Annotated in this window: 54 protein-coding genes (2 of these 54 only partly in view); 28 read left to right on the top strand and 26 right to left on the bottom strand. The window is 60.7% G+C overall.

The annotated features are described in order from the left end of the window. The 3 genes from amn to KW849_RS13230 form a co-directional block, all read right to left on the bottom strand. A protein-coding gene (gene amn / locus KW849_RS13240; RefSeq protein ID WP_218429789.1) for an AMP nucleosidase crosses the window boundary here: on the bottom strand, window positions 1-1,182 show its 5' portion. It extends 318 nt beyond the left edge of the window; only the first 1,182 of its 1,500 coding nucleotides appear in the window; it begins with the start codon at window positions 1,180-1,182; its stop codon lies beyond the left edge, outside the window. A 117-nt stretch (window positions 1,183-1,299) separates the two neighbouring features. Next, window positions 1,300-2,949 carry an acyl-CoA dehydrogenase family protein gene (locus KW849_RS13235; RefSeq protein ID WP_218429788.1) on the bottom strand — a complete coding sequence of 550 codons (1,650 nt, stop codon included), beginning with the start codon at window positions 2,947-2,949 and terminating at the stop codon, window positions 1,300-1,302. Window positions 2,950-3,023: 74 nt separating this feature from the next. Then, on the bottom strand, window positions 3,024-5,408 hold the full coding sequence (locus KW849_RS13230) for a hybrid sensor histidine kinase/response regulator (RefSeq protein WP_218429787.1): 2,385 nt from the start codon (window positions 5,406-5,408) through the stop codon (window positions 3,024-3,026). Between the two features lie 383 nt (window positions 5,409-5,791). On the opposite strand from KW849_RS13230, the gene KW849_RS13225 reads away from it, so the two are divergent. The 4 genes from KW849_RS13225 (at window position 5,792) to KW849_RS13210 (ending at window position 9,338) form a co-directional block, all read left to right on the top strand. Beyond that, complete coding sequence (locus KW849_RS13225; RefSeq protein WP_057713171.1) at window positions 5,792-6,589, top strand: hydroxymethylpyrimidine/phosphomethylpyrimidine kinase; 798 nt, start codon at window positions 5,792-5,794, stop codon at window positions 6,587-6,589. 31 nt (window positions 6,590-6,620) lie between these two features. Then, window positions 6,621-7,244 carry a thiamine phosphate synthase gene (gene thiE, locus KW849_RS13220; protein WP_218429786.1) on the top strand — a complete coding sequence of 208 codons (624 nt, stop codon included), beginning with the start codon at window positions 6,621-6,623 and terminating at the stop codon, window positions 7,242-7,244. 31 nt (window positions 7,245-7,275) lie between these two features. After that, window positions 7,276-8,559: a glutamate-1-semialdehyde 2,1-aminomutase gene (hemL, locus tag KW849_RS13215; protein ID WP_108216358.1), complete on the top strand. Its 1,284-nt coding sequence runs from the start codon at window positions 7,276-7,278 to the stop codon at window positions 8,557-8,559. A 224-nt stretch (window positions 8,560-8,783) separates the two neighbouring features. Beyond that, entirely contained in the window at window positions 8,784-9,338 is a 555-nt protein-coding gene (locus tag KW849_RS13210) for a tetratricopeptide repeat protein (protein ID WP_218429785.1), read from the top strand. Between the two features lie 198 nt (window positions 9,339-9,536). On the opposite strand, the gene KW849_RS13205 is transcribed toward KW849_RS13210, so the two are convergent. Next, window positions 9,537-9,866 carry a DUF1820 family protein gene (locus KW849_RS13205; protein WP_008052403.1) on the bottom strand — a complete coding sequence of 110 codons (330 nt, stop codon included), beginning with the start codon at window positions 9,864-9,866 and terminating at the stop codon, window positions 9,537-9,539. Window positions 9,867-10,002: 136 nt separating this feature from the next. Here KW849_RS13205 and miaB point away from each other — a divergent pair, with 136 nt between their 5' ends. The 5 genes from miaB (at window position 10,003) to lnt (ending at window position 15,408) form a co-directional block, all read left to right on the top strand. Then, window positions 10,003-11,328 carry a tRNA (N6-isopentenyl adenosine(37)-C2)-methylthiotransferase MiaB gene (miaB, locus tag KW849_RS13200; RefSeq protein ID WP_218429784.1) on the top strand — a complete coding sequence of 442 codons (1,326 nt, stop codon included), beginning with the start codon at window positions 10,003-10,005 and terminating at the stop codon, window positions 11,326-11,328. A 208-nt stretch (window positions 11,329-11,536) separates the two neighbouring features. Continuing rightward, window positions 11,537-12,544, top strand: a complete 1,008-nt coding sequence (locus tag KW849_RS13195; RefSeq protein ID WP_108216354.1) for a PhoH family protein — start codon at window positions 11,537-11,539, stop codon at window positions 12,542-12,544. Then, on the top strand, window positions 12,537-13,031 hold the full coding sequence (gene ybeY, locus KW849_RS13190; RefSeq protein ID WP_218429783.1) for an rRNA maturation RNase YbeY: 495 nt from the start codon (window positions 12,537-12,539) through the stop codon (window positions 13,029-13,031). The genes KW849_RS13195 and ybeY overlap by 8 nt, the downstream gene beginning before the upstream one ends. Window positions 13,032-13,036: 5 nt before the next feature. After that, entirely contained in the window at window positions 13,037-13,876 is an 840-nt protein-coding gene (locus tag KW849_RS13185; RefSeq protein ID WP_108216352.1) for an HlyC/CorC family transporter, read from the top strand. Between the two features lie 8 nt (window positions 13,877-13,884). Continuing rightward, window positions 13,885-15,408, top strand: a complete 1,524-nt coding sequence (lnt, locus tag KW849_RS13180) for an apolipoprotein N-acyltransferase (RefSeq protein WP_218429782.1) — start codon at window positions 13,885-13,887, stop codon at window positions 15,406-15,408. Window positions 15,409-15,490: 82 nt separating this feature from the next. Here the strand turns inward: lnt and KW849_RS13175 are convergent, their stop codons facing one another. Both KW849_RS13175 and KW849_RS13170 read right to left on the bottom strand, forming a co-directional pair. Beyond that, window positions 15,491-16,252, bottom strand: coding sequence for a YdcF family protein (locus tag KW849_RS13175; RefSeq protein WP_218429781.1), 762 nt, complete (start codon window positions 16,250-16,252; stop codon window positions 15,491-15,493). Between the two features lie 104 nt (window positions 16,253-16,356). Continuing rightward, a complete protein-coding gene (locus KW849_RS13170) occupies window positions 16,357-16,677 on the bottom strand; it encodes a hypothetical protein (protein ID WP_108216349.1) in 321 nt (106 codons plus the stop codon). A gap of 281 nt (window positions 16,678-16,958) precedes the next feature. Between KW849_RS13170 and leuS the strand changes: the two genes are divergently transcribed. The 5 genes from leuS to KW849_RS13145 all read left to right on the top strand — a co-directional run bounded on the left by leuS (window position 16,959) and on the right by KW849_RS13145 (window position 23,131). Continuing rightward, complete coding sequence (gene leuS / locus KW849_RS13165) at window positions 16,959-19,565, top strand: leucine--tRNA ligase (RefSeq protein WP_218429780.1); 2,607 nt, start codon at window positions 16,959-16,961, stop codon at window positions 19,563-19,565. An 87-nt stretch (window positions 19,566-19,652) separates the two neighbouring features. Then, window positions 19,653-20,258: an LPS assembly lipoprotein LptE gene (lptE, locus tag KW849_RS13160; protein ID WP_218429779.1), complete on the top strand. Its 606-nt coding sequence runs from the start codon at window positions 19,653-19,655 to the stop codon at window positions 20,256-20,258. Between the two features lie 39 nt (window positions 20,259-20,297). Beyond that, window positions 20,298-21,335 (top strand): DNA polymerase III subunit delta, encoded by a 1,038-nt coding sequence (gene holA, locus KW849_RS13155; protein WP_057713163.1) that lies wholly within the window; start codon window positions 20,298-20,300, stop codon window positions 21,333-21,335. A gap of 246 nt (window positions 21,336-21,581) precedes the next feature. Further along, a complete protein-coding gene (gene arfA / locus KW849_RS13150) occupies window positions 21,582-21,746 on the top strand; it encodes an alternative ribosome rescue factor ArfA (RefSeq protein ID WP_008052393.1) in 165 nt (54 codons plus the stop codon). Window positions 21,747-21,808: 62 nt separating this feature from the next. Then, window positions 21,809-23,131: a lytic murein transglycosylase gene (locus KW849_RS13145; protein ID WP_218429778.1), complete on the top strand. Its 1,323-nt coding sequence runs from the start codon at window positions 21,809-21,811 to the stop codon at window positions 23,129-23,131. A gap of 118 nt (window positions 23,132-23,249) precedes the next feature. Here the strand turns inward: KW849_RS13145 and KW849_RS13140 are convergent, their stop codons facing one another. The 13 genes from KW849_RS13140 to KW849_RS13080 all read right to left on the bottom strand — a co-directional run bounded on the left by KW849_RS13140 (window position 23,250) and on the right by KW849_RS13080 (window position 35,828). Beyond that, the gene (locus KW849_RS13140) at window positions 23,250-24,200 is read right to left on the bottom strand and encodes an LD-carboxypeptidase (RefSeq protein WP_218429777.1); all 951 of its coding nucleotides are present in this window, start codon (window positions 24,198-24,200) and stop codon (window positions 23,250-23,252) included. A gap of 172 nt (window positions 24,201-24,372) precedes the next feature. After that, window positions 24,373-25,371, bottom strand: a complete 999-nt coding sequence (gene lipA / locus KW849_RS13135) for a lipoyl synthase (protein ID WP_162276382.1) — start codon at window positions 25,369-25,371, stop codon at window positions 24,373-24,375. 25 nt (window positions 25,372-25,396) lie between these two features. After that, window positions 25,397-26,044: a lipoyl(octanoyl) transferase LipB gene (gene lipB, locus KW849_RS13130; RefSeq protein WP_218429776.1), complete on the bottom strand. Its 648-nt coding sequence runs from the start codon at window positions 26,042-26,044 to the stop codon at window positions 25,397-25,399. Further along, entirely contained in the window at window positions 26,044-26,319 is a 276-nt protein-coding gene (locus KW849_RS13125) for a DUF493 domain-containing protein (protein WP_007990615.1), read from the bottom strand. The genes lipB and KW849_RS13125 overlap by 1 nt, the downstream gene beginning before the upstream one ends. 87 nt (window positions 26,320-26,406) lie before the next feature. Next, window positions 26,407-27,564, bottom strand: a complete 1,158-nt coding sequence (locus tag KW849_RS13120; protein ID WP_218429775.1) for a D-alanyl-D-alanine carboxypeptidase family protein — start codon at window positions 27,562-27,564, stop codon at window positions 26,407-26,409. Window positions 27,565-27,744: 180 nt separating this feature from the next. Continuing rightward, window positions 27,745-28,752, bottom strand: a complete 1,008-nt coding sequence (locus KW849_RS13115; protein WP_218429774.1) for a septal ring lytic transglycosylase RlpA family protein — start codon at window positions 28,750-28,752, stop codon at window positions 27,745-27,747. Next, window positions 28,752-29,762, bottom strand: a complete 1,011-nt coding sequence (gene mltB, locus KW849_RS13110) for a lytic murein transglycosylase B (protein WP_218429773.1) — start codon at window positions 29,760-29,762, stop codon at window positions 28,752-28,754. Before mltB ends, KW849_RS13115 begins: the two co-directional genes overlap by 1 nt. Before the next feature lie 17 nt (window positions 29,763-29,779). Beyond that, window positions 29,780-30,883, bottom strand: coding sequence for a rod shape-determining protein RodA (gene rodA, locus KW849_RS13105; RefSeq protein WP_218429799.1), 1,104 nt, complete (start codon window positions 30,881-30,883; stop codon window positions 29,780-29,782). 31 nt (window positions 30,884-30,914) lie between these two features. Beyond that, entirely contained in the window at window positions 30,915-32,810 is a 1,896-nt protein-coding gene (mrdA, locus tag KW849_RS13100; protein WP_218429772.1) for a penicillin-binding protein 2, read from the bottom strand. A gap of 10 nt (window positions 32,811-32,820) precedes the next feature. Next, window positions 32,821-33,288, bottom strand: coding sequence for a 23S rRNA (pseudouridine(1915)-N(3))-methyltransferase RlmH (rlmH, locus tag KW849_RS13095; RefSeq protein WP_003185785.1), 468 nt, complete (start codon window positions 33,286-33,288; stop codon window positions 32,821-32,823). 9 nt (window positions 33,289-33,297) lie between these two features. Next, window positions 33,298-33,792 (bottom strand): ribosome silencing factor, encoded by a 495-nt coding sequence (rsfS, locus tag KW849_RS13090; protein ID WP_108216338.1) that lies wholly within the window; start codon window positions 33,790-33,792, stop codon window positions 33,298-33,300. 73 nt (window positions 33,793-33,865) lie between these two features. Then, on the bottom strand, window positions 33,866-34,555 hold the full coding sequence (nadD, locus tag KW849_RS13085) for a nicotinate-nucleotide adenylyltransferase (protein ID WP_218429771.1): 690 nt from the start codon (window positions 34,553-34,555) through the stop codon (window positions 33,866-33,868). A 1-nt stretch (window position 34,556) separates the two neighbouring features. Continuing rightward, window positions 34,557-35,828, bottom strand: a complete 1,272-nt coding sequence (locus tag KW849_RS13080; RefSeq protein WP_218429770.1) for a glutamate-5-semialdehyde dehydrogenase — start codon at window positions 35,826-35,828, stop codon at window positions 34,557-34,559. 189 nt (window positions 35,829-36,017) lie between these two features. On the opposite strand from KW849_RS13080, the gene KW849_RS13075 reads away from it, so the two are divergent. Together KW849_RS13075 and KW849_RS13070 are read left to right on the top strand one after the other, a co-directional pair. Continuing rightward, window positions 36,018-36,716: a DNA-3-methyladenine glycosylase gene (locus KW849_RS13075; RefSeq protein WP_218429769.1), complete on the top strand. Its 699-nt coding sequence runs from the start codon at window positions 36,018-36,020 to the stop codon at window positions 36,714-36,716. 194 nt (window positions 36,717-36,910) lie between these two features. Further along, window positions 36,911-38,227, top strand: coding sequence for a bifunctional DedA family/phosphatase PAP2 family protein (locus KW849_RS13070; RefSeq protein WP_218429768.1), 1,317 nt, complete (start codon window positions 36,911-36,913; stop codon window positions 38,225-38,227). A 12-nt stretch (window positions 38,228-38,239) separates the two neighbouring features. On the opposite strand, the gene KW849_RS13065 is transcribed toward KW849_RS13070, so the two are convergent. From KW849_RS13065 to KW849_RS13055, 3 genes are read right to left on the bottom strand one after another with little or no spacing between them, the layout of a single operon-like run. Next, window positions 38,240-38,830: an LON peptidase substrate-binding domain-containing protein gene (locus KW849_RS13065; RefSeq protein WP_218429767.1), complete on the bottom strand. Its 591-nt coding sequence runs from the start codon at window positions 38,828-38,830 to the stop codon at window positions 38,240-38,242. 10 nt (window positions 38,831-38,840) lie between these two features. Continuing rightward, window positions 38,841-39,557 (bottom strand): LrgB family protein, encoded by a 717-nt coding sequence (locus KW849_RS13060; RefSeq protein ID WP_218429766.1) that lies wholly within the window; start codon window positions 39,555-39,557, stop codon window positions 38,841-38,843. Further along, on the bottom strand, window positions 39,554-39,916 hold the full coding sequence (locus KW849_RS13055) for a CidA/LrgA family protein (protein ID WP_218429765.1): 363 nt from the start codon (window positions 39,914-39,916) through the stop codon (window positions 39,554-39,556). The genes KW849_RS13060 and KW849_RS13055 overlap by 4 nt, the downstream gene beginning before the upstream one ends. A gap of 191 nt (window positions 39,917-40,107) precedes the next feature. Here KW849_RS13055 and KW849_RS13050 point away from each other — a divergent pair, with 191 nt between their 5' ends. From KW849_RS13050 to KW849_RS13040, 3 genes are all read left to right on the top strand, one after another. Continuing rightward, on the top strand, window positions 40,108-40,563 hold the full coding sequence (locus KW849_RS13050; RefSeq protein WP_108216330.1) for a MaoC family dehydratase: 456 nt from the start codon (window positions 40,108-40,110) through the stop codon (window positions 40,561-40,563). A gap of 115 nt (window positions 40,564-40,678) precedes the next feature. Beyond that, window positions 40,679-42,397 (top strand): C13 family peptidase, encoded by a 1,719-nt coding sequence (locus KW849_RS13045; protein ID WP_218429764.1) that lies wholly within the window; start codon window positions 40,679-40,681, stop codon window positions 42,395-42,397. 27 nt (window positions 42,398-42,424) lie between these two features. Beyond that, window positions 42,425-43,066, top strand: coding sequence for an oxidoreductase (locus KW849_RS13040; RefSeq protein ID WP_218429763.1), 642 nt, complete (start codon window positions 42,425-42,427; stop codon window positions 43,064-43,066). Between the two features lie 157 nt (window positions 43,067-43,223). Here the strand turns inward: KW849_RS13040 and KW849_RS13035 are convergent, their stop codons facing one another. The 4 genes from KW849_RS13035 to KW849_RS13020 form a co-directional block, all read right to left on the bottom strand. Beyond that, on the bottom strand, window positions 43,224-43,508 hold the full coding sequence (locus KW849_RS13035; protein WP_108216327.1) for a YceK/YidQ family lipoprotein: 285 nt from the start codon (window positions 43,506-43,508) through the stop codon (window positions 43,224-43,226). Continuing rightward, on the bottom strand, window positions 43,501-44,133 hold the full coding sequence (gene ubiX / locus KW849_RS13030) for a flavin prenyltransferase UbiX (protein ID WP_218429762.1): 633 nt from the start codon (window positions 44,131-44,133) through the stop codon (window positions 43,501-43,503). Before ubiX ends, KW849_RS13035 begins: the two co-directional genes overlap by 8 nt. After that, window positions 44,130-45,479, bottom strand: a complete 1,350-nt coding sequence (mpl, locus tag KW849_RS13025) for a UDP-N-acetylmuramate:L-alanyl-gamma-D-glutamyl-meso-diaminopimelate ligase (protein WP_218429761.1) — start codon at window positions 45,477-45,479, stop codon at window positions 44,130-44,132. The genes ubiX and mpl overlap by 4 nt, the downstream gene beginning before the upstream one ends. A gap of 218 nt (window positions 45,480-45,697) precedes the next feature. Next, the gene (locus KW849_RS13020) at window positions 45,698-47,614 is read right to left on the bottom strand and encodes a sigma-54-dependent Fis family transcriptional regulator (protein ID WP_218429760.1); all 1,917 of its coding nucleotides are present in this window, start codon (window positions 47,612-47,614) and stop codon (window positions 45,698-45,700) included. Window positions 47,615-47,917: 303 nt separating this feature from the next. Here KW849_RS13020 and KW849_RS13015 point away from each other — a divergent pair, with 303 nt between their 5' ends. From KW849_RS13015 to KW849_RS12975, 9 genes are all read left to right on the top strand, one after another. After that, window positions 47,918-49,438, top strand: a complete 1,521-nt coding sequence (locus KW849_RS13015) for an aldehyde dehydrogenase family protein (RefSeq protein ID WP_218429759.1) — start codon at window positions 47,918-47,920, stop codon at window positions 49,436-49,438. A gap of 260 nt (window positions 49,439-49,698) precedes the next feature. After that, a complete protein-coding gene (gene eat / locus KW849_RS13010) occupies window positions 49,699-51,072 on the top strand; it encodes an ethanolamine permease (RefSeq protein ID WP_218429758.1) in 1,374 nt (457 codons plus the stop codon). Between the two features lie 189 nt (window positions 51,073-51,261). Then, on the top strand, window positions 51,262-52,656 hold the full coding sequence (locus KW849_RS13005) for an ethanolamine ammonia-lyase subunit EutB (RefSeq protein ID WP_218429757.1): 1,395 nt from the start codon (window positions 51,262-51,264) through the stop codon (window positions 52,654-52,656). An 8-nt stretch (window positions 52,657-52,664) separates the two neighbouring features. Further along, window positions 52,665-53,489, top strand: coding sequence for an ethanolamine ammonia-lyase subunit EutC (gene eutC / locus KW849_RS13000; RefSeq protein WP_218429756.1), 825 nt, complete (start codon window positions 52,665-52,667; stop codon window positions 53,487-53,489). Between the two features lie 114 nt (window positions 53,490-53,603). Then, complete coding sequence (locus tag KW849_RS12995; protein ID WP_007990572.1) at window positions 53,604-54,065, top strand: N-acetyltransferase; 462 nt, start codon at window positions 53,604-53,606, stop codon at window positions 54,063-54,065. Window positions 54,066-54,440: 375 nt separating this feature from the next. After that, complete coding sequence (locus KW849_RS12990; protein WP_218429755.1) at window positions 54,441-55,097, top strand: DedA family protein; 657 nt, start codon at window positions 54,441-54,443, stop codon at window positions 55,095-55,097. Between the two features lie 4 nt (window positions 55,098-55,101). Further along, on the top strand, window positions 55,102-55,914 hold the full coding sequence (locus KW849_RS12985) for a zinc-dependent peptidase (protein WP_218429754.1): 813 nt from the start codon (window positions 55,102-55,104) through the stop codon (window positions 55,912-55,914). Window positions 55,915-56,027: 113 nt separating this feature from the next. Then, complete coding sequence (gene ppa / locus KW849_RS12980; RefSeq protein WP_007990564.1) at window positions 56,028-56,555, top strand: inorganic diphosphatase; 528 nt, start codon at window positions 56,028-56,030, stop codon at window positions 56,553-56,555. A 229-nt stretch (window positions 56,556-56,784) separates the two neighbouring features. After that, on the top strand, window positions 56,785-56,902 hold the start of the coding sequence (locus KW849_RS12975) for a S24 family peptidase (protein WP_218429753.1). The gene runs 629 nt beyond the window's last position; only the first 118 of its 747 coding nucleotides appear in the window; it begins with the start codon at window positions 56,785-56,787; its stop codon lies beyond the right edge, outside the window.

Genomic DNA, 56,902 nt, shown 5'->3' with positions numbered 1-56,902 from the left:
GTCGTAGGTCAGCACGGTGCCGGTACGCAGGCGTTTCTTCAGTTCGTCGCCCTTCTCGCCAGTGACGTTGGCCGCCGCTTGCTGAAGCGCCAGCTGCACTTCGGCCAACGCCGGAATCGGAATGTTCGGCGGCACCACTCGGTCGAGAATCCCGTCGCGGCGCATGTAAGCGTGTGCCAGCACGTAATCGCCAATAGTCTGCGACTGACGCAGGCCGCCGCAGTGACCGATCATCAGCCAGCAATGCGGGCGCAGCACGGCCAGGTGGTCGGTGATGTTCTTGGCGTTGGACGGGCCGACGCCGATGTTGACCAGCGTCACGCCGTGGCCGTCACTGGCGATCAGGTGATAGGCCGGCATCTGGTAGCGGTGCCAGACCACTCCGGCGGCAATCGCCGAGGCTTCGCCGTGATCCATGCCCTTCTCGATGATCACATTTCCCGGCAGCACCATGCGCACGAAGCGCGGATCTTTGCGCAGTTGCTCCAGACCATGGACGATGAACTGGTCGACGTAGCGGTGATAGTTGGTCAGCAGAATCCACGGCTGCACATGCCGCCAGTCGCTGCCGGTGTAATGCACCAGTCGGCGCAGGGAGAAATCCACCCGCGCGGCATCGAACAGGGCCAGGGGCAGCGGATCGGTGTTTTCCCAATCGTACAAACCGTCGGCAATGCCATCGGTCGCGGCCGACAGGTCGGTACTCGGGAACACCCGCGCCAGCACGGCAGCGGTGACGCCGGATCCCCCCAGTTCATCGCCCTGCTCGACCACATACGGATACGGGATGTTCTGCTCGCTGACACCGACTTCCACGGTCACGGTGAAGTCGTGCATCAGCGGAACCAGCTGTTCCAGCAGGTATTTACGGAAAGCCGATGGATGGGTGACGGTGACGCTGTAGGTGCCCGGCAACTGGACCTTGGCATAGGCACGGGTGGTCTGCGGGACTTCGCCCTGGCAAAGGTAGGTCAGGCGCAATTCGGGATAGCGGAACATCGAGCGCTGTTCGGCATCGGGCTCGACGCGATCCTTGAGGTAACGCTTGAGCGCCTGGCTCAGCGCGGTGGTTGCACGATTGTGCAAGAGTGCAAGCCGATCCACGGCTTGCTCGGCGGTTTGAACGACAATAAAAGCTTCGGTCACGATCAGCATCCTGTGTTCTGACTTGCAGACCTTCATCTTGCCTGCATCGTCGCTTCACGGGAACAGCCAAAAAAGATCGCAGCCTGCGGCAGCTCCTACAAGAGCTCGTCGTGTACCCGTAGGAGCTGCCGAAGGCTGCGATCTTCTAACCAATCAGAACCCTTGCGGGGTCGAGCGGGCGACAATGGTTTCCACGTCCAGGCCTCGTGGCAATGCGCCATACACTCGGCCGCCACCCACCAGACGACTGGCGATGAAGGCATCACTGACCACCGCATTCCCGGTCTCCAGCAACAACTTGGCCTGCAACCCCAAGGCGATGTCTTCAGTCAGTTGGCGGGCGCGGTATTGGATGTCGCTGGTGTCCTTGAAGGCCGCCTGCAATTGATGGATGTGCGCAGCCAGGCGCTTGTCGCCATGACCATCGCCCAACTCACTGAACAGCGCGTCGAGCACACCCGGTTCTTTCGACAGGGCACGCAGCACGTCGAGACATTGCACGTTGCCGGAGCCTTCCCACGTCGAATTCACTGGTGCCTCGCGGTAAAGCCGCGGCAGGATGCTCTCTTCGACATAACCCGCGCCGCCCATGCATTCGGCGGCTTCGTTGATCATGGCCGGCGCCCGCTTGCAGATCCAGTACTTGCCCACCGCCGTCACCAGTCGGGCGAATTTGGCTTCCTGCGAATCGTCCAGATGATCCAGTGCCCGCCCCATGCGCAGGCTCAAGGCCAGGGCGGCTTCACTTTCCAGCGCCAGATCCGCCAGCACGTTCTGCATCAACGGCTGTTTGCTGAGCAGTTTGCCGCCAACCGAGCGGTGAGCGCAGTGATGGCTGGCCTGAGTCAGCGCCTGACGCATCAGTGAACTGGAACCGACCATGCAATCGAAGCGGGTCATGGCGACCATTTCGATGATCGTTGGAACACCCCGGCCCTCTTCACCGACCATCCACGCCAGCGCACCACGGAACTCCACTTCACTGGAGGCGTTGGAGCAGTTGCCGAGCTTGTTCTTCAGGCGCTGGATGTAGAACTGATTGCGTGTGTCGTCCGGGCGGTGACGCGGCAACAGGAAACAGGTCAGGCCCTTGTCGGTCTGCGCCAGTGTCAGGAACGCGTCGCACATCGGCGCCGAGCAAAACCACTTGTGACCCACCAGCTCATAGGCCTGGCCCGGACCGCTGGCACCGACCGGATACGCCTTGGTGGTATTGGCCCGCACATCGGTGCCGCCCTGCTTCTCGGTCATGGCCATGCCGATGGTGACCCCGGCCTTGTGGGCCATGCCGACGTTGCGCGGATCGTATTCGGTGGCGAGGATTTTCGGCAGCCATTTTTCAGCCAGGTCCGGTTGCAGACGCATGGCCGGAACGCTGGCGAAGGTCATGGTCAGCGGGCAGCCGCTGCCGGCCTCGGCCTGGCTGTGCAAGTAAGTCATGGAAGCGCGGGCCACGTGGGCGCCGGACTGCGGATGAGCCCAGGGCAATGAGGTCAAGCCATGCTCAACTGCCGTACGCATCAGTTCGTGATAGGCCGGGTGAAACTCCACCAGATCGATACGATTACCATACCGGTCATGGCTGTTGAACACCGGCTTGTTCTGATTGGCCAGGAACCCGGCTTCCATCAACGGGCCACCGGCCAGTGCGCCGTAGGCGTCGATCCGCGACTCGGCCCAACCGGCCCCGAAGCGCCGCGACCATTCCTGCAATGGCAAGTCGATGCGGTACAGGTTGGCGCCGTCCAGTGACGGAGGCTGGTTGGTGACTTCGTGGGTTTCGGCGAACTGATGCAGGTTCATGACAGGGCTCCTTTGGTCGGCCAAGGGACTTCAGTTAAGCACCGCCCCTCGGCCGATCAAAGTGTCATATCCGCCTAACTGTCGGCGCTTTCGCCCTGTTGCGAGCAGAGCACACGGCGGTAGAGGGCGGCCTGCAAGTCTTCGAATTTCACCGGCTTGTTCAAGTGATCAATCAACGCGCCGGTCGGGCAGTGTTCACGCTCGCCGCCCAGAGCGATCATGAACAACGGCAGCTCGGCATAACCCGGTAACGCGCGGATCTGGCAGCACACCGACTCACCGCCCTGAAGCGGCAACTGACAGTCGACCAGCACCGCGTCAAACACTTCGCGCTGCAAGAGATCGAGTGCGACATTGGCGCTATCAGCCGTACGCACGCGGAACCCCAGCTTGAGCAACATGCCGCGCATCACCAACTGGCTGATGCTGTTGTTATCCACCAACAGCACGGCACAATCCTGAGGCAAGCGCAGGCGCGGAAAATCCCGGGGCATCAACGGCATCACCGGACGTTCGGCCACCGACAACCCGACTTCGACATCCAGCTGAAACCGGCTGCCGCGTCCCGGCTCGGTGCGATGCGTCAGGCGTCCACCCAGCAATTCGACCAACTGTCGGCAAATCGCCAGGCCAACACCCAGGCCACCGTACTCACGGGTCATCGAGCCATCGAGTTGAAAGAACCGTTGATACATCGTGGCCTCCCCCAAATCAGTGAAGCCAATGCCCGTATCGATCACCGCAAAGGTCAACGCCAGCCGGTCGGGCTCAATGGCCTTGCCGGTCACCCGCAGGGCCAGGCCGCCGACCCTGGTGAACTTGATGGCATTATCCAGCAGACATTCCAGGCACTGCGCGATCTTGACGTTGTCGCCATGCAAGCGATCCGGCACACCTGGCGCGATATCGACCTTGAAGTCCAGCGACTTGCCTGATGCGTTGCCCTCGAACTGCATGCGCAGTGCCTCGACCATGCCGCGCAAGCTGAAGGTGTCGGCCGAGGCCTTGAGTTTGCCGGCCTGCAGTTCGGTGAGGGTGAGGATGCCGTTGACCATGCGCATCATGTCCCGCGCCGATCCCGCAGCCGTCTGCTGATACTGCTCGAGCTCCGGGTCCATTTCGACCGTCTGCATCAGCTCCAGCGAACCGATCACACCGTTCATCGGCGTGCGCAGTTCGTGGGTCAGGGTGGCAAGGAACTCGTCCTTGAGCTTGTTGCTGCGAGCCAGTTGCTGGTTGAGCACTTCAAGCTTCTGGCTGGCGTCGAACAGGGTTTGTGCCTGCTGCTCGCGCATGTCGTTGATGCGGTCGGCCAGTGCCAGAGACAGCAACGCCACTTCGATGGCCGAGCCGATCTGGCTGGAATACATGGTCAGGAACACGTTCGGCAGGTAGCCCAGCACCATTAGCGTATTGACGATGCCGCCGAGCAAAAACGCCGACCAGGCAATAATGAAATACCGCGCCACCCGCAGGCCCCGCAGCCAGGCAAAGATCCCGGCGGCAAAAATCACCACGGTGAACGTCAGCGCCAGTGCCGTGGCCAGGCGCAGGGCCAGGGCGTAACTGCTCATCAACGACAGGCCGACCACCAACGCACCGAAGGCAACCAGCGCCAGCAACAAGCGGTCGAGCCAGCGACTGTGGCTAGCCATTTGCAGGAAACTGCGGGCGAACTGACTGCCGAACAACCCCGCACAGCCGATGAAAAACGGCGTCGCGGCGTTGGCCCACCAAGGGTTGTCCGGCCAGAAATACTGCACAGCCGCACCGTTTACCGACAGCTGATACAAGCCGAACGAGGCGATATAGAGGATGTAGTAGAGGTAACTGGTGTCGCGCACGCTGAGGTAGATGAACAGGTTGTAGACCAGCATCCCCAGCAGCACGCCGTAGATCAGCCCCAATACATAGAGGCGCGCAGGCTGATCTTCGAGGTAGGCGGTGCTCGACCACAAGGTTACCGGTGCCTGGATCGAGCCTTCGCTTTGCAATCGCAAGAATACGGTTTCGGCCTGGCCAGGCTTGAACGTCAGGTCGAACAAATAGTTGTTCTGGCGAATCTCGCGGCCAGCGAACGGCAAGGCATCGCCGGTCTGCCTGACCAACTGATAGTTGCCGGCCGCATCGGGCAAATAGAGATCGAGATGATCGAGGGGCGGATAGGCCAATTCCAGCAGCCAGGTCCGTTGCGCCGCCGGATTGGCCGGACGGTAATGCAGGTCGATTTTCAGCCAGAATACCGAACGCGAGTACCCGGCGTTGAGCGTGTCTTTTTGGTGCGTTTTGAAGTTGCCGGCCGCCGCTTGCGCACGGATATCCGCGATGCTCGCCTGACCACCTGCGTCCTCGTAGACCTGCAGGGTTCGGCCCAAGGGGAGGCTTTGAGTGAACTCATCGAACTCGACGGCGTTTGCCAGGAGGGGCAAACACAACAGCAACATCAGCAAATAGTGCATTGAAGCCCCAGCGTGGCCTGTCCGGTTCTGTCAGGAAGCCCCCCATTCCTTTTGAGCAGACGTAAAACCGGTATTACCTGTTATTGGTTTGGATCCACTCTAGCATAGCCGTTGATAGCCATTAAACACCATTGAAATTTTTCCTACAAAGGCTCTAGGACGGGCGTTTCAGCAACACTGATGAACGATTATCAATGGCAGGAAAATCACTGTGGCGAGGGAGCTTGCTCCCGCCCGGCTGCGAAGCAATCGTAAAACCAGTTGACGCAATAAACGTGAAGGTTTTTTGGGGCCGCTTCGCGCCCCGGCGGGAGCAAGCTCCCTCGCCACAATGGAGAGTCGCTGCCCCCGAAAAAGAATGTTTGGTGGTAAGCTCGCGCACCATGAATATCTACAGCTCTCGCCCCGTTGTCCTCTGTCTCTCCGGCCACGACCCAAGTGGTGGCGCCGGCTTGCAGGCAGATATCGAAGCCCTGCTCGCTCAGGGTTGCCATGCGGCTCCGGCCGTCACCGCCCTGACCGTTCAAGACACTGTCAATGTCACTGATTTCCGCGTCCTCGACCGTGAGTGGGTACTGGCCCAGGCCAATGCCGTGCTCAACGACTCCGAAGTCGCGGCGGTCAAACTGGGCATGCTCGGCTCCCTGGAAATGGTCGACACGGTGGTCGAACTGCTTTCGGCGCACCCGCACTTGCCGGTGGTCTGCGACCCGGTGCTGCGCGCCGGCGGCGGCGGACGCCTGGGCAAGGACGAAGTCGGCTACGCCATGCGCGAACGCCTGCTGCCCCTGTCGATCATTGCGACCCCTAACCTTCCCGAAGCCCGGATCCTCGCCGAACTGCCCGAAGGCACTGCGGACGAGTGCGCTGAAAAACTCCTGCCGTTCGTCAAACACCTGTTGATCACCGGTGGCCATGGCGACGAAACCGAAATCCACAATCGCCTGTACAGCCGTGACGGCCTGCGCGAAACCTTTACCTGCCAGCGCTTGCCGGGCAGTTATCACGGATCCGGTTGCACCCTGGCCAGTGCGCTGGCCGGTCGTCTGGCCCAGGGCGAAAACCTCGCCAGTGCCGTGCAGACCGCGCTTAACTACACATGGCGCACCCTGCGTGATGCCGAGCAGTTGGGTAAAGGCCAGTTTGTGCCGCGCCGTTTACCACTGGATTTCTGTTCGTAACTTCTATTTGTAATGCGGTGAGGCTTGTCCGATGAAACTACGTGGCCTGTACGCCATTACCGACAGTCAGTTACTGGCCGGTAAATTTCTTTCGTACGTGGAGGCGGCGCTTGAAGGCGGCGTCACCCTGCTGCAATACCGCGACAAAAGCAGCGACGAGGCCCGTCGCCTGCGTGAGGCCGAAGCCTTGCGCGGGCTGTGCGAACGCTATAAGACGCAGTTGATCATCAACGACGACGCCGAGTTGGCGGCCCGCCTGAACGTGGGCGTGCACCTGGGTCAGACCGATGGCCCACTGACTCCCGCCCGTGCGCTGCTCGGGCGTCAGGCGATCATCGGTTCAACCTGCCACGCGCAGCTCGAACTGGCCGAACAAGCTGCCAAAGAAGGTGCCAGCTATGTCGCCTTCGGCCGCTTCTTCAATTCGAACACCAAGCCTGGCGCGCCGACCTGCAGCCTCGACCTGCTCGACCAGGCCCGCAAGCAGTTGCACTTGCCGATCTGCGCGATCGGCGGCATCACCCTGGATAACGCCGCCCCACTGGTGGCCCATGGCGTCGATCTGCTGGCGGTGGTGCATGGCCTGTTTGGCGCCGAGAACACGACAGAAGTGACCCGCCGTGCCCGCGCCTTCAACGAATTGTTTTCTATTTAAGTCGCTTAAAATCTGATTTGAGAGCCCGACCATGTCTCGTTCCGAAACGCTGTTTGCCAATGCCCAAAAACACATTCCCGGTGGCGTGAACTCGCCGGTTCGCGCGTTCAAGAGCGTCGGCGGTACGCCGTTGTTCTTCAAGCACGCCGAAGGCGCCTACGTCACCGACGAAGACGACAAGCGCTATGTGGATTACGTCGGTTCCTGGGGCCCGATGATCCTTGGCCACAGCCACCCGGACGTGCTGGACGCCGTGCGCAAGCAGCTTGAGCACGGCTTGTCCTACGGCGCCCCGACCGAGATGGAAACGCAGATGGCCGACCTGGTCTGCTCGCTTGTGCCGTCGATGGAAATGGTGCGCATGGTCAGCTCCGGCACCGAAGCGACCATGAGCGCCATTCGCCTGGCCCGTGGTTTCACCGGCCGCGACAGCATCATCAAATTCGAAGGCTGCTACCACGGTCACTCCGACAGCCTGCTGGTCAAGGCCGGCTCCGGCGCACTGACCCAGGGCGTACCGAGTTCGGCCGGTGTACCGGCGGCATTCGCCAAACACACCCTGACCCTGCCGTTCAACGACATCGACGCGGTAGCAACCATGCTCGCCGAAGTCGGTCAGGACGTGGCCTGCATCATCGTCGAGCCAGTGGCCGGCAACATGAACTGCGTGCCGCCGGCACCGGGTTTCCTCGAAGGCCTGCGGACCCTGTGCGACAAGCACGGCGTGGTGCTGATTTTCGACGAAGTGATGACCGGTTTCCGTGTTGCCCTCGGCGGTGCCCAGGCGTACTACGGCGTGACACCGGACCTGACCACGTTCGGCAAGATCATCGGTGGCGGCATGCCGGTCGGTTGCTTCGGCGGCAAGCGCGAAATCATGCAGCGCATCGCTCCGCTGGGCCCGGTCTACCAGGCCGGCACGCTGTCCGGTAACCCGTTGGCGATGGCCGCCGGGCTGACCACCCTGCGCCTGATCAGCCGCCCGGGCTTCCACGCCGAGCTGACCGACTACACCACTCGCCTGCTCGACGGCCTGCAACAGCGCGCCGATGCGGCCGGTATTCCGTTCGTGACCACCCAGGCCGGCGGCATGTTCGGCCTGTACTTCAGCGGCGCCGACGACATCGTCACCTTCGATGACGTCATGGCCAGCGACGCTGCCCTGTTCGGTCGCTTCTTCCATCTGATGCTGGAAGGGGGCGTGTACCTGGCACCGAGCGCCTTCGAAGCCGGTTTCACTTCGATCGCTCATGGCGAAGCCGAGCTGAAACTGACCCTGGACGCCGCCGAGCGCGCCTTCGCCGCCTTGAAATAACGCTGTGGCGCTGACGTTGGCCATTGCCGGCGTCAGCTTTCACCTACACGCCCGCCTGTATTCCTACAGTTTCAGCAAAAATCCCTCGCAAAACGGGTGATATATTTCCCGCGCAGCAGAAAAACGAGTAAAGACTTTGTAAGGTTGCCCCTGCTTATTTCATAATGCGCGCTTATTGGATCCCTCGATGGGTCCGCGCGCCCTTCAGAGGTAAGTCGATTCCCATGAACCGCACCGGCCGCACCCTTGCACTGGGCTGCCTGTTGCTTCTTCAGCCCCTGCTCGCGCACGCACAAGCAGGCGGCAACTCGTTGTTAATCCCAGCGATGGGTCGCTGCACCCTCAATACCCAGCCGCAAGACCTGGAACAGGCGCTCGCCGCCTGCCAGAAAGCGTCGGATGAAGGGGATGCACAAGCGCAATACGAGTTGGGTGAGTTCTACTACGAAGGCAAAAACACGCCGCGCGACCTCAATCAAGCCCTGAGCTATTTCGAAAAAGCCTCGCTGCAAGGCCACGCCCAGGCACAACTCAAGCTCGGCACCATGTTCTTCCACGGCGAAGGCGTGCCGGCCAATAACGTTCAGGCGTACATCCTGCTGAAGATGGCGGCGGTCAACGGCGCCGAAGATGCCCTGGATACCGCCGACGAAGTCACCGAAAAGATGCCCCGCGAAGAACTCGAAGTCGCCACCCAGGTGCTCGGGCAAATTTTCCGTAAATACCTGATGGAATTGCAGAGCGCTGACGGGCGTACGCCTTTCGCACCTCTTCCCTGAGCACTGCTGACTGCGAGGTGGCTTGTTGTGGCGAGGGAGCTTGTCGGACCGCCGCACCGTCCCGCTGGGGCGCGAAGCGGCCCTAAACCCTGCAATCGCACTCTGCCTGACACACCGCGCGTTTCGGTCTTGCGACTGCTTCGCAGCCGAGCGGGAGCAAGCACCCTCGCCACAACAAGCCTATCTAGCCGCTGCTACTTACTTCTCAGGCATTGGCATCGGAAACGGCATTACATTGCCGACCGCGCCACGGGCTTCGCTGATTTTCGGTGTTCCCATACGCTCGACTTCGTCGATACGCACGATCGAATGCATTGGCACAAAGCTGCGCACCACGCCTTCGAACTGAGCCTTGAGCTTTTCTTCGCTCGGATCGACGACCACTTGCGTGCGCTCGCCAAAGACGAACTCTTCCACTTCCAGAAAGCCCCACAGATCACTTTGATAGATCTGCTTGGCGTACATTTCGAACACCTGGCCCTGGTTGAGGAAAATCACCTTGTAGATTGGAGCTTCACGTTTGGTCATGGCGGGCGAGCAACACATCGGGGGATAAAAATGAGGGCGCGAACTATAGCATAGCCATCGGACGCGCAGCGGTAGGAACCTGGGTACATGTTCCCTATAATGCGCGGTTCTTTGAATCAGGTGATGACTCTATTCCATGGCCAAGAAGCTTTACATCGAAACCCACGGTTGCCAGATGAACGAGTACGACAGCTCGCGCATGGTCGATCTGCTGGGCGAACATCAGGCCCTGGAAGTCACTGCCCGCGCTGAAGACGCCGACGTGATCCTGCTCAACACTTGTTCGATCCGCGAACGTGCCCAGGATCGCGTCTACTCCCAGCTCGGCCGCTGGCGCGAACTGAAGCTGGCCAACCCGGACATGGTGATCGCCGTCGGCGGTTGCGTGGCCAGCCAGGAAGGCGCGGCCATCCGCGATCGCGCGCCGTACGTCGACGTGGTCTTCGGCCCGCAGACCCTGCACCGTCTGCCGGAAATGATCGACGCCGCGCGCATCAGCAAGCTGCCGCAAGTCGACGTCTCGTTCCCGGAAATCGAAAAATTCGACCATCTGCCCGAACCGCGCATCGACGGCCCGAGCGCTTACGTTTCGGTGATGGAGGGTTGCAGCAAATACTGCACGTTCTGCGTGGTGCCCTACACCCGCGGTGAAGAAGTCAGCCGGCCGTTTGACGACGTGCTTGCCGAGATCATTCACCTGGCCGAAAACGGCGTGCGCGAAGTGACGTTGCTGGGGCAGAACGTCAACGGCTATCGTGGCCTCACCCGTGACGGACGCCTGGCGGATCTGGCCGAACTGATTCGCGTGGTCGCAGCGGTCGACGGCATCGACCGCATCCGTTACACCACGTCGCATCCGCTGGAGTTCTCCGACAGCCTGATCCAGGCCCACGCCGACGTGCCGGAACTGGTCAAGCACCTGCACTTGCCGGTGCAGTCGGGCTCGGACCGCATCCTCGCCGCGATGAAGCGCAACCACACCGCGCTGGAATACAAATCCAAACTGCGCAAGTTGCGCGCCGCCGTGCCAGGGATCTGCATCAGTTCGGACTTCATCGTCGGCTTCCCGGGCGAGACCGAGAAAGACTTCGAGCAAACCATGAAGCTGATTGCCGACGTCGGCTTCGACTTTTCCTACTCGTTCATTTACAGCCAGCGCCCGGGCACCCCCGCTGCCGACCTGGCAGACGACACCCCGGAAGAGCTGAAAAAAGAGCGCCTGAATGCCCTGCAACATCGCTTGAACCAGCAAGGCTTCGAGATCAGCCGACAAATGGTCGGTTCGATCCAGCGGATCCTGGTAACCGATTACTCGAAAAAAGACCCGGGCGAGCTGCAAGGCCGCACCGAGAATAACCGTATCGTCAACTTCCGCTGCGACAATCCGACCCTGATCGGCCAGTTCGCGGACGTGCACATCGATGCCGCGCAGCCGCATTCGCTGCGGGGTTCGCTGGTGTAGGAGCGAGCCTGCTCGCGATGGTCGTCAACGATGACGCGTGCATCCTGAATGAACGAGGGGCATTCAAGCCCTTCGCGAGCAAGCTCGCTCCTACAGAGTCCGCGCCAGAGGCAGGAATCAGGCGGCCTGATTTAAGAGCTTTCGCACCCAGCCCACTGGCGTTATCCTTGATTTCATCCCAATTGCCCCAGGGCGGCTAAATACGACCTTGAACGCACCCATAGAACCACATCGTTTCATCCTCGAGCCTTTTGAAGCTCGTCGCTTCGCCAATCTGTGCGGGCAATTCGACGAGCACCTGCGCTTGATCGAACAGCGCCTGACCATCGAGATCCGCAATCGCGGAAACCAGTTCGAGCTGATCGGCGAACCCAAACACACCACCTCCGCGGAAAACCTCCTGCGCCGCCTGTACCGGGAAACCAAGGGTACCGAGCTGTCGCCGGACATGGTTCACCTGTTCCTGCAGGAATCGGCCGTCGAACAGCTGGACAACCACGCCCCCGCCGAACCGTCCGTGGCCCTGCGCACCAAGAAAGGCATGATTCGCCCCCGCGGCTTGAATCAGGTGCGCTACGTGAAGGAAATCCTCGGTAACGACATCAACTTCGGCATCGGTCCGGCCGGTACCGGCAAGACCTATCTGGCCGTGGCTTGCGCGGTCGATGCACTGGAGCGCGAGCAGATCCGCCGCATCCTGCTGGTGCGTCCGGCGGTCGAAGCGGGTGAAAAACTCGGCTTCCTGCCCGGCGACCTCGCACAGAAAATCGACCCGTACCTGCGCCCGCTCTACGACGCGCTCTACGAAATGCTCGGCTTCGAATACGTCGCCAAGCTGATCGAACGCCAGGTGATCGAAGTCGCGCCGCTGGCCTACATGCGCGGCCGTACGTTGAACAACAGCTTCATCATTCTCGACGAAAGCCAGAACACCACGGTCGAGCAGATGAAGATGTTCCTGACCCGGATCGGCTTCGGCTCCACGGCCGTCATCACCGGGGACATCACCCAGGTCGACCTGCCACGCGGCACCAAATCCGGCCTGCACCATGTGATCGAAGTGCTCAAGGAAGTGCCGGGAATCAGCTTCACCCATTTCCAGCCCAAGGACGTCGTGCGTCATCCACTGGTGCAACGGATTGTCGAAGCCTACGAGCGCTTCGAAACTAAAGCGGCCGATGATGCAGCCGCCAAGGATAGCCGCCGCGATGCTTGAGCTTGACCTGCAAATCGCCACCCAAGCCCCCGCCCCCAGCGAAGCCGAATTCCGCCAGTGGTGCGAACTGGCTTTGCGCCAGCGCACCGCCGACTCGGAGATGACCATTCGCCTGGTCGACGAAGCCGAAGGCCGCGAGCTGAACCACACCTGGCGGCAAAAGGATTACGCAACTAACGTCTTGTCATTCCCGGCCGATGTGCCGGATGAGTTCCTCGACATCCCGCTGCTGGGCGATCTGGTGATCTGCGTGGCCGTGGTCGAGCGTGAAGCCGCCGAGCAAGGCAAGGAACTCAAGGCCCATTGGGCACACCTGGTGATTCACGGCTGCTTGCATCTGCTCGGTTACGACCATATTGATGACGACGAAGCCGAAGAGATGGAAGCACTGGAACGAACGTTGCTTGCAGAACTGGGCTTTCCCGATCCGTACGCGGACGACGAAACCGATTTATCCCCTACCAAAACGACAAAGGATTCAGAGTAATCGCTATGAGCGAAGATCGATCGAGCAACGGGCAGAAGTCATGGCTGGGTAAGCTCACCCAGGCTTTTGCCCACGAGCCGAAAAACCGCCAGGAGCTGCTGGAGCTGCTGCGCGATGCACACCAGAACAAACTGCTGGACAGCGAAGCGCTGGCCATCGTCGAAGGCGCCATCCAGGTGGCTGACTTGCAGGTTCGGGACATCATGGTCCCGCGCTCGCAAATGGTCAGCATCAAGGCGACCCAGACACCCCGCGAATTCCTGCCAGCCGTGGTCGACTCGGCCCACTCCCGCTACCCGGTGATCGGCGAAAGCCATGATGACGTGATGGGCGTGTTGCTGGCCAAGGACTTGTTACCGTTGATCCTCAAGGAGAACGGCGACAATTTCAACATCAAGGACCTGCTGCGCCCGGCCACCTTTGTGCCGGAATCCAAGCGCCTTAACGTGCTGCTGCGCGAATTTCGCGCCAACCACAATCACATGGCCATCGTCATCGACGAGTACGGCGGCGTGGCCGGTCTGGTGACCATCGAAGACGTGCTGGAGCAAATCGTCGGCGACATCGAAGACGAACACGATGTCGAAGAAGACAGCTACATCAAGCCGCTGCCCAGCGGTGATTTCCTGATCAAGGCCCTGACACCGATCGAGAACTTCAACGACTTTTTCGACAGCGAGTTCTCCGACGATGAATTCGACACCGTTGGCGGCCTGGTAATGAGCGCGTTCGGGCATTTGCCAAAACGTAACGAAATCACCGAAATCGGCCCGTACCGCTTCCGCATCCTGAACGCCGACAGCCGTCGGATTCACTTGCTTCGCCTGACGCCCATTGCTCGCTAAGGATTGAAATGCGCTGGACAACCCGCCCCGGCTGGCCCGGTAACCTGCTGGCCGTGGCGGCCGGTGCAATCACCACCCTGGCCCTGGCGCCGTTCGATATCTGGCCACTGGCACTGCTCGCCGTCGGCCTGTTCTATGCCGGCTTGCGCGAACTGAGCCCACGCCAGGCGCTGGGTCGCGGCTGGTGTTTCGGTTTCGGCCTGTTCGGTGCCGGCACCAGCTGGATCTACTACAGCATTCACCACTTCGGCGGCGCGTCGATGCTGCTGGCCGGCTTCCTGATGCTGATCTTCACCGCGGCGATTGCCTGGTTCTTTGCCCTGCCCGCCTGGATTTGGGCGCGCTGGCTGCGTCGCAATGAGGCACCGCTGGCCGACGCGCTGGCCTTCGCTGCGCTGTGGGTTGGCCAGGAAGCTTTCCGTGGTTGGTTCCTGACAGGTTTCCCGTGGCTGTATTCCGGTTACAGCCAGCTCGATGGCCCGCTGGCCGGGCTTGCTCCCATCGGCGGGATGTGGCTGATTTCCTTTACCCTGGCCCTGACAGCTGCGCTGATCTACAACGGCTTGCGCCTGGTTCGCACGGGGCGTAAAGGCTTCATCGCTGCCGGTTTATTGCTGCTGGTCGGCCCATGGCTGGTCGGTATGGCCCTCAAACATCATGCCTGGACCAGCCCGTCGGGGCCGCCACTGAGCGTCGCCGCCATTCAGGGCAACGTCGAACAAAGCATGAAGTGGGACCCGGCGCAGCTCAACGCGCAACTGGCGTTGTACCGCGACATGAGTTTCAGCTCCAGGCGAGCCGACCTTCTCATTTGGCCGGAAACAGCGATTCCGGTGCTCAAGGAGTCCGCCGAGGGCTACCTGAACATGATGGGCAGTTTCGCGGCCGAACGTAAATCGGCGTTCATTACCGGTGTCCCGGTGCGCATGGAAGTACGCCACGAGAAGCGTTTCTTCAATGGCATCACCGTTACCGGTGAAGGCGACGGCACTTACCTGAAGCAAAAACTGGTGCCGTTTGGTGAATATGTCCCCTTGCAGGAGATGCTGCGCGGGTTGATCGCATTCTTCGACCTGCCAATGTCGGACTTCGCTCGCGGCCCGGCCGACCAGCCGCTGCTGCAAGCCAAGGGTTATCAGATCGCGCCGTTCATCTGCTATGAAGTGGTTTATCCGGAGTTCGCTGCCAGCCTTGCCGCCCGCAGCGACCTGCTGCTGACTATCAGTAACGACACCTGGTTCGGCACCTCCATCGGCCCCCTGCAACACCTGCAGATGGCGCAGATGCGTGCACTGGAGGCCGGCCGCTGGATGATCCGCGCCACCAACAACGGCGTATCCGGCCTGATCAACCCGTTCGGTCAGATTACCGATCAGATCCCGCAGTTCGAACGCGGCATCCTGTATGGCGAAGTGGTGCCGATGCACAATCTCACGCCATACCTGGAATGGCGTTCGTGGCCATTGCTCATTGTCTGCGTGCTGTTGTTCGGTTGGGCGCTGATTGCGAGCCGGATGGCCAGGACCGTCTAGAAAAGATCGCAGCCTGCGGCAGCTCCTACAGGGGATTGCATTCCAACTGTAGGAGCTGCCGCAGGCTGCGATCTTTTGATCTTTACCGGTAAAACAGCGAATAACCGATCTGCCCCACCGCCTCGTTCATCAATTGCCCGTTCTGCCAGATCGCCTTGAACTCCGGCATCCAGCCACCCAGTGGCCGCGCGTTGTCGCCGCCCAGAAACCCTACCGGCGCCGGCACCACCTCAAACCCGGCCTTGCGGAAACTCCAGACCGCTCGTGGCATATGCCCGGCATGAGTCACGAGCACCACACGCTTGACGCCCTGTGGCAGCAGCACTTCGGCGCTGAACTGCGCATTTTCCCAGGTCGTGCGGCTGCGCCCTTCCTGCCAACGCACGTTCACGCCAAAATCGTCGCGCAAGGAGTCAGCCATCATCTGCGCCTCGCTGGGTGGCGTGCCGTAATGCAAGCCGCCGCTGGTCAGTACCGGCAAGCCGGAAGCCTTGGCCAGCCGCGCGGCAAAGCGCTGGCGCTCCAGGCCGACACCCGTGGGCTGGTCGGCGCCCCAGGCCACGTCACCGCGTTCGCGCCCCGAGCCGAGGATCACGATCGCATCCGCGCGTTGCCCCAGGACTGCCCATTCATCGCGGGCCAGCGGTGGCTCCCGCTCGAGCAGGCCGGCACCCCACTGCACCACCACCGGCAGGCTCATCAGCCAGAAGCCCCCCAGGCCCAGCGCAAAGCACGCACCGGCAAGCCTTGGCCTGGATCGGCGCAACCACCAGGCAAGCAAAAGCAGCAGCAATAGAATGCCGGGTGGCAAAAGAAGTTGTTTTACGAAATAACGAAAAGGCATTGAGCATCTCCCGGAGATGCCCGAAGCCTAAGTGGGTTGGAGCAATGCGACAATCATTACGCAAGGACTATATTTCAAAAATGCATGGAGCAAGGCTCTGTGCCCTATTTGAACTGGAAAGACCGGACCTTTACCGCGTCTCTGCCGGGAACCTTGTCCTTGAGCCAGATAATCTTGGCCGAACGTGGTACGTCGAGTTGCTTTACCGCCTCTGACAAGCATCCGTGTGTCTCACGCTCACTGCGATCCAGATACGCCTTGACCAGTGCAAACTCTGCGGGGCTCAGACCACGCAGTTCCAGTTCCAGAGGGTGTTCGTCGCGCAACCGGCCAGCGGTTCTTGCCGCATCCAGGGCCAAGGCCAAACGATCGATTAGCCTCTCGTACAGCTCCGGTTTTGTAGCTTTTTGCTGAGACTCAACCATCCCTCACCTCATTGGAAGATAAGACCTACTCCCCAGTTAGAGCTTAGCTTCCATGAACAAACCGGCTGAACGCCGCGACCAACGGCCCTCGCAGCGGTTTTTGCTGGACGTGCGGCAGCAATCAGGGTTTCCCTCGGTAGAGCGCGGTCATGTATGCTACGGCGCTTCCTGTAACTCCACTTCCAGCTCGGCTGGGCCTCGAAAACGCCAATGTGGCGTGTTCACCGTCCAGCGTTGCATTGAAGAGGATTAGGCCACCCCTATTCAGTTCAAAAGTAGCCATGCACGAACAATATCAGCCCCGTGAAATCGAAGCCGCCGCCCAGTCGTTCTGGGACGAGCAAAAGTCCTTTGAAGTCAGTGAACAGCCAGGCAAGGAGACTTACTACTGCCTGTCGATGTTCCCTTACCCCAGCGGCAAGCTACACATGGGGCACGTGCGCAACTACACCATCGGCGACGTGATCTCCCGCTACCAGCGCATGCAAGGCAAGAATGTTCTGCAACCCATGGGTTGGGACGCCTTCGGCATGCCGGCGGAAAACGCCGCGATGAAGAACAACGTAGCGCCCGCCAAGTGGACCTACGAAAACATCGCCTACATGAAGACCCAGCTGCGCAGCCTGGGCCTGGCGGTGGACTGGTCGCGCGAAGTGACCACCTGCAAGCCGGATTACTACCGCTGGGAACAATGGCTGTTCACCCGCCTGTTCGAAAAAGGTGTGATTTACAAAAAAAGCGGCACCGTGAACTGGGACCCGATCGACCAGACCGTCCTGGCCAACGAGCAAGTGATCGACGGTCGCGGCTGGCGTTCCGGCGCGCTGATCGAAAAGCGCGAAATCCCGATGTACTACTTCAAGATCACCGCCTACGCGGATGAGCTGCTGGAGAGCCTCGACGACCTGCCGGGCTGGCCTGAACAGGTCAAGACCATGCAGCGCAACTGGATCGGCAAATCCCGCGGCATGGAAGTGCAGTTCCCGTACAACGTCGATTCCATCGGCGAAGCGGGCGTGCTGAAAGTCTTCACCACCCGTCCGGACACTCTCATGGGAGCGACCTACGTCGCCGTGGCCGCCGAACACCACTTGGCCACCCTCGCTGCACAGAACAATCCTGAGCTGCAAGCGTTCATCGCTGAATGCAAGGGCGGCAGCGTGGCTGAAGCCGACGTCGCCACCCAGGAGAAAAAAGGCCTGCCGACCGGCCTGTTCGTCGAGCACCCGCTGACCGGCGAAAAACTGTCGGTATGGGTCGCCAACTATGTGCTGATGCACTACGGTGATGGCGCTGTGATGGCGGTTCCGGCCCACGACGAGCGCGATTTCGAGTTCGCCCACAAGTACAACCTGCCGGTTAAATCGGTCGTGCGCACCAGTTCCGGCGATAGCAACCCGCAGCCATGGCAAGACGCCTACGGCGAGTACGGCACGCTGATCAATTCCGGCGAGTTCGACGGCCTCGACTTCGCGGGTGCCTTCGACGCCATCGAAGTCGCGCTGATCAAGAAAGAACTGGGCGCCTCGCGCACCCAGTTCCGCCTGCGCGACTGGGGCATCAGCCGTCAGCGCTACTGGGGCTGCCCGATCCCGATCATCCACTGCAACACCTGCGGTGATGTGCCGGTACCGGAAGATCAATTGCCGGTCGTACTGCCGGAAGACGTGGTGCCGGACGGCGCCGGCTCGCCACTGGCGCGCATGCCTGAGTTCTACGAGTGCAGCTGCCCTAAATGTGGCCAGCCTGCCAAGCGTGAAACCGACACCATGGACACCTTCGTCGAGTCGTCGTGGTACTACGCCCGCTACGCCTCGCCGCACTTTGAAGGCGGCCTCGTGGAAAAATCCGCAGCCGACCACTGGCTGCCGGTGGATCAGTACATCGGCGGTATCGAACACGCGATCCTGCACCTGCTCTACGCGCGCTTCTTCCACAAATTGATGCGTGACGAAGGCCTGGTGAGCTCCAACGAGCCGTTCAAGAACCTGCTGACCCAGGGCATGGTGATCGCCGAGACTTACTATCGTCGCGAAGCCAATGGCGCTTACACCTGGTTCAACCCGGCGGACGTCGAGCTTGAGCGTGACAGCAAGGCCAAGGTTATCAGCGCCAAGTTGAAAGCTGACGGCTTGCCGGTGGAAATCGGCGGCACCGAGAAGATGGCCAAGTCGAAGAACAACGGTGTCGACCCACAGTCGATGATCGACCAGTTCGGTGCAGACACTTGCCGCCTGTTCATGATGTTCGCCTCGCCGCCTGACATGAGCGCGGAATGGTCTGACTCCGGCGTGGAAGGTTCGCACCGTTTCCTCAAGCGTGTCTGGCGTCTGGCTCAAGCCCACGTCACCCAGGGCCTGCCGGGCAAACTGGACGTCGCCAGCCTGAATGACGAGCAGAAAGCCGTTCGTCGCTCGATCCACCTGGCCATCAAGCAGGCCAGCCAGGACGTCGGCCAGAGCCACAAATTCAACACCGCCATCGCCCAGGTGATGACGCTGATGAACGTGCTGGAAAAAGCCGCGCAAGGCACCGAGCAGGATCGCGCACTGATTCACGAAGGTCTGGAAACCGTGACTCTGCTGCTGGCTCCGATCACGCCGCATATCAGCCACGAACTGTGGAATCAACTGGGTCACGCTGATCCTGTGATCGACGCCGGTTGGCCGGTGCAGGACGACAGCGCACTGGTGCAGGACAACCTGACGCTTGTCATCCAGGTCAACGGCAAGCTGCGTGGCCAGATCGAAATGCCCGCCAGCGCCAGCCGCGAAGAAGTCGAAGCAGCCGCCCGCGCCAACGAGAACGTCCTGCGCTTCGTCGACGGCCTGACCATCCGTAAAGTGATCGTAGTGCCCGGGAAACTGGTCAATATCGTCGCCAGCTAATTGGATCAGGCGCCAGGTGAGCCTGGCGCCGAGTAAAACCTTTCGGGCCGCTTGATCGGCCCACATGGTTTCAAGGGGAGCAACAAGATGATCAAACGCAATCTGCTGGTGATGGGCCTCGCGGTTCTGTTGAGCGCCTGCGGTTTCCAGCTGCGCGGCACCGGCACCGACGAACTGGCGATCAAGGAGCTCGACCTGAGCGCCCGTAACGCCTACGGCCCAACCGTGACCCAATTGCGTCAGGTACTGGAAGGCAGCGGCGTCAAGGTCTACAACGGCGCACCTTACAAACTGGTGCTGACCAATGAGCAGGAAAGCCAACGCATCCTCAGCTACGCAGGTGCCGGTCGTGCTGGCGAGTACCAGGTGACCACCGTATTGAACTACGACATCCTTGGTCGCGGCGACCTGCCACTGATGAGCGACAAGCTTGAAGTGCAGAAAATCTACATGCACGACGGCAACAACCTGGTGGGTTCCGACCAGGAAGCCGCAACGGCCCGGACAGAAGCCCGCCGTGAGCTGGTTCAGCGCATGATGCTGCGCCTGCAACAACTGAGCCCTGGCCAACTGGATCAGTTGCAGCAGACTGCCGAAGCCAAGGCCAAGGCTGATGCCGCAGCACTGGAAGCGGCAAAGAAGGCTGAAGCGGATACCCCGCGTCAGTCGCCTGTCGAACTGCCGCAGCAGTAAGACTTACGGGGTGCTCAAGCGCCCCGTTCGCCCTCTCTTATGAAACTCGCCCCCGCCCAACTCGCCAAACACCTGCAAGGCGCCCTTGCGCCGGTCTACATCATCAGCGGCGATGACCCGTTGTTGTGCCAGGAGGCGGCCGACGCTGTTCGCACTGCCGCCCGTCAGCAGGGATTCGATGAACGCCAGGTGTTTGCCGCCGACGCCAGTTTCGACTGGGGGACGTTGCTGCAAGCCGGTGCCAGCATGTCGTTGTTCGCCGAAAAGCGCCTGCTGGAACTGCGCCTGCCTTCCGGCAAACCCGGCGACAAAGGTGCCGCCGCTCTTATCGAGTACTGTTCGCGCCCGGCCGATGACACCGTACTGCTGATCAGCCTGCCGAAACTCGATGGCAGTGCGCAGAAAACCAAGTGGGGCAAAGCGCTGGTCGAAGGGCAGCAAACCCAGTTCGTGCAGATCTGGCCAGTCGATGTCGCCCAGTTGCCAAGCTGGATCCGCCAACGTTTGTCCCAGGCCGGGCTTTCCGCCAGCCAGGACGCCGTTGAGCTGATCGCGGCGCGGGTCGAGGGCAATTTGCTGGCCGCTGCCCAGGAAATCGAAAAGCTCAAACTGATGGCCGAAGGGGGTCAGATCACTGTTGAAACCGTACAGGCAGCGGTGGCCGACAGTGCGCGCTTCGACGTCTTTGGCCTGACCGATGCGGTGCTCAATGGTGAAGCGGCCCATGCGTTGCGCATGCTCGAAGGCTTGCGCGGTGAAGGCGTCGAGCCGCCGGTGATTCTCTGGGCCCTGGCCCGGGAGTTGCGCCTGCTGGCCAACATTTCGCTGCAATACAGCCAGGGTACGCCGCTGGACAAGGCCTTCAGCCAGGCCAAACCTCCGGTCTGGGACAAGCGCAAACCGTTGATGAGTAAAGCCCTGCAACGCTACTCGGCCCAACGCTGGGCGCAACTTTTGCTCGAAGCACAGCGTATCGACGCACAGATCAAGGGCCAGGCGGCCGGTTCGCCGTGGATGAGTTTGAGCCGGTTGACGTTGTTGATGGCCGGGCAGCGCCTGACGCTGCCCGCGGAGTAATCCACTTACCTGTGGCGAGGGAGCTTGCTCCCGCTGGGACGCGAAGCGGCCCTATTCGATCTCGGCAGCAATGCACTTTCAGATTTGACGACTGCTTTGCAGCCGAACGGGAGCAAGCTCCCTCGCCACAAACAGCCAGCCTCACAACCCGTTCAGAAAGATCCTACGCAATACAGGACCTAGACAGTCTCCCAACTTCGGCCGATGATTTGCCCCGCAAAAACAACTCACTTGCGAGAAATCATCATGAGCAAAAAGCCATCGACGCATGGCCCCAACAAAGCCAAATCCATCATCGCCCAGCCATTGTTCCGCAGCCGCCAGGAACGCCCCGCCAAGGGCAAAGGCAGTTACCGCCGCGAAGCCTTCCAGTCTGACAGCTGGGAGGCTTCTTACTTTCTGGCGGCCTGAAAGGCAAGCATCCGCTCAACATGTTAAGGTCTGCACCTGATCCGTATTCCCTGGACCCGTGCATGCCCTTTTGTCTTTCCCGTCGTTGGCACTTGCGCCAATTGATTGCTGCCTCCAGCCTCGTTTTGCTAGTCGCCTGCGCGGAAAAACCTACCGCCGCCGACGCCCAGCCGCTTCAGACCCTCCCTGTCGCCACCGCCCCGGCGATTGTTCCGCCTGTGGTTGCGAACGGTGAAAACCTCGACATCCAACCCACCCAGACCTTCGCCGAATGGCAGGCGGGTTTCCGCAAGGATGCCTTGGCCGCCGGTATCCGCGCCGATCTGTTTGATCGCGCTTTCGCCGATGTCAGCTTTGACCCGAGTGTGATTAGTGCCGATCGCAGCCAACCGGAATTCGCAAAACCGGTGTGGGAATACCTCGACGGCGCCTTGTCGCCGCTGCGGGTACGCAAAGGCCAGTCGCTGGTCAACCAGTACGCCGACATCCTGCAAAACATCGAGCAGCGTTACGGCGTTGATCGTCAGGCGCTGGTGGCCGTGTGGGGCATGGAAAGCAACTTTGGCCAGTTCCAGGGCAGCAAGTCGGTGATCAACTCGCTGGCGACCCTGGCCTACGAAGGCCGTCGCCCCGGTTTCGCCCACGCACAATTGATTGCCGCCCTGCAGATCCTGCAACAAGGCGATATCGAACCCGAGAAGATGCTCGGATCCTGGGCCGGCGCCATGGGCCAGACCCAGTTCATCCCGACCACCTACAACACCCATGCCGTGGACTTCGATGGCGACGGACGCCGCGATATCTGGGGCAGCTCGGCCGATGCCCTGGCCTCGACTGCGCATTACCTGCAAAGCTCAGGCTGGCAGAAAGGCCAGCCGTGGGGCTTCGAAGTGCAGTTGCCAGGCGGGTTCAACTACGTGCTGGCCGACGGCACGACTCGCAAGAGCGTCGCCGAATGGCAGCAACTGGGGATTACGCTGCACAATGGTGGCCAGGTCCCGGCCGGCTCCGAGCAACTGTCCGCCGCCCTGTTGCTGCCGGCCGGTTACCGTGGCCCGGCGTTCCTGGTACTCGACAACTTCCGTGCGATTCTCAAGTACAACAACTCGTCGTCCTACGCCCTGGGTGTGAGCCTGTTGTCCGAACGCTTCAATGGCACGGGACTGATCAGCGGCACATGGCCAAAGGATGACCTGCCACTGAGCCGTACCGAGCGGATCGAGCTGCAAAACTTGCTGAGCACACAAAACTACGATGCCGGCACCGCCGACGGGATCATTGGCGCCAACACGCGCAAGGCGATCCGCAGCGCCCAACAGTCGTTTGGCTGGCCGGCGGATGGGTATCCGACGCACAAATTGCTGGAAGGCTTGCGTAACCGCTAAAAACATCGCGAGCAGGCTCGCTCCCAACATTTGATCTGTGATCGACACAAAATCAATGTGGGAGCGAGCCTGCTCCGGGCGGCGATCCGACGAAGTCGGAGTATCAAACACCCAAGATCTAGCGCCTGAACACCACATCCTGCTCCAACACCAACTCCTTGCTCCCGGCATCCAGCCGCACCAAGGCACCCATCGGCAACGTCAGGTTCGGGTTGCAATGCCCACTGCGCCAGCCGGACAGCACCGGAATCAGCAATGGCTCGAACATCTGCTTGAGCAAGCGCTCCAGCGCGACCACCTCAACTCCCGCGATGTCCCCCACCAGCACCCCACGCAGCTTGTGCAGGGTCCCCGCAAGACGCAGATGGGTCAGCAACCGGTCGATGCGATACAGCGGCTCGTTGATATCTTCGATGAACAGAATGACGCCCTCGGCATCGATCTGGTAGGGCGTACCCATCGTCGCGGCAATCATCGACAGGTTGCCACCGAGCAGGCGCCCATGAGCGACACCCGGTACGATCGTCGTCAACGGGCGGCCAATCGGATGCGTGAGCACGCTACCGGCCCTGCATTGCCCACTGAGCATATTAAAAAACGAGGATTCGGTAGGTGGCAGCCGCTCACCCAGCAAATCGGCGTTGAGCAGCGGGCCATGGAAGGTCACAAAACCCGCATAACGGCTGATCGCCAAATGCAGCGCGGTGATGTCGCTGTAGCCGATGAATGGCTTGGCGTGGTGGCGCAGCAACTGGAAATCGACGCGATCAAGCAACCGAGGCGTGCCGTAACCGCCACGCAGGCAAATGATGGCATCGACCTCCGGGTCGGTGAACGCGGCGTGCAGGTCATTGAGTCGTATATCGTCGCTGCCGGCGAGGTAGCCATCCTTCTCGAACACCCCCGGAAATATCCGTAGCGAGTAACCACGTGCGCGCATCCAGGCGATGGCCTTGTCGGTGTCCAGCGCTGCGGGGCCGGCAGGCGCGATCACGGCGATCAACCCTTGCATCGGCAACGCCGGTACAGGCGTGTGAGGCATGAGCGTGGGGTCAGGTCTTGCGGTCATCCATGGATCTCCCAGCGTAGAAGCGTCAAGCACACATTAGTCAGGAACGGCGACAAACAGAAGGGGATCAATCGTCCCGTCGTTCGCAGGAAAGGGCCGAAATCACTGTCAGACGGGCAAAAAAAGCCCGCAAGGCCGATTAAACCTTGCGGGCACTTTTCACAGCGCTGAATCAGGACGACATCAGCTCGGCCTTGACCAGCTTGGCCTGCTCGTCAGCGTGATACGAAGAACGTACCAACGGACCGGACGCCACGTTCTTGAAGCCCATCTTGTAGCCTTCCTCGGCGAACCAGGCGAAGGTGTCCGGGTGCACGAAACGCTGCACCGGCAAGTGGCTGCGGGACGGTTGCAGGTACTGGCCGAGGGTCAGCATGTCGATGTCGTGTTCGCGCATGCGCTTCATGACTTCGATGACTTCTTCGTCGGTCTCGCCCAGGCCCAGCATCAAACCGGATTTGGTCGGAATGTGCGGCATCATCTGCTTGAAACGTTGCAGCAGGGTCAGCGACCACTGGTAGTCCGAGCCCGGACGCGCAGCCTTGTACAGGCGCGGCACGGTTTCCAGGTTGTGGTTGAACACATCCGGTGGCTCGGCAGCGGTGATTTCCAGGGCGATGTCCATGCGGCCACGGTAGTCCGGGACCAGGGTCTCGAGCTGGACGTTCGGCGACAGCTTGCGGATTTCGCGGATGCAGTCGGCAAAGTGCTGGGCACCGCCGTCACGCAGGTCATCACGGTCCACCGAGGTGATCACCACGTACTTGAGTTTCAGGTCGGCGATGGCGATGGCCAGGCTTTCCGGTTCGTTGACGTCCAGTGGCTTCGGACGGCCGTGGCCGACGTCGCAGAACGGGCAACGACGGGTGCAGATGTCGCCCATGATCATGAAGGTCGCGGTGCCGCCGGAGAAACACTCGCCCAGGTTCGGGCAGGAAGCCTCTTCGCACACGCTGTGCAGCTTGTGTTTGCGCAGCAGGGCCTTGATGCGGTCGACTTCCGGTGAAACCGGGATGCGGACACGAATCCAGTCCGGTTTTTTCGGCAATTCCGTAGTCGGAATGATCTTCACCGGGATGCGTGCAACCTTTTCGGCGCCGCGCAGCTTGACGCCGGCTTCTACCTTGGGACGCGGGGCCGGGCGCTCGGTGACATCGAGCGTCGGGATCATGGTTTGCACTGCATCAGTAGTCATATCAGTCGATTCCGCCCGTCAGGGTCGTCTGCTCAGCATAGTCGAGGTGTTTGACGAGCTGCACGCGCAGCCGGGCACTTACCTCGGCAAATTCAATCGATCCTGCGTGATCGCTCAGCTGGGTCATCGCCAGCCCGGCATAGCCGCAGGGATTAATCCGTCGAAACGGTTCCAGGTTCATGTCCACGTTCAGGGCCAGGCCATGAAAGGAGCAGCCATGGCGGATCCGCAGACCCAGCGAGGCGATTTTCGCCCCGTCGACGTAGACACCCGGTGCATCGGGTTTGGCCACGGCGGTGACGCCGTAACTGGCCAGCAGTTCGATCAGGCACTGCTCCATCCGACTGACCAGATCGCGCACGCCAAACCCGAGCTTGCGCACGTCCAGCAGCAGATAAGCCACCAACTGGCCAGGCCCGTGGTAAGTCACCTGACCACCACGATCGACCTGCACTACCGGAATATCACCGGGGAGCAGCAAATGTTCGGCCTTGCCCGCCTGGCCCTGGGTGAACACCGGTGGATGCTCTACCAGCCAGATCTCGTCGGCGGCATCGCTGCCGCGTTCGTTGGTGAAGCGTTGCATGGCATGCCAGACCGGCTCGTAAGCCATCTGGCCGAGCTCGCGAAAGCCCAGCGTGCCAGACATCACAACACCATGTGCACGAAACCGGTGGCCCGCAGTTCGCTGTTGATGTTGTACAGCTGGTCCTGGTCGGTCGCGACGATGTGCAACTGGATGGTGGTGTATTTGCCGTTGCTGCTCTGGCGCTCGTCAACACGCTCATCGTTGATCTTGGCGTGTTTCTCGACGATCTTGATGATCTTGTCTTTGTTGCCCACACCGGTATCGCTGATTACCTTAACGGGATAGTCAGTGACCGGGAATTCGATCTTTGGCGCCTTTACTTCGGTATCGGTCATGGCGTAACGGCCTCGTAAGCGTAAGCCGTGGCGACGGGCATGGCTGCGCGCCAGATCAGCGCGGAGCCATGCAGGTGCACACTAAATTCAGTTGAACAAGCCGTAGAAGAATAGACGGATGCTATCCCACATGCGGCGGAAGATACCACCTTCCTCGACAGCGTCCAGAGCGATCAGATCAGCGCTGTGCACCACCTTGTCGTCCAGTTTCACTTCGACTTTACCGATCACGTCGCCCTTGGCGATTGGCGCGACCAGTTGCGGGGTCATGGTCATGCTGGCAGCAAGCTTTTTCAGCTGGCCTTTGGGCAGGGTCATGGTCAGGTCTTCAGCCAGGCCAGCCTTGACCTGGTTGGTGGAACCCTTCCAGACCGGCGCTTGGGCCAGTTCGGCGCCCTTCTGATAGAAGGTCTGGGTTTCGAAGAAGCGGAAACCGTAGGTCAGCAGCTTCTGGGTTTCTGCGGCACGAGCCACTTCGCTGTTGGTGCCGAACACCACGGCGATCAGGCGCATGCCATCACGTACGGCCGAAGACACCATGCAGTAGCCGGCTTCGTCGGTGTGACCGGTTTTCAGGCCGTCGACGGTCTTGTCGCGCCACAGCAGCAGGTTACGGTTCGGTTGCTTGATGCCGTTCCAGAAGAACTCTTTCTGCGAGTAGATCGCGTAGTGAGCCGGATCTTCGTGGATGATCGCGCGGGCCAGCACAGCCATGTCGTGAGCCGACGAATAGTGCTCAGGGTTCGGCAGGCCGGTCGGGTTCATGAAGTGGGTGTTGGTCATGCCCAGGTCGGCGACGGTCTTGTTCATCAGGTCGGCGAAGGCGTCTTCGCTGCCGGCAATGTGCTCGGCGAGCGCTACGCTGGCGTCGTTGCCCGACTGGATGATGATGCCGTGCAGCAGGTCGCTGACGGTGACCTGCGAGCCCACTTTGATGAACATCCGCGAACCGCCGGTGCGCCAGGCGTTCTCGCTGACGGTCACCGGATCGTTTTCGCCGATCTGGCCGCGACGGATTTCCAGGGTCGCGATGTACGCGGTCATCAGCTTGGTCAAGCTGGCCGGCGGCAGACGCTGGTCACCATTGTTCTCGACCAGCACGTTGCCGCTGCTGGCATCCATGAGCACGTAGGCCTTGGCAGCCAGTTGCGGTGGCGACGGCATCATCTCGACCGCGAACGCGGCAGGTGAGAGGAGCAGCGGGACTAACAGGAACAGGCGTTTGGCAAAGGTGGTGATGTTCATCCGTCTCTCGAAATCGCTAATGGAAACTGCCCAAGGGCAAAACTAATCAGATGACTTTCTAACGAGTCATCGCGTGTTCAGCTGCTCACTCTGTAACCCTTGCCGGGCTTTTGTTCTTCGACGAGCCAACAACCTGATTCACCCCCAATCGCTGGTGAATCGTCAATCAAGTCCTACGTATTACTCGGTGACCACACTTGGCGAACCAAGGTTGGCCAGGCGCACGCTGTTCTGCACCTGGGCAATCTCACCCGGCGAACCGATCGGCCCCAGGCGAACCCGGTGCAGGGTCTGCTGATTGCGCACGATCGAACTGATGAACACCGGAGCGCTCACCATCCCGCTGAGCTTCGATCTCAGGAGTTCTGCAGCGTCCGGGTTGGCGAACGCGCCCACCTGCAGATACTGGCCAGAGGCTGATGCAGAAGCGTTTTTTTTTGCATCGAGCTGCACAGGCACCGCCGCGGCGGCGTGTTGCTGCGGCGGCGGTGTCCATTGCTCGACGGTGCCGGCCGACGCAGTGATCACCGGGGCGCTATTCTGCGCGACTTTCGGTTCATTGAGCATTAATGGTGCCGGACGGCCTTTGGCTGCCCACCACGTTTGCGGGTCGATGCCTTCGACCTTGACCCGCGCGGTGCCGGTTTCGGCGTAACCGAGCTTTTTGGCCGCCGCGTAGGACAAGTCGATGATCCGGTCCGAATAGAATGGCCCGCGATCGTTGACCCGCAGGATCACGCTCTTGTTGTTGTCCAGGTTGGTCACCCGAACGTAACTCGGCAGTGGCAATGTCTTGTGCGCGGCACTCATGCCGTACAAGTCATACACTTCGCCGTTGGCGGTGTTCTGACCGTGGAACTTGGTGCCGTACCAGGACGCCGTACCCGACTGCACGTAGGTCTTGGACTCTTGCAGCGGAAAGTAAGTCTTGCCCAGCACAGTGTACGGGTTAGCCTTGTACGGGCCGGTGTGCAGGGTCGGCGTGGCGTCCGGGATGCGCGAAACATCGACATCCCACCATGGCGCGCCATCCTTGTGGGCGCGGTTGATGTCCAGCCCCGGCGTCGAGCGCACGGCGGCGGTGGACTTCTGGGCCGGCGCGCGGCTGGTCGAACAACTGGCGACCAGCACAACCAACGCGGCGAATGCCATCAACTTCAGGGGTTTATTGATAGGCAATGCCCGCATTACTTGACGCCCCGTGCTTGGACCAGCTGTTCAGACAGTTGATGTACGGCCATGGCGTACATCACGCTGCGGTTATAACGCGTGATCGCGTAAAAATTCTTCAGGCCCATCCAGTACTCGGAGCCATTGTCGCCTTCCAGGCGGAAAGCGGTAACCGGCATATCATCGCGCAGCGCATCATGACTTGACCACCCCAGGGCTCGCAACTCCCCGACGGTTTTCGTGGGTTCGATTCCTGCGGTCAAACCCTCGTCGACCTGATCGCCACGGACATCGGCACGGCTGACCACCGGTTCGCCGGCGCCCCAGCCATGACGCTTGAAGTAACTGGCGACACTACCAATGGCATCGTCGGGGTTGGTCCAGATGTTGATATGGCCATCACCGTCGAAATCCACCGCATAGGCGCGGAAACTGCTCGGCATGAATTGCGGCAACCCCATTGCGCCGGCGTAAGAGCCTTTGAGCGTCATCGGATCGACCTGCTCTTCGCGGGCCAGCAGCAGGAACTCACGCAATTCCTTGCGGAAAAACTCGGCACGGGGAGGATAGTCGAAACCCAGGGTCGACAAGGCATCGATCACCCGGAAATTTCCGGTATTACGGCCGAAAAAGGTTTCAACGCCGATGATCGAGACTATCACCTGGGCCGGAACGCCGTATTCCTGCTCGGCACGGGCCAACACCGCTTCGTGCTGACGCCAGAAATCCACACCCCGGGCTATGCGCGCATCGGTGATGAACATCGGGCGATATTCGCTCCACTGCTTGACCCGTTCGGCGGGTTTCGAGATGGCGTCCAGAATCGACTGCTTGCGCTCGGCTTCGCGGAACACACCCATCAATTGTTCACCGGCGAAACCATAGTCGCGGGTCATTTCACCGACGAATTCGGCCACCTGGGGTGAGCCTTCGTAGTCGCCGGCCAACGCTTCCTGCACGGTGCCAAGGATGCTTACCAGGCCGACCCATGGCGCATACCGAGTCACCCAGCCACGCATTACTTGCATTGAAAGTTTCACCTTATTCAAACCTGTGCGATCCACTTGCGATGGGTATGGATCGACATCAAAACCCCAAACGCTGACAGCAGCGTCACCAGCGAAGTTCCTCCGTAGCTAATGAACGGCAACGGCACCCCCACCACCGGCAACAGGCCACTGACCATACCGATGTTGACGAAAACATAAACAAAAAAAGTCATGGTCAGGCTGCCCGCGAGCAACTTGCCGAACAATGTCTGCGCCTGGGCGGTAATCACCAGTCCGCGGCCGATCAACAGCAGGTAGATCAGCAACAGCGCGCAGATCCCCACCAGGCCGAATTCTTCACCCATTACTGCAATGATGAAATCGGTGTGGCTTTCCGGCAGAAAGTCCAGGTGCGACTGGGTGCCCAGCAACCAGCCCTTGCCGAACACACCGCCGGAACCGATGGCGGCCTTGGACTGGATGATGTTCCAGCCCGTACCGAGCGGATCGCTCTCCGGATCGAGGAACGTCAGGATCCGCTGCTTCTGGTAGTCGTGCATGATGAAGAACCACATGGCAACCGCCACGGGCACGGCGGCGGCCAGTACGCTGAGGATCCAGCGCCAGCGCAAGCCCCCCATGAACAACACGAAAGCGCCGCCGGCCAGGATCAGCAGCGAAGTGCCGAGGTCCGGTTGACGCACGATCAGAATGAACGGCACGCCGATCAGCATCAGGCTGACGCCCACATGCTTGAGCTGGGGCGGCAAGGTGCGCTTGGACAAGTACCAGGCGATCGTCGCCGGCATCAGGATTTTCATGAATTCCGAGGGCTGGAAGCGGATCACCCCGGGAATGTTGATCCACCGGGTGGCGCCCATCGCGTTGTGGCCCATGATGTCCACCACCAGCAACAGCATTACCCCGACCACGTAGCCCAGCGGCACCCAGCGCGCCATGAAGCGCGGCTCGAACTGGGCGATGACGATCATCGACACCAGGCCGATGCCGAACGAAGTGGCTTGCTTGCCCAGCAGATCCCAACTTTTGCCACTGGCCGAATACAACACGAACAGGCTGCCGGCGGCGAGAGTCAGCAGCAGGATCAACAATGGCCCGTCGATGTGCAGGCGTTGCAGCAGCGTCGCACGGCGACGCATCACATCCTCGCTGGAGAGCATGCGATCGAAGTTATTCATCACGGGCGGTTGCCTCTGCACTGATAGGGCTGGCGTATTCGGGCTTCAACCGACCGTCCTGGTCCAGGAGCCAGGCATCCATGATTTGACGCACCACTGGCGCGGCGACGCCGGAGCCGGACTCGCCGTTCTCGACCATCACCGACACCACGATTTTCGGGTCGTCGGCCGGCGCGAAGCCGACGAACAAGGCGTGGTCACGGTGACGCTCCTGGACCTTGGAGCGGTCGTACTTTTCACCCTGCTTGATCGCGACCACCTGGGCCGTACCCGACTTGCCGGCGATTCGGTATTGCGCGCCGATCGAGGCTTTGCGCGCCGTACCCCGGGCACCATGCATAACCTGCTGCATGCCGTGGTTGACCTTTGTCCAGTCGGACGGGTCACGCAGGATGATGTCTGGCATCGGGTTCTGATCCACCGGTTTCTCGCCCTCGATGGTCCGGGCCAGGTGCGGACGGTTCCACACACCCTTGTTGGCCACCAGCGCGGTGGCCTGGGCCAATTGCAATGGGGTCGACTGCATATAGCCCTGGCCGATCCCGAGAATCAGCGTTTCGCCCGGGAACCACGCCTGCCGGCGCGTCGCACGCTTCCACTCGCGGGTCGGCATCAACCCCGGCGATTCTTCGAACATGTCCAGGGAGACCTTCTGACCGATACCGAACTTGCTCAAGTACGACGACAGCCTATCGATACCCAGCTTGTGGGCCAGGTCATAGAAGTAGGTGTCGTTGGAGCGCATGATCGCGGTATCGAGATCGACGAAGCCGTCGCCAGTCCGGTTCCAGTTGCGGTACTTGTGATCGTAGTTGGGCAGCATGTAGTAGCCGGGGTCGAACACCCGCGACGACGCTGTCACCACGCCTGCGTCCAGGCCGGCAATCGCTACCGCCGGCTTGATGGTCGAGCCCGGCGGGTACAGACCACGCAGCACGCGGTTGAACAACGGCCGGTCGATGGAATCGCGCAGCTCGGAATAGGCCCTGGAGCTGATGCCGGTGACGAACAGGTTCGGATCGAAACTCGGCTGGCTGACCATCGCCAGCACTTCACCGGTTTTCGGGTCCAGCGCTACCACCGCACCACGACGACCACCGAGCGCAGCTTCGGCGGCTTCCTGCAATTTGATGTCCAGGCTCAGGACGATGTCCTTGCCGGGAATCGGATCGGTACGCTTGAGCACGCGCAGTACGCGGCCCCGGGCGTTGGTCTCGACTTCCTCGTAACCCACCTGGCCGTGCAATTCTGGCTCGTAGAAACGCTCGATGCCGGTTTTGCCAATTTGATGGGTGCCGCTGTAACTCACCGGATCCAGGATCTTCAGCTCTTTCTCGTTGATCCGCCCCATGTAACCCACCGAGTGCGCAAAATGCGCACCCTGCGGATAGTGGCGGACCAGTTGCGCGACCACTTCCACACCCGGCAGGCGGAACTGGTTCACGGCGATGCGCGCGATCTGCTCTTCAGTCAGTTCAAACAGGATCGGCACCGGCTCGAACGGCCGGCGGCCCTGACGCATGCGCTTCTCGAAGATCACCCGGTCCTCGGGCGTCAGCTCCAGCACTTCGACGATCACGTCGAGCACCTGCTGCCAGTCGCCGGAACGCTCGCGGGTCATGCTCAGGCTGAAACTCGGCCGGTTATCGGCAATCACCACGCCATTGCGGTCGAAAATCAGCCCACGGGGCGGCGGAATCGGCTGCACATGGACGCGGTTGTTTTCCGACAGGGTCGAGTGGTACTCGTACTGGATCACCTGCAGGAAATACAGGCGCGCGATCAGCACGCCAATCAGCGCCACCACTGCAATGGCCCCGAACACGACGCGGCCACGCACCAGACGGGCGTCTTTTTCGTGGTCCTTGATGCGGATCGGCTGGGACATGAGGGCAGAGCTACTTGTGGTAAGGGTGACCGGACAGCACGGTCCAGGCACGGTACAACTGTTCGCCGATCAGAATCCGCACCAGCGGGTGCGGCAAGGTCAGCGGCGACAACGACCAGCGCTGGTCAGCCCGCGCACAGACTTCCGGCGCCAGCCCTTCGGGGCCGCCGACCATGAAGTTGACCGTACGCGAGTCCAGCCGCCAGCGATCGAGCTCGACCGCCAGTTGCTCGGTGCTCCAGGGCTTGCCGTGGACTTCGAGAGTGACAATCCGCTCGTTCGGCCCGACCTTGGCCAGCATGGCTTCGCCTTCCTGACGGATGAAACGGGCCACGTCGGCGTTCTTGCCGCGGGTATTGAGCGGTATTTCCACCAGTTCCAGCGCCAGCTCGGACGGAAGACGCTTGGCATATTCATGCCAGCCTTCTTCCACCCATTTGGGCATGCGTGAACCGACGGCGATCAGTCGCAGTCGCACAGCAGTCCCTTATTCCTGGTCTTTGTTGAGCTTGTTGAAGTGCTCGTGACCAACTTCAGGGCTGTGGTGTTTGCCATCGGCTGCACGGCTCTGCTCGGCACCTTTCCACAGGCGCTCCAGGTCGTAGAACTGGCGTGCGTTGGAAGTCATCATGTGGACGATCACGTCGTCCATGTCCAGCAGAACCCAGTCGCTGTCGCCCTTGCCTTCTTCACCCAGCGGCTTGATGCCCAGGGCTTTGACGGCCTCGCGGACCTTGTCCAGCATCGCGCCGATCTGGCGGTTGGACGTACCGGTGGCGATGATCATGTAGTCAGTGATGCTCTGCTTGTCGCGAACATCGATGACCAGCACGTCCTGGGCCTTGACGTCTTCCAGGGCGGCTACGGCGATCTTGACCAGTTCGTCGCCTTTAGGCGGCTCGGCAGCGAGTACCTTTTCCGGCAGCGGGGCACTCTTGAACGTGCCTTTGCGCTTAACTTTGCTTACGTCGTTGTTCGTCATATAAAACTCGTTTTGCTCGTATGTTCGGGCGCTTCAATACACGTTGTTGCTACGTGCCTTGAGGCACTCCTATTCAGTTCGACGCACGGTAGAGTCCGTGCGCATCGATGTAGGCCAGGACCGCGTCGGGCACCAGGAAACGTACCGACTTACCGCTGGCCAGCAGTTGACGGATCTGGGTGGCGGATACCGCGAGCGGTGTCTGCCAGACGAATGCAATCTGTCCGCTCGGCCCCTTGAGGGCCAGCGGGTCGCTCACCGAGCGCGCTGCCAGCAGGTTGCGCAAGGCATCCGGCGGTTCGCTGTCGGCATCCGGGCGTTGCAACACCAGGATATGGCAATGCTGGAGCAACTCTTCCCAGCGGTGCCAAGTGGGCAGGCCGCAAAAAGCGTCCCAACCCAAAAGCAGAAAAACCTGGTCATCTGCGGCCAGTTCGGCGCGCATCAGCTCCAGGGTATCAATGGTGTAGGACGGCTTGTCCCGCTGCAATTCGCGGGCGTCCACCACCAACGGCGCCACACCGGCCACCGCACACTCGACCATCGCCAGTCGGTCTTTGGCTGACACCTGCGGCGTATCCCGATGGGGCGGCCTGGCACTGGGTGTCAGTCGCAGCTCATCGAGCGCCAGTGTTTCGGCGACTTCCAGCGCACCGCGCAAATGGCCGATGTGCACCGGGTCGAACGTTCCGCCCAGCACGCCAATGCGGCGAGGGGCTGGCTCGCTGGCGGTGACCGGGGCTGACGGGTCTAAGTCGCCCAAGTCAGGCCGGCTCCTGTCCGCGCAACTGCCCGTCGCCGACCACGATGTACTTCTCGCAGGTCAGTCCTTCGAGGCCCACCGGGCCGCGGGCGTGCAGCTTATCAGTAGAAATGCCGATCTCGGCACCCAATCCGTATTCGAAGCCATCGGCGAAGCACGTCGGGGTATTGATCATCACCGACGAGGAGTCGACTTCAGCCACGAAACGCCGGGTGTCGCCCTGGTGTTCGCTGACAATCGAATCGGTGTGATGGGAACCGTAGTGGTTGATGTGCTCGATGGCCTGACCCAGTCCGTCGACTACACGGATCGACAGAATCGGCGCCAGGTACTCGGTGCTCCAGTCTTCTTCAGTGGCGACCACGGCATCGATGATTGCCCGGGTACGTTCACAACCGCGCAGTTCGACGCCTTTTTCGCGGAACTGTGCCGCCATCGCCGGCAGGAAATCCCTGGCGACGGTTTGATCCACCAGCAGCGTTTCCATGGCACCGCAGATGCCGTAACGGTAAGTCTTGGCGTTGAACGCAATGCGCTGGGCCTTGGCCAGGTCGGCGTGTTCACTCACGTAAACGTGGCAAATGCCATCCAGGTGCTTGATCACCGGTACGCGGGCGTCACGGCTGACGCGTTCGATCAGGCCACGGCCGCCGCGCGGCACGATGACATCGACGTATTCAGGCATGGTGATCAGCGCACCGACCGCTGCGCGATCGGTGGTTTCGACCACTTGCACCACGGCAGCCGGCAGACCGGCCTCGGCCAGGCCACGCTGGATGCAGGCGGCGATGGCACGATTGGAATGAATCGCCTCGGAACCGCCACGCAGGATGGTCGCGTTACCGGACTTCAAGCACAGACTCGCGGCATCGATGGTCACGTTCGGCCGCGACTCGTAGATGATTCCAATCACGCCCAATGGCACGCGCATCTTGCCAACCTGAATACCGGACGGGCGGAAGCTCATGTCACGGATCGCGCCAACCGGGTCTGGCAGGGCTGCCACCTGCCGCAGGCCGACGATCATGCCGTCGATACGCTCCGGGGTCAGTGCCAGGCGCTCAAGCAGGGCCGGCTCCAGACCATTGGCGCGACCGGCGGCCAAATCCAGCTCATTGGCCGCCGTCAGCTCGGCGCGGGCAGCATCCAGCGCATTGGCGGCGGCCTGCAGGGCGCGGTTTTTCTGCGCGGTGCTGGCGCGGCCGATCACGCGGGAAGCTTCGCGGGCAGCGCAACCCAGGCGGGTCATGTAGTCAAGAACGGACTCAGTCATGGTCTGGCGTGGTCTTTGATAAGGTCTTGGTAAAGAGTAAAGCGGCAGATTATAGCTGTCGCGTCCCGGGACTAACAGCGGTGACGGGCGGATGGTCGAAATGGAGGGCAATTTGCTGATGTTCAGCCGGGATTAAGCTGCAAATTGTTATCATCACGACTCAATCAGCCCTGATAAACGTCGTTCATCATGTCCAACCTGACTGTTCGAGCATCCGCTGCGAGCCTGCCCAAGGGCCTTCCGGACGCGTTTTTCGACCGCGATGCGCAAATTCTGGCTCGGGATTTACTGGGTAAAGTCATACGCCATCGGGTCGGCGACCTGTGGCTCAGCGCCCGGATCATCGAGACCGAAGCCTATTACTGCGCGGAAAAAGGCAGCCACGCGTCCCTCGGCTACACAGAAAAGCGTAAGGCTTTGTTTCTGGATGGCGGCCACATCTATATGTATTACGCCCGGGGCGGCGATTCCCTTAACTTCAGCGCCCAAGGGCCCGGTAACGCCGTGCTGATCAAGTCCGCCTACCCGTGGGTCGATGAATTGAGCGGGCCGGCCAGCCTGGCACAGATGCTATTGAACAATCCCGACGCCCAGGGCCACCCTCGCCCGTCACAAAAACTCTGCGCCGGGCAAACCCTGCTCTGCAAGGCACTGGGCCTGAAAGTGCCGGTGTGGGACGCCAAACGCTTTGACCATGACGTGCTGCTGGTGGAGCACGTCGGCCAGACGCCCGCCCACATCATCCAGACTACACGCCTGGGCATCCCCCACGGGCGCGATGAGCATCTGATGTACCGCTTCGTCGACGCTGCCTACGCGGCTTATTGCACGCGAAACCCGCTAAGACGGGGCCAGGTCGAAGATCGCGATTATTTTGTGCTGACCTGAGATTGACCCGGATTTTGAAACTGAAGGAAGCCCCTGTGGGAGCGGGCTTGCCCGCGAAAGCGGCGTGTCAGGCGACGTCAATGTTGACTGATAGGGCCTATTCGCGGGCAAGCCCGCTCCTACAGGGGTCGGCGGCGTATTCAAAGTTGCACTTATCTCCTGGAAGCAATTGAATATTTGATGGAGTGGTTTATATGGGCCAATGGCTCGATAGCGTAACCGGTTGGCTGACGGTCAACCCGCAATGGCTGGCGGCGGCAATATTTCTGGTGGCTTTTGTGGAATGCCTGGCGATTGCCGGGCTGATCGTCCCCGGAACGGTCTTGCTGTTCACCGTTGCGGTACTGGCCGGCAGCGGTGCATTGCCGCTGAGTGAAACCTTGCTGTTGGGTTTCTTCGCCGGTGTTCTGGGCGACGTGACTTCGTATTTCCTTGGACGACACTTCCATCAAAATATCCGGCGCCTGCCCGGTTTGCGCCATCACCCGGAATGGATTGCCGGAGCCGAGACCTATTTCCAGCGCTATGGCATCGCCAGCCTGCTGGTCGGGCGTTTTATCGGGCCATTGCGGCCGATGCTGCCCATGGTCGCCGGCATGTGCGACATGCCCTTCCCACGCTTCATCGCCGTCAGCCTGCTGGCCGGTGCGGGGTGGTCGGTGGCTTATTTGCTGCCTGGCTGGGCCACCGGCGCGGCGATTCGCTTGCCGTTGCCTGAAGGTTTCTGGGCTCAGGCCGGAATCGTTGCCGGCAGCATTGCGGTCATGGTGGGGTTGAGCGCCACCAGTAGCTTGCGCCAGCATCGCAGGGCTACAGGGTTAATCGCCGGCATGAGTTTTCTCATTCTGGCAGGGCTGTTCATCGGCTATCCGTACCTGAACGCCCTCGATCAAGGGCTGATGACCCTGGTGCAGGAACATCGCAGCCCGATGCTTGATGAGGTCGCGGTCGTCTTCACGCTGATTGGCGAATTCCGCAACATGCTGCTGCTCAGCGCACTGCTGACCGGATTGCTGCTGCTGATGCGTCAATGGCGCCCGGCGACCTTCGCCGCAACCACCCTGCTCTGCACGGCATTGTCGAACACCGCGACCAAACAGTTCTTTGCCCGCGTGCGCCCCGATGTGCTGAGCGATCCGCTGACCAGTTACAGCATGCCCAGTGGCCATGCGTCGGGCTCTTTTGCGCTGTTCCTGACCCTCGCCGTTCTGGCCGGCCGTGGACAACCGCCACGGATGCGCCTGACCTGGCTATTAGTGGGCTGCCTGCCAGCGATGGCTATTGCGCTGTCACGAGTGTACCTCGGCGCACATTGGCCGACGGATGTACTGGCCGGTGCGATGCTGGCAGCGTGCGTTTGTGCAGCGAGCCTGTGGCTGATCCAGCGCAAGGAACCGCTCAACGCCTTGCCACCCAAGGCCTGGTGGCTGGTATTGCCGGCGTTGCTGACATTGTTCGGCTTCTTCGTGTTGCAGCATTTGCCACATACGATGCTGCGGTATGCGTATTAGCAACAGCGCCCGTCAGGCAAACAACTCGCCCTGCAACTCATCCAGCAACGCCTGAATCGCATCCAGTCGTTGCTGCGGATCATCGAGTTGCAGCAGGTCGATCTTGTCCAGTTCAGCGAAGGGCAACAGGTATGCCAACTGATTGGCCAGTGACTGTTGCCCGGTCGCTTCAGTGCCCATGTTCAAGGCTTCAACCATCGGGTGTTCCGCCAGGGCCTTGAGCAATGCCACCAGGTCGGCGTCCTCGTCCTGCAGTGGCTGCTCCGGTTCGTCTTCCAGCCACTCGACCTCGGCGACGGTCAACTGATCGCGCTGGATTTCCGATCGTAATACATGGAAACGCCGTCCGCCTCGAACCCGAATTCCCAACAGGCCGTTGTCCTGTTGATTGAAATCGGTGATCAGCGCTTCGCAACCCACCAGCGCGTAGCCGGCCGGGGCGATCCCGACCTCTTCACCCTCGAGGATGCACACCACGCCGAAACCACCGCCCTGTTTCATACAGCGGCCGATCATGTCCAGGTAGCGCGCTTCGAAAATCTGCAGGTCGAGGATGCAGCCTGGAAACAGCACTGTGTTCAACGGAAAAAGCGGCAGATTCATAGACATTTCCTTACACCACCATCGACACCGCCAGCGGCAGGAGAACCGCCGTGGCCACACCCATCAGACTCATCGCCAGCGCCGCGAAGGCGCCACACTCTTCACTTTCCTGCATCGCCACCGCCGTGCCGACAGCGTGGGCCGTCATGCCCAGCGCCATCCCCCTGGCTTCCGGGCTGTGCACACCGAGCCGGGTCAACAGGGCCGGGCCGAAAATCGCCCCGATCACACCCGTAATCAAGACGAACACCGCTGCCAGCGCCGCGACACCACCGATCTGCTCAGCCACCAACATGGCAATCGGCGAGGTTACCGACTTCGGCGCCATGGTCATCAGGATCATGTGTTCGGCACCGAACCACCAGCCCAGCAGCACGCCCATGCCCGTAGCCACGACACCACCTATCACCAGCGTAGTAAATATCGGCCAGAACAACTGCCGAATCCGTCGCAGGTTGAGGTAAAGCGGCACCGCCAGCGCGACAGTGGCCGGGCCGAGCAGGATGCTCAGGATCTCGGTGCTCTTGCGGTACTCGACGTAGGTCAGACCGCAGCCCACCAGCACGCCAATCACCAGTAACATGGAGACCAGCACCGGTTGCAAAAAGATCCAACGGGTTTTCTCGAATGCCGCCAGGACGAGTTGATAGGCGCCAAGGGTAATGCCTATGCCGAACAATGGATGGTGAATCACCGACGTCCAGGCGCCGTGCCAGTCGAAGATCATTGACTGTCCTCGGAGTGAGCGTGACGCCTGACCATGCACTGCATCAGCACCCCGGCGAAGGCCATCGAAAGCAGCAGCGACAACACCAGCGCACCGACAATGGCCCAGAAGTCCGCCGCGATGTCAGCGGCATAGACCATCACGCCCACGGCCGGAGGCACCAGCAACAGCGGCAGGTAGCGCAACAGGCTGCTGGCCGCCAGGTTCAGTGGCTCGCCGACCTGTCCGCGACAGATGAGGTACACCAGCAACAGCAGCAACCCCACAATCGGCCCCGGCAGCACGGGCAAAAACAAATGATTGATCGCCGTGCCGAGCAATTGGAACAGCACCAGCCACGTCAGCCCTCGTAGCAACATTGTTGATCCCCCGAAAATCCGTCACCCGCATTGGCCGGGCATTATAAGCATGCCCGCGCTATAGATCGGCATTCGCCAAAAGCATGGTCGGTTGACCGGAGCGTTTGGCCATGTTGATCTAAAGTGGTAAGCCGGGAGTTAAATCCCCACAAGCCAAATCTATAAAACCGATGAACCCAAGGAGAGTCTCAATGCCCTATGTTCCAGTTGCAGAGCTCAAAGATTATGTCGGCAAGGAACTTGGACGTTCCGAATGGCTCACTATCGATCAGGAGCGCATCAACCTGTTCGCCGAAGCCACAGGGGATTTTCAGTTCATCCACGTCGACCCGGTCAAGGCCGCGCAAACGCCATTTGGCAGCACCATCGCTCACGGTTTTCTGTCGTTGTCGCTAATCCCGAAACTGATGGAAGACATCCTCGTCATGCCCGAAGGCTTGAAGATGGTGGTCAACTACGGCCTCGACAGCGTGCGCTTCATTCAGCCGGTCAAGGTCAATTCGAAAGTGCGCCTGAAGGTCGACCTGACCGAAGTCATCGAGAAAAAACCCGGCCAATGGCTGCTCAAGGCCACCACCACCCTGGAAATCGAAGGTTCGGACAAGCCGGCGTACATCGCTGAACCCCTGTCCCTGTGCTTCGTATAAACCTTCCTGGATGCGAAGCAGCTCATGCTGTTTCGCGCCTTCTAGCGGTACCTCACCCTATATTAAGGACACATAGCTGCGGCATACTCCGTCGCCTAATTGCCCGGAATCCGCTATGCGCCCACTTGCACTCCTTGCCTTGACCCTGATGCTCACCGCTTGCGGCGACGGCGAATCGCTTTTGGCCCCCGACGCCCGCCTGCCGGACGGCGGACGCTATCGCGGTGACCTGGTCAATGGCTTGCTGCAAGGCAAGGGGCGCATCGACTACCCGAACGGCAGCTGGTACGCCGGCGAATTCGACAAAGGCCAGTGGCATGGCCAGGGCGAATGGCACGGCAGCAACGGCGAGGTCTATCGCGGGCAGTTCAATCAGGGACTGTTCGACGGCCAGGGGGCGCTGACCACCAACGCCAGCAGTTACAGCGGCGGCTTCAAGGCCGGCCGACGCGACGGCGAAGGCACCCTCAAAGAAAACGGCATGAGCTATCGCGGAGAGTTCAAGGCCGATCAATACGCCGGCCTGGGTCGCCTCGAACTTGAAGACGGCAGCGCCTATCAGGGCCAGTTCGCCCACGGCAAACCCAATGGCGAAGGCCAGCGCAGTGACGGCAACGGCAATCAGTTCACCGGGCACTTCGTCGACGGCCAACTGGAAGGCAACGGCACGTTCAACAGTGCCGATGGCGACATCTATGTCGGCAGCTTCAAGAACAATCAACTGCACGGCAAAGGCCGCTACGAAAACGCCGACGGCGATGTCTGGCTGGGCCAGTTCAAGGAAGGCTCGCTGAACGGCAAGGGCGAGCTGATCGGCACTGACGGCAGCCACTACGTTGGCCAGTTCAATGACTGGCGCTTTTCCGGCCAGGGCCGACTGAACCTGTCTGACGGCAGTTTTTACACCGGTCAGTTCGACAACGACAGTTACCAGGGGCGCGGCACATTGGTGCTGACCGACGGCACCGTGCTCAGCGGCACCTGGATCAACGGCCAGCGCGTGCGCGACGCCGAGGGCAAATTATTGCCCGACACCCTGGAACTCGGCCTGCTGGCCCAGGGGCGCTTGCTCGAGGCAGCGCTGACCAACGTTCCACCCTCGACCCCGGCGGTGGAGCTTTATTCGTTGACCCTGGGTGGTGATGGCAAGCAAAGCGTGTTTCTGCGCGAATCCGACTACGTCGCCAATATGCTCACCAGCCGTTTCGGCGCTTTCGGCCAGATCCGCCTGGTGAACCATCGCGATCACCTCGCCGACCGCCCGATGGCGACTCGGGAAAACCTGCGCCGTGCCGCCCTGACGCTGGCCGAACGCAGCGGGCCGGAAGACCTGATTTTCATCTACCTGACCAGCCATGGCACCAGCGAACACGAGCTGGTGCTTGACCAGCCACGCATGGAGTTGGCCGACCTGCCAGCCGACGAAATGGCTGCTGTCCTCGCCCCATTGAAAAACCGCGACAAGATCATCGTGATTTCGGCCTGCTACTCCGGCGGATTCCTCCCCGCCCTAAAGGATGAAAGGACCTTGGTCATGACGGCCTCGCGGGCCGACCGGGTGTCCTTCGGTTGCTCGGAAGAAGCCAACTTCACCTACTTCGGCGATGCCCTGTTCACCCAGGCCCTGAACCAGACCGACGATCTGGAACAAGCCTTCAAACTGGCCAAGGCCACTGTCGCCGAACGTGAACTGGCGGACGGTTTCGAAGCCTCCGAACCACAGATCTGGGCACCGAAAACCGTCCTCTCGCACTGGCAACTACTACGCAAACAGCAGGCACGAAAAGCCCTGCAAAGTGCGTCCATCGAAAGCAAGGATGCAAACAGCAACTAAGCTGAACAGTATCAAGGGAGAAACACTATGTACTTGACGCCTCAGCACGTGCTGCTTGCCGGAGCCACCGGTTTGACGGGTGAACACCTGCTTGATCGCCTGCTTAACGAGCCAACGATTACCCGGGTATTGGCCCCCTCACGCCGGCCCCTGGCCAAGCACCCCCACCTTGAAAACCCGGTCGGCGACCCGGCGGAGTTTCTGCCGCAGTTGAACGGTCGTGTCGACATCGCCTACTGCTGCCTGGGCACCACCATCAAACAGGCGGGCTCGGAACAGGCGTTCCGTGCGGTGGACCTGGACATGGTCGTGGCCTTTGCCAAACGCGCACGGGAGATGGGCGCAAGGCATTTGATCGTGATCAGTGCTCTGGGAGCCGATCGCAGATCCTCGATTTTCTACAACCGGGTCAAAGGCGAGATGGAGTACGCACTGCGCGCGCAGGACTGGCCGCAGCTGACTATTTGCCGTCCTTCGCTGTTGCTGGGCGAACGCACCGAACCGCGACTGGGCGAGAAAGTCGCCGGCCCGTTGTCACGGCTGATCCCTGGCAAATACCATGGTATCGAGGCCTGCCAACTGGCCCGGGCAATGTGGCGCCTGGCGTTGGAAGAGCAGGACGGGGTCAGGATTGTCGAGTCGGATGAGTTGAGAAAGTTGGGCAAGTAAACCGCGGACCTGTGGCGAGGGGGCTTGCCCCCGTTCGACTGCGCAGCAGTCGTAAATATGGAACTCGCGGTGTATCGGAAAATGGAGATAGCCGGTTTTGGGGCCGCTGCGCAGCCCAACGGGGGCAAGCCCCCTCGCCACAAAAGCGCGTGCTCTCTTACAATCCACCCGTTGCCTGAAAACTCACCCCAATCACCGTGAGCAACGACAGCGGTAACAGCAGCGTGTCGAGCAACGCACTGGCCGGCAGGTCGACCCCGGGATAGCTCGGTGCTTCGGCGCCGAAACGGTCCTTGGCGCAGCACCCACCGTTCATCGCGTACAAATCCAGACGAGTCCCCGAGTACACCACCGGCGCCCCCGGCTTCGCCGCATCGAGCGTGCGCGCCGTAGCGCACCCGACCAATTGCAGCGCCAGTACCATCACCAGCAACTTATTCATCGCTGGTCAAATGATGCTCGCCCCAGCGCGGCAACATGTCCTGTGGAATATTCAACAGGTTGAGAATCCGTGCCACGACGAAATCGATCAGGTCGTCGATGGTTTGCGGCTGATGATAAAAGCCCGGTGATGCCGGCAGGATTGTCACGCCCATGTTCGACAATTTGAGCATGTGCTCAAGGTGAATGCTCGAATACGGCGCCTCACGAGGCACGAGAATCAGTTGGCGACGCTCTTTGAGCGTCACATCGGCGGCACGCTCGATCAGGTTGTTGCAGGCACCCGTGGCGATGGCCGACAAAGTGCCCGTCGAACACGGCACCACCACCATCGCCGCTGGTGCGCCAGAGCCCGAAGCCACTGGCGACATCCAGTCTTCCTTGCCGTACACCCGAATCTGCCCGGCGGCAGCACCCGTGTATTCGGTGAGGAACGCCTGCATCATCTGCGGTTTGTTCGGCAGCGTGACGTCAGTTTCAGTGCTCATCACCAACTGCGCGGCCTTGGAAATCAGGAAGTGCACTTCACGATCTTCCCGCACCAGGCAGTCGAGCAGACGCAAACCGTACTGGGCACCTGAAGCGCCGGTCATCGCCAGGGTGATGCGGTCCGGGCCGCTGTTCATTTGAGCGCCTCGGCCAGCTTGCCGTGCAGGCCGCCAAAGCCGCCATTGCTCATGATCACCACGTGGGTGCCCGGTTGCGCCTGGCTCTTCACGCGCTCGATGATGCCCTCAAGGGAATCGCTGACAATCGATGGCACAGTGCACAGCGCCGCAATACCCGCCAGGTCCCAGCCGAGGTTGGCTGGTGCATACCAGATCACCTGATCGGCATCGACCACGCTTTCCGGCAATCCGTCACGGTGCGCGCCGAGCTTCATGGAGTTGGAACGAGGCTCGATGATCGCAATCAGCGGTGCATCGCCGATGCGCTTGCGCAGGCCGTCGAGCGTGGTGGCAATGGCGGTCGGGTGGTGAGCGAAGTCGTCATAGATGGTGATGCCACGGACTTGCGCGACTTTCTCCATCCGGCGCTTCACGCTTTTGAAGGCGCTCAACGCGGCGATGCCCATGGACGGCACCACGCCGACGTGGCGTGCGGCAGCCAGGGTCGCCAAGGCGTTGGCGACGTTGTGCTGGCCAGTCATGTCCCACTCGACCACACCCTGTGCGACGCCATCGAACATCACTTCGAACTTCGAGCCATCTTCACTGAGCAGCTTGACCTGCCACTGACCGCCGGCACCGGTGGTTTGCACCGGCGTCCAGCAACCCATCTCGATAACGCGCAGCAAGGCAGGCTCAGTAGTCGGATGAATCACCAGGCCTTCGCTCGGGATGGTCCGCACCAAGTGATGGAACTGTCGCTCGATGGCTGGCAGATCCGGGAAGATGTCCGCGTGATCGAATTCGAGGTTGTTCAGGATTGCCGTGCGCGGACGGTAGTGCACGAACTTCGAGCGCTTGTCGAAGAACGCACTGTCGTACTCGTCGGCTTCGATGACGAAGAATGGCGTATCGCCCAGGCGCGCCGACACCGAGAAGTTTTGCGGCACACCGCCGATCAGGAAGCCCGGGGCCATGCCCGCGTGCTCCAATACCCAGGCCAGCATGCTGCTGGTGGTGGTCTTGCCGTGCGTACCGGCAACGGCCAGTACCCAACGACCTTGCAGCACGTGATCGGCCAGCCATTGCGGGCCGGAGACGTAAGGCAGGCCTTTGTTCAGCACGTACTCCACCGCCGGATTGCCCCGGGACATGGCGTTGCCGATCACCACCAGATCGGGGGCCGGATCGAGTTGCGCCGGGTCGTAGCCTTGGGTCAGTTCGATGCCCTGGGCCTCCAGCTGAGTGCTCATCGGCGGATAGACGTTGGCATCGGAGCCCGTCACGTGATGGCCCAGCTCTTTGGCCAGAACCGCCATTGACCCCATGAAAGTGCCGCAGATACCAAGAATATGAATGTGCATAGTCGACCTCGTAAAACTTGGTCGCAGATTAGCTTAGGGTAGGAAAAATCGCACTCTTTAGCTGCGCTGGATGCGTCATCTGTGGCGAGGGGGCTTGCCCCCGTTCGGCTGCGCAGCAGTCGTAATCCCGCGCACTCGGTGCATCCTTGAAATGGGGTCGGTTGGTTTCAGGGCTGCTTCGCAGCCCGACGGGGGCAAGCCCCCTCGCCACAAAAAACTTATCTGGCAATCCCGTGTTTACGCAGCTTCCTGTAAAGGGTATTGCGACTGACCCCCAACTGCTCCGCCGTATGCGTCATATGCCAGCGCGTCTGCTCCAGCGCCGCGAGCAACGCCAGCCGCTCGGCATCCTCCAGCGGATGCTCCGATGGTTCCTCGATTGCTTGCGCCACCACCGGCCGGGCCGAACGAATCATCGCGGGCAAATCTTCCAGACCGATCCGCCCGTCCTCACACAGTGCCGCCAACGTACGCAGCACATTACGCAACTGCCGCACGTTGCCCGGCCAAGCGAACCCCAATAAGGCCTCCCGCGCCGGTCCGTCAATCAACACCGTTTCTGCGCCCGCCTCTTCGGCCAGCAAAAAGTCGAGCAACCGGGATTTGTCGCTACGCTCGCGCAACGGCGGCAATGCGACTTCCAGCCCGTTGAGGCGGTAATACAAATCCTCACGGAAGCTGCCGTCCTCCACGCGATCCAGCAAGTTGCGGTGAGTGGCACTGATGATCCGCACATTCACCGCTTCCGGCTCGCCACCGATTGGCACCACTTGCCGGTCCTCCAGCACTCTCAGCAATCGCGTCTGCAGGGCCAGTGGCATGTCACCGATTTCATCGAGGAATAACGTCCCGCCATCAGCCTGTTGCAACTTGCCGCGCATGCCTTCCTTGCGCGCACCGGTGAAACTGCCGCCGCGATAACCGAACAGCTCACTTTCGATCAGGCTTTCGGGAATGGCCGCGCAGTTGAGGGCGACAAAGGCTTTGTCCGCCCGCTGGCTGGCGTGGTGCACCGCTTTGGCAAAGGCCTCCTTGCCAGACCCGGTTTCGCCATTGATCAGCAGCGGCACGTCGCGCTCGTACACACGCAGGGCCTTGCGAAAGTCCGCCTGCAACGCCGCGTCGTCCAGGCAAATGCCCGACAGGCGCGGTGCTTGTGCAACCTTGGCAGTTGGCACCAATGGAGTCGGCAGCGGCCGCCGTGCCTCACCGCGCAATACCGCGAACAGTTTGCGACCATCACGGGTGCGCAACGGCCAACTGGCGGCGGCATTGGTGCTCGCGCGCCCCAGCAACTCATCGAGCGAGCAATCGAAAAACGCCTCCACCGGTTTACCCAGCAAGCCGCCGCGAATGTGTCCCAGCAGGTTCAACGCACTCTGGTTCACCGCGCAAATGCGCCCTTCTCCGTCGAATGCCAGCAACCCTTCGCTGAACAAACCGACAGATTCGGCTTGCAAGTGAAAACGCAGCAACCATTGATTGTCGAAGCAGCGCAGGAAGTAGCAGCTCTCGATCATCTTCGCCGACAGATTGACCAGCGCCATGGTGTGGAACTGACTTTGCCGTGAGGCGTCACGCCGCGCCGACGACACGTCGAGCACCGCCAGCAGTTCGCCATGGGGATCGAAGACCGGGCTCGCCGAGCAGGTCAGGCCGGTGTGGCGGCCGCGGAAGTGTTCGTCCTGATGGATGGTCAGCGACTGACGCTCCACCAGACAGGTGCCGATGCCGTTGGTGCCTTCGCAGGCCTCGCTCCAGTCGGCGCCGAGCCAGAGCCCGGCACGCTCGAAAATCTGCCGTTCGGCGGGCGCGGTGACGCAATTGAGGATCACGCCGCGGGCGTCGGTCAGCAGCACTGCATGACCGGCACCGGAGAGCTGCTGGTGCAGGCTGGTCATTTCATTGCCGGCAATGTGCAGCACTTGCTGCAAGCGTTCGCGGCTTTCGAGGACGCGACCATGTTCCAGCACCGTCGGCGCGATGCTCAGCGCCGGATCGAGGTGATAGTCCTCAAGGCAACGCAGCCAGGAACGGGCGATGGACGGATCGCTGCCAGGACCGTGCAGGTGGGACTTGCCCTGAGTCACGGTCAATACTTGCTGGGCATGGCGACTCAGATGGTTGTCGTGCATTTCTTATTATTCTCCCCGAAAGGTCCTACAGGGTGTATCAGTAGTGGTCGCCCGAGCATCCTCCAGCCCGGCCTGCATTGCAATGCTTGCAAGACTACCCAGTCACAGGTTGTGCCAGAATCGGTACAAAGTGTCACGCCGGCTGTACCGCAAGCGTCACAAGCATGCTCCATCCGTCCGACAAAAAATGCGCAAGGCCTTGATTTGTCTGAGCTGCAGCGCACTGGCCCGCCCCTTGCTCTACGCTTAAAGCAAGCGCACATGCGCGACTCCCTATAAGCACAAAAGCAAGGAGAAACCACTATGCGTTACGCTCACCCCGGTACTGAAGGCGCTATCGTTTCGTTCAAAGCCAAATACGGTAACTACATCGGCGGCGAGTTCGTCGCGCCTGTCAAAGGTCAGTACTTCACCAATACCTCGCCAGTGAATGGCCAACCGATTGCCGAATTCCCCCGTTCCACGGCCGAAGACATCGACAAGGCCCTGGACGCGGCCCACGCCGCTGCCGACGCATGGGGTGCCACCTCTGCGCAAGCCCGTTCGCTGGTGCTGCTGAAAATCGCCGACCGCATCGAGCAGAATCTGGAAACCCTGGCAATCACCGAGTCCTGGGACAACGGCAAAGCCGTGCGCGAAACCCTCAACGCCGACATCCCGCTGGCCGCTGACCACTTCCGCTACTTCGCCGGTTGCCTGCGCGCCCAGGAAGGCAGCGCTGCCGAAATTGACGGCAACACCGTGGCCTATCACATCCATGAACCGTTGGGTGTGGTCGGGCAGATCATCCCTTGGAACTTCCCGATCCTGATGGCCGCCTGGAAACTTGCTCCAGCGCTAGCTGCCGGTAACTGCGTGGTGCTCAAGCCTGCCGAGCAAACGCCACTGGGCATTACCGTGCTGATGGAGCTGATCGGCGACCTGCTGCCACCGGGCGTGCTGAACATTGTGCAAGGCTTCGGCAAAGAAGCCGGCGAAGCGCTGGCCACCAGCAAGCGCATTGCCAAGATTGCCTTCACCGGCTCGACCCCGGTCGGCTCGCACATCATGAAATGCGCGGCGGAAAACATCATTCCGTCCACCGTGGAGCTGGGCGGCAAGTCGCCGAACATCTTCTTCGAAGACATCATGCAGGCCGAACCGTCCTTCATCGAGAAAGCCGCCGAAGGCCTGGTGCTGGCCTTCTTCAACCAGGGCGAAGTCTGCACCTGCCCTTCCCGAGCGCTGGTGCAAGAGTCGATCTACGACGAATTCATGCAAGTGGTGATGAAGAAGGTCCTGCAAATCAAACGTGGCGACCCGCTGGACACCGAGACCATGGTCGGCGCCCAGGCGTCCGAGCAGCAATTCGACAAAATCCTTTCGTACCTGGAAATCGCCAAGGGCGAAGGCGCCGAGTTGCTGACCGGCGGCAAGGTGGAAAAACTCGAGGGCAACCTGGCGAGCGGGTACTACATCCAGCCGACGCTGCTCAAGGGCACCAACAAAATGCGTGTGTTCCAGGAGGAAATCTTCGGCCCGGTGGTGAGCATCACCACCTTCAAGGACGAAGCCGAAGCCCTGGCCATCGCCAACGACACCGAGTTCGGCTTGGGTGCCGGCCTCTGGACCCGCGACATCAACCGCGCCTACCGCATGGGCCGTGCCATCAAGGCCGGTCGTGTGTGGACCAACTGCTACCACCTGTACCCGGCGCACGCCGCGTTCGGTGGCTACAAGAAGTCCGGCGTCGGCCGTGAAACCCACAAGATGATGCTCGACCACTACCAACAGACCAAAAACCTGCTGGTGAGCTACGACATCAATCCGCTGGGCTTCTTCTAAAAACCGGGAGGTAGGAGCTGCCGCAGGCTACGATCTTTTGATCTTTGCTTGTCGGTAGCTCCCATCACCCGATTGAAACGAGATCGCAGGCTTCGCCAGCTCCTACAGAAGCAGACTCGTCTGCAATGACATCCTAAATGACAACTCAAAAGGCCTGGCCGCTCTGGCACGGGCCTTGCCTACCCGTTATTCAGGATTTGCACCCAAACCGTCGCACCCGAAAGTCCAAAAGATCGAACAATAAAAATTAGAGAGGACTTATGACTACTTCTTCCACACAGCTCAAACCCACACTCGGCACCCTGCATCTATGGGGCATTGCCGTCGGCCTGGTGATTTCCGGCGAGTACTTCGGCTGGAGTTACGGCTGGGGCACCGCAGGCACACTGGGTTTTCTCGTCACCGCACTGATGGTGGCGACGATGTACACCTGCTTCATTTTCAGCTTCACCGAACTGACGACTGCGATTCCCCACGCTGGCGGGCCATTTGCCTACAGCCGCCGGGCCTTTGGCGAAAAAGGCGGGTTGATCGCCGGCATCGCCACCCTGATCGAATTCGTCTTTGCACCACCGGCCATCGCCATGGCCATCGGCGCCTACCTCAACGTGCAATACCCGGAACTGGACCCGAAGATCGCCGCCGTTGGCGCCTATTTCGTGTTCATGGGCCTGAATATCCTCGGCGTCAGCATCGCAGCCACTTTCGAGTTGGTGGTCACTGTGCTGGCCGTCGCCGAATTGCTGGTGTTCATGGGCGTGGTCGCCCCGGGCTTCAGCTTCAGCAACTTTGTGCTCAATGGCTGGTCGGGCGCCAATGAATTCACGATGGGCTCGATTCCCGGTATTTTCGCCGCCATTCCCTTCGCGATCTGGTTCTTTCTCGCGATCGAAGGTGCAGCCATGGCCGCCGAAGAAGCCAAGGACCCGAAACGCACTATCCCCAAAGCCTACGTCAGCGGCATTTTGACCCTGGTGTTCCTGGCCATCGGCGTAATGGTGATGGCCGGCGGTGTCGGCGACTGGCGTCAACTGTCGAACATCAACGATCCGTTGCCTCAGGCGATGAAAGCCGTGGTCGGCAACAATTCGACCTGGATGCACATGCTGGTATGGATCGGCTTGTTCGGCCTGGTGGCGAGCTTTCACGGGATCATTCTTGGCTACTCACGGCAGTTCTTCGCCCTGGCTCGCGCCGGTTACCTGCCTAAAGGGCTGGCCAAACTCTCGCGCTTCCAGACACCGCACCGGGCCATTCTGGCCGGCGGCGTGATCGGCATCGCGGCGATCTACAGCGATGGCCTGGTCAACCTGCAAGGCATGACCCTGACGGCGGCGATGATCACCATGTCGGTATTCGGCGCCATCGTGATGTACATCATCAGTATGCTGAGCCTGTTCAAGCTGCGTAAGACCGAACCGAACCTGGAGCGTACCTTCCGCGCCCCGGGCTATCCGATCGTACCGGGGATCGCGCTGTTCCTGGCGGTGGTGTGCCTGGTGGCGATGGCCTGGTTCAACACCTTGATCGGCCTGGTTTTCCTCGGTTTCATGGTTGCCGGTTACCTGTACTTCCAGTTGACCGCCAAGCAACGCTCCGAGGCACCGGCAGACGCTATGCTCGAAGGTATATGAATGCACCGGCGCCGGGCCATTCATCCGGTGCCTGCATTATTGAAGTGCATGCAATTCCCTTGTGGGAGCGGGCTTGCTTGCGAAGGCGTCATATCAGTCGACTTCTATTTTGACTGACAGTGTGCATTCGCGAGCAAGCCCGCTCCCACAGGAAAAGCAGATTGCAATATTACTGGAGGACACCGCCCCATGGCCGCATTCGCCCATACCGTCGGCGCCCAGACTTACCGCTTCGACAGCCTCAAGGAAGTGATGGCCAAGGCCAGCCCGGCACGCTCCGGGGATTTTCTGGCCGGCGTCGCGGCCCTCAATGACGGCGAGCGTGTCGCGGCACAGATGGCCTTGGCCGACACGCCGCTAAGCCACTTCCTGCAGGAAGCGCTGATCCCCTACGAATCCGATGAAGTCACCCGCCTGATCATCGACACCCACGACAAACAAGCCTTCGCTGTCGTCAGTCACCTGACCGTCGGCGGCTTTCGCGACTGGCTGCTCAGCGATGCCGCCGACGAACAGGTCCTGCGCGCCCTCGCCCCCGGCCTGACTCCGGAAATGGTTGCCGCGGTATCGAAGATCATGCGTGTGCAGGATCTGGTGCTGGTGGCGCAAAAAATCCGCGTGGTTACACAGTTTCGCGGCACCCTGGGCCTGCGCGGTCGACTGTCCACACGCCTGCAACCGAACCACCCCACCGACGAACCGGCCGGTATCGCAGCAAGCATTCTCGACGGTCTGCTGCATGGTAATGGCGACGCAATGATCGGCATCAACCCCGCCACCGACAGCATCGCCTCGATCTGCGCCATGCTGGAGATGCTCGACGCGATCATCCAGCGCTACGAAATCCCGACCCAGGCTTGCGTGCTGACCCATGTCACCACGTCGATCGAAGCGGTCAATCGCGGCGTCCCGCTGGATCTGGTGTTCCAGTCGATCGCCGGCACCGAAGCGGCCAACGCCAGTTTCGGCATTAACCTGAGTATATTGAGGGAAGGCCATGACGCCGGCTTGAGTCTGAATCGCGGCACGCTGGGTCAGAACCTGATGTACTTCGAAACCGGCCAGGGCAGCGCCCTGTCGGCCAACGCCCACCATGGCGTCGATCAACAAACCTGCGAAACCCGGGCCTACGCCGTCGCGCGGCATTTCAACCCGTTTCTGGTCAACACCGTCGTCGGTTTCATCGGCCCGGAATACCTGTACAACGGCAAACAGATCATCCGCGCCGGCCTGGAAGACCACTTCTGCGGCAAGTTGCTCGGTGTGCCCATGGGTTGCGACATCTGCTACACCAACCACGCCGAAGCCGACCAGGACGACATGGACACCCTGCTGACCCTCCTGGGCGTCGCCGGGATCAACTTCATCATGGGTATCCCCGGCTCCGACGACATCATGCTCAACTACCAGACCACCTCATTCCACGATGCGCTCTACGCTAGGCAGACCCTGGGACTGAAACCTGCGCCGGAGTTCGAGCAGTGGCTGGCGAAAATGGGCATCTTCACCCAGGCGGACGGCCGGGTTCTGTTTGGCAGCAGCCTGCCGCCGGCCTTCCGCCAGGCCTTGGCGCAACTGGGATGAAAACTGACATGGATAAACTACCCTTCGATCCCCACAACCCATGGCTGGAACTGCGACGCCTGACACCGGCGCGAATTGCCCTGGGCCGCACCGGCACCAGCATTCCCACCCGTGCACAACTGGACTTCCAGTACGCCCACGCTCAGGCGCGGGATGCGGTGCACTTGCCGTTCGATCATGCGGCACTCAGCTCACAACTGGCCGAACGCGGACACGAAAGCCTTTTGCTGCACAGCGCAGCGATCGACCGCAACAGTTACCTGCAACGCCCGGATCTGGGGCGCAAACTGAGTGAGGCATCGGCAAAGACCTTGCGTGAATACGCTGCGGCGCATCCTGGCGGGGTCGATTTGGTGATAGTGATCGCCGACGGTCTGTCGGCACTGGCCGTTCATCGCCATACCCTGCCCTTTCTGGCACGCCTCGAAGAACAGATTGCAGCGCAAGGCTGGACGATAGCGCCGGTGATTTTGGTGGAACAGGGGCGCGTGGCGGTCGCTGACGAAATCGGTGAATTGCTCGGAGCGAAAATGACCGTGATCCTCATCGGCGAACGCCCAGGCCTCAGTTCCCCGGACAGCCTGGGGTTATATTTCACCTACAATCCAAAGGTCGGTCTTACCGATGCCTACCGTAACTGCATCTCCAACGTGCGGCTTGAGGGTCTGAGTTACGGCATGGCGGCACACCGCTTGCTTTACTTGATGCGCGAAGCCTGCCGACGGCAGTTGTCAGGTGTCAATCTGAAGGATGAAGCGCAGGTTCAGACACTGGAGTCGGACGCGCAAGCCGACATGAAAGGTAATTTCCTGCTCGGCCCGCCGAAAACCTGAACCGCTTGCGCATTGCACATTCGTACCAGTTTCAGGCAGGATCGTGGCACGGCCGCCAAGGGTTTCCCATCGCCGTCAGAGACGTAAGACAGCCACTTGAAGACGAGACCTACCATGCGGATTATTCAAGCGACCCTCGAACACCTGGACCTGCTGACCCCGTTGTTCGTCAAATATCGCGAGTTTTATGGTTCCCTGCCGTATCCGGACTCGTCCCGGGCGTTCCTCGAAAAACGCCTGCGTCGCAAGGAATCGGTGATCTACCTGGCGCTGTCCGATGACGACAGCAACAAACTGATGGGTTTCTGCCAGCTATACCCGAGCTTCTCCTCGCTTTCGCTCAAACGCGTGTGGATCCTCAACGATATTTATGTCGCCGAGGACGCCCGCCGCCAGTTGGTGGCCGACAACCTGATCCGCACCGCAAAAAAAATGGCCAAGGAAACCAATGCCGTGCGCATGCGTGTTTCCACCAGCAGCAACAACGAAGTCGCGCAGAAAACCTACGAGTCCATCGGATTCAAGGAAGACACCGAATTCAAGAACTATGTGCTGCCGATCAGCGACGAACTATAAGGTTGCGTCAGCGGGACGAGCCCCTGTGGCGAGGGGGCTTGTCGGAACGCCGCACCGCCCCGTTGGGTTGCGAAGCAACCCTGATTTCACTTATGCCGATTCCCCAGACACACCATGCACCTAGCGATTGCGACTGCTTCGCAGCCGAACGGGGCGGGGCGGTGCGGTGTTCCGACAAGCCCCCTCGCCACAATATTTTGCGCACTGGTAAACACCCGGGACATTCCCCGCTACAATCTCGACGCGATTTTCACCTCTCGCCTCGTATAATCCCGAACTCCCCCGGCTTGTAAGAAAAACTACCCTTATTCGTAGTCTTACGCGAAGTCATCCGCACAGGCCTGCTGAGTCGGGCCATCACCACAGGTGCTTTCCATGGATTTCAACCCGATCGATATTGTCCTGCATCTCGACGTCTACCTCGACATGCTTGTAACCAACTACGGGGCATGGATCTACGCCATCCTGTTTATGGTGATCTTCTGTGAAACCGGTCTGGTGGTCACGCCCTTCCTGCCGGGCGACTCCCTGCTGTTCATCGCTGGCGCCGTGGCGGCCGGTGGTGGCATGGACCCGGTACTGCTCGGCGGCCTGCTGATGCTGGCGGCGATTCTGGGCGACAGCACCAACTACATCATCGGACGAACGGCGGGTGAAAAACTGTTCAGCAATCCGGACTCGAAGATCTTCCGCCGCGACTACCTGCAACAAACCCACGATTTCTACGACAAGCATGGCGGCAAAACCGTGACCCTGGCGCGCTTCCTGCCGATCATCCGCACCTTTGCACCGTTCGTCGCCGGGGTGGGGAAAATGCCTTATCCGCGCTTCTTCGCCTTCAGTGTCTTCGGCACTGTCCTGTGGGTCGGCGGGCTGGTAACCCTCGGTTACTTCTTCGGCAACGTGCCGTTCATCAAGAAGAACCTGTCGCTGCTGGTAGTCGGCATCATCCTGCTCTCGCTGGTGCCGATGATCATTGGCATGGTGCGTAACCGCCTTGCGGGCTCGAGTTCCAAAGCCGAATCGCGATGACACGATGTGGTCCCTGAGCGCCTGGCGTCGCCGACGCACCCTGGCAAAGCACCCGATTGCCGATGACATGTGGCAACGGGTGCGCCATCAGCTGAGTTTTCTCGATGGCATCAGTGCCGCCGAAGACCAATGGCTGCGCGAAGCCTGCGTGCTGTTCCTTGAAGACAAGCATCTGACCGCCCTGCCCGGCGTCGAACTGCATCAGGAGCAACGCTTGCTGCTCGCTGCCCAGGCACAATTGCCACTGCTGAACCTCGGCGACCTGAACTGGTATCAGGGCTTCCACGAAATCATTCTCTACCCCGACGACTTCCTCAGCCCCCAGCGCCATCGCGATGTCGGCGGCGTCGAGCACGAATGGGTGGGTGAGCACAGCGGTGAAGCGTGGCAGCAAGGCCCGATCATCCTTGCCTGGCCGGGCGTAATGGCCAGCGGAGGCTGGGAAGGCTACAACCTGGTCATCCACGAACTGGCGCACAAACTGGACATGCTCAACGGCGTCGCCAACGGCCTGCCGCCGTTGCACCCAGACATGCGGGTCAGCGACTGGGCCAGCGTCATGCAAAAGGCCTACGACGACCTCGACCGGCAACTGGAACGCAATCCCCATGCCGAAACGGCCATCGACCCGTATGCCGCCGAAAACCCTGCCGAGTTCTTCGCCGTCACCAGCGAATACTTCTTCAGCGCCCCGGATTTGCTGCACAAGGCTTATCCACAGGTGTACCAGCAGCTGAAGTTGTTCTATCGCCAGGACCCGCTGGCGAGATTGAAGCAACTAAAGGCGCATGACCCTGTCTATCAGGCACACCAGTGAGCGCCATACGACTTCTGGTGCGTGGCGTCGACCCAGGAATATGCCTATAATCGCCGCCACTTTTTGGTCAATCCGGCCAAGTATTTCTGGTCAACTAACGGGGGCAACGCCCAATGAGCTACAGCAAGATTCCGGCTGGCAAAGACCTGCCGAACGACATCTACGTCGCGATCGAGATTCCGGCCAACCACGCGCCGATCAAATACGAAATCGACAAAGACAGCGATTGCCTGTTCGTTGACCGTTTCATGGCCACCCCAATGTTCTACCCGGCCAACTACGGTTACATCCCGAACACCCTGGCTGACGACGGTGATCCCCTCGACGTGCTGGTTGTAACCCCTTACCCGGTTGCTCCAGGTTCGGTGATCCGCGCTCGTCCGGTCGGCATCCTGAACATGACCGACGACGGCGGCGGCGATGCCAAGGTCATCGCAGTCCCACACGACAAGCTGTCCCAGCTGTACGTCGACGTGAAGGAATACACCGACCTGCCAGCACTGCTGATCCAGCAGATCGAGCACTTCTTCGCGAACTACAAAGATCTCGAAAAAGGCAAATGGGTGAAGATCGAAGGCTGGGCCGGCGCAGACGCCGCCCGCGAAGCGATCACCAAGTCGGTTGCCGCCTATAAAGGCTAAGCCCGGCTGCAGGCTTTCAGCTGCAAACGGCAAGAAAAACCCCGGGAGATCCGGGGTTTTTTGTGGGCGCTTGATAAGCACGCCAAACACCCCGTTTAAACAAACCCTCCAATGGTTTTTGTTTGTTTAAAATTCCCCAAGAGCGTCTTACATCCCGTCGTAAATTTCCCGCGAAATTTGAACGAGGCGTTTATTCAAACCCTTACCAGCCGCCAGTAGACTCGCGGTCATGAAAAAGAACACTAGCGGCCCACGCTTTAAAGCACTCCTCGAAGCAGCGAGCATCACGACCACAGGATTTGCCGATTTCCTGGATACGGCCCCGCAAAATGTACATAACTGGTACA

Origin of the sequence: Pseudomonas sp. PDM26, from assembly GCF_019219185.1 — a bacterium.
Taxonomy (GTDB): domain Bacteria; phylum Pseudomonadota; class Gammaproteobacteria; order Pseudomonadales; family Pseudomonadaceae; genus Aquipseudomonas.
This window is presented reverse-complemented; position numbering and strand designations above follow the sequence as displayed.

Bases quoted from the DNA above. Each gene is read 5' to 3' on its own strand.
- KW849_RS13235 (WP_218429788.1), bottom strand. From the start codon at position 2,949: ATGAACCTGCATCAGTTCGCCGAAACCCACGAAGTCACCAACCAGCCT.
- KW849_RS13230 (WP_218429787.1), bottom strand. From the start codon at position 5,408: ATGCACTATTTGCTGATGTTGCTGTTGTGTTTGCCCCTCCTGGCAAAC.
- KW849_RS13225 (WP_057713171.1), top strand. From the start codon at position 5,792: ATGAATATCTACAGCTCTCGCCCCGTTGTCCTCTGTCTCTCCGGCCAC.
- thiE (WP_218429786.1), top strand. From the start codon at position 6,621: ATGAAACTACGTGGCCTGTACGCCATTACCGACAGTCAGTTACTGGCC.
- hemL (WP_108216358.1), top strand. From the start codon at position 7,276: ATGTCTCGTTCCGAAACGCTGTTTGCCAATGCCCAAAAACACATTCCC.
- KW849_RS13210 (WP_218429785.1), top strand. From the start codon at position 8,784: ATGAACCGCACCGGCCGCACCCTTGCACTGGGCTGCCTGTTGCTTCTT.
- KW849_RS13205 (WP_008052403.1), bottom strand. From the start codon at position 9,866: ATGACCAAACGTGAAGCTCCAATCTACAAGGTGATTTTCCTCAACCAG.
- miaB (WP_218429784.1), top strand. From the start codon at position 10,003: ATGGCCAAGAAGCTTTACATCGAAACCCACGGTTGCCAGATGAACGAG.
- ybeY (WP_218429783.1), top strand. From the start codon at position 12,537: ATGCTTGAGCTTGACCTGCAAATCGCCACCCAAGCCCCCGCCCCCAGC.
- KW849_RS13185 (WP_108216352.1), top strand. From the start codon at position 13,037: ATGAGCGAAGATCGATCGAGCAACGGGCAGAAGTCATGGCTGGGTAAG.
- lnt (WP_218429782.1), top strand. From the start codon at position 13,885: ATGCGCTGGACAACCCGCCCCGGCTGGCCCGGTAACCTGCTGGCCGTG.
- KW849_RS13175 (WP_218429781.1), bottom strand. From the start codon at position 16,252: ATGCCTTTTCGTTATTTCGTAAAACAACTTCTTTTGCCACCCGGCATT.
- KW849_RS13170 (WP_108216349.1), bottom strand. From the start codon at position 16,677: ATGGTTGAGTCTCAGCAAAAAGCTACAAAACCGGAGCTGTACGAGAGG.
- leuS (WP_218429780.1), top strand. From the start codon at position 16,959: ATGCACGAACAATATCAGCCCCGTGAAATCGAAGCCGCCGCCCAGTCG.
- lptE (WP_218429779.1), top strand. From the start codon at position 19,653: ATGATCAAACGCAATCTGCTGGTGATGGGCCTCGCGGTTCTGTTGAGC.
- holA (WP_057713163.1), top strand. From the start codon at position 20,298: ATGAAACTCGCCCCCGCCCAACTCGCCAAACACCTGCAAGGCGCCCTT.
- arfA (WP_008052393.1), top strand. From the start codon at position 21,582: ATGAGCAAAAAGCCATCGACGCATGGCCCCAACAAAGCCAAATCCATC.
- KW849_RS13145 (WP_218429778.1), top strand. From the start codon at position 21,809: ATGCCCTTTTGTCTTTCCCGTCGTTGGCACTTGCGCCAATTGATTGCT.
- KW849_RS13140 (WP_218429777.1), bottom strand. From the start codon at position 24,200: ATGACCGCAAGACCTGACCCCACGCTCATGCCTCACACGCCTGTACCG.
- lipA (WP_162276382.1), bottom strand. From the start codon at position 25,371: ATGATCCCGACGCTCGATGTCACCGAGCGCCCGGCCCCGCGTCCCAAG.
- lipB (WP_218429776.1), bottom strand. From the start codon at position 26,044: ATGTCTGGCACGCTGGGCTTTCGCGAGCTCGGCCAGATGGCTTACGAG.
- KW849_RS13125 (WP_007990615.1), bottom strand. From the start codon at position 26,319: ATGACCGATACCGAAGTAAAGGCGCCAAAGATCGAATTCCCGGTCACT.
- KW849_RS13120 (WP_218429775.1), bottom strand. From the start codon at position 27,564: ATGAACATCACCACCTTTGCCAAACGCCTGTTCCTGTTAGTCCCGCTG.
- KW849_RS13115 (WP_218429774.1), bottom strand. From the start codon at position 28,752: ATGCGGGCATTGCCTATCAATAAACCCCTGAAGTTGATGGCATTCGCC.
- mltB (WP_218429773.1), bottom strand. From the start codon at position 29,762: ATGCAAGTAATGCGTGGCTGGGTGACTCGGTATGCGCCATGGGTCGGC.
- rodA (WP_218429799.1), bottom strand. From the start codon at position 30,883: ATGCGTCGCCGTGCGACGCTGCTGCAACGCCTGCACATCGACGGGCCA.
- mrdA (WP_218429772.1), bottom strand. From the start codon at position 32,810: ATGTCCCAGCCGATCCGCATCAAGGACCACGAAAAAGACGCCCGTCTG.
- rsfS (WP_108216338.1), bottom strand. From the start codon at position 33,792: ATGACGAACAACGACGTAAGCAAAGTTAAGCGCAAAGGCACGTTCAAG.
- KW849_RS13080 (WP_218429770.1), bottom strand. From the start codon at position 35,828: ATGACTGAGTCCGTTCTTGACTACATGACCCGCCTGGGTTGCGCTGCC.
- KW849_RS13075 (WP_218429769.1), top strand. From the start codon at position 36,018: ATGTCCAACCTGACTGTTCGAGCATCCGCTGCGAGCCTGCCCAAGGGC.
- KW849_RS13070 (WP_218429768.1), top strand. From the start codon at position 36,911: ATGGGCCAATGGCTCGATAGCGTAACCGGTTGGCTGACGGTCAACCCG.
- KW849_RS13065 (WP_218429767.1), bottom strand. From the start codon at position 38,830: ATGAATCTGCCGCTTTTTCCGTTGAACACAGTGCTGTTTCCAGGCTGC.
- KW849_RS13060 (WP_218429766.1), bottom strand. From the start codon at position 39,557: ATGATCTTCGACTGGCACGGCGCCTGGACGTCGGTGATTCACCATCCA.
- KW849_RS13055 (WP_218429765.1), bottom strand. From the start codon at position 39,916: ATGTTGCTACGAGGGCTGACGTGGCTGGTGCTGTTCCAATTGCTCGGC.
- KW849_RS13050 (WP_108216330.1), top strand. From the start codon at position 40,108: ATGCCCTATGTTCCAGTTGCAGAGCTCAAAGATTATGTCGGCAAGGAA.
- KW849_RS13045 (WP_218429764.1), top strand. From the start codon at position 40,679: ATGCGCCCACTTGCACTCCTTGCCTTGACCCTGATGCTCACCGCTTGC.
- KW849_RS13040 (WP_218429763.1), top strand. From the start codon at position 42,425: ATGTACTTGACGCCTCAGCACGTGCTGCTTGCCGGAGCCACCGGTTTG.
- KW849_RS13035 (WP_108216327.1), bottom strand. From the start codon at position 43,508: ATGAATAAGTTGCTGGTGATGGTACTGGCGCTGCAATTGGTCGGGTGC.
- ubiX (WP_218429762.1), bottom strand. From the start codon at position 44,133: ATGAACAGCGGCCCGGACCGCATCACCCTGGCGATGACCGGCGCTTCA.
- mpl (WP_218429761.1), bottom strand. From the start codon at position 45,479: ATGCACATTCATATTCTTGGTATCTGCGGCACTTTCATGGGGTCAATG.
- KW849_RS13020 (WP_218429760.1), bottom strand. From the start codon at position 47,614: ATGCACGACAACCATCTGAGTCGCCATGCCCAGCAAGTATTGACCGTG.
- KW849_RS13015 (WP_218429759.1), top strand. From the start codon at position 47,918: ATGCGTTACGCTCACCCCGGTACTGAAGGCGCTATCGTTTCGTTCAAA.
- eat (WP_218429758.1), top strand. From the start codon at position 49,699: ATGACTACTTCTTCCACACAGCTCAAACCCACACTCGGCACCCTGCAT.
- KW849_RS13005 (WP_218429757.1), top strand. From the start codon at position 51,262: ATGGCCGCATTCGCCCATACCGTCGGCGCCCAGACTTACCGCTTCGAC.
- eutC (WP_218429756.1), top strand. From the start codon at position 52,665: ATGGATAAACTACCCTTCGATCCCCACAACCCATGGCTGGAACTGCGA.
- KW849_RS12995 (WP_007990572.1), top strand. From the start codon at position 53,604: ATGCGGATTATTCAAGCGACCCTCGAACACCTGGACCTGCTGACCCCG.
- KW849_RS12990 (WP_218429755.1), top strand. From the start codon at position 54,441: ATGGATTTCAACCCGATCGATATTGTCCTGCATCTCGACGTCTACCTC.
- KW849_RS12985 (WP_218429754.1), top strand. From the start codon at position 55,102: ATGTGGTCCCTGAGCGCCTGGCGTCGCCGACGCACCCTGGCAAAGCAC.
- ppa (WP_007990564.1), top strand. From the start codon at position 56,028: ATGAGCTACAGCAAGATTCCGGCTGGCAAAGACCTGCCGAACGACATC.